Annotated in this window: 55 protein-coding genes and 1 pseudogene (2 of these 56 running past the window's edge); 40 read left to right on the plus strand and 16 right to left on the minus strand. The window is 71.6% G+C overall.

Going from position 1 to position 56378, the window contains the following annotated elements; all coding sequences use genetic code 11:
• Window positions 1-1286, minus strand: the beginning of a protein-coding gene (locus tag ACZ303_RS02970; RefSeq protein ID WP_467334413.1) for an NACHT domain-containing protein. The gene continues 1561 nt to the left of window position 1, outside the view; 1286 of the gene's 2847 nt are visible here — the first part of the coding sequence; its start codon is at window positions 1284-1286; its stop codon lies off the left edge, out of view.
• 232 nt (window positions 1287-1518) lie between these two features.
• On the opposite strand from ACZ303_RS02970, the gene dnaK reads away from it, so the two are divergent.
• Genes dnaK through ACZ303_RS02990 form a run of 4 tightly spaced genes read left to right on the plus strand, consistent with a single transcriptional unit; the run spans window position 1519 to window position 5724 of the window.
• On the plus strand, window positions 1519-3387 hold the full coding sequence (gene dnaK / locus ACZ303_RS02975; RefSeq protein WP_467334415.1) for a molecular chaperone DnaK: 1869 nt from the start codon (window positions 1519-1521) through the stop codon (window positions 3385-3387).
• Window positions 3384-4037 (plus strand): nucleotide exchange factor GrpE, encoded by a 654-nt coding sequence (gene grpE, locus ACZ303_RS02980; RefSeq protein WP_467334417.1) that lies wholly within the window; start codon window positions 3384-3386, stop codon window positions 4035-4037. Before dnaK ends, grpE begins: the two co-directional genes overlap by 4 nt.
• Window positions 4038-4079: 42 nt before the next feature.
• A complete protein-coding gene (gene dnaJ / locus ACZ303_RS02985; protein ID WP_467334419.1) occupies window positions 4080-5258 on the plus strand; it encodes a molecular chaperone DnaJ in 1179 nt (392 codons plus the stop codon).
• Window position 5259: 1 nt separating this feature from the next.
• Entirely contained in the window at window positions 5260-5724 is a 465-nt protein-coding gene (locus tag ACZ303_RS02990; RefSeq protein ID WP_467334421.1) for a heat shock protein transcriptional repressor HspR, read from the plus strand.
• A gap of 97 nt (window positions 5725-5821) precedes the next feature.
• Here ACZ303_RS02990 and ACZ303_RS02995 read toward each other — a convergent pair whose 3' ends face one another.
• Window positions 5822-6934: a helix-turn-helix domain-containing protein gene (locus tag ACZ303_RS02995; RefSeq protein WP_467334423.1), complete on the minus strand. Its 1113-nt coding sequence runs from the start codon at window positions 6932-6934 to the stop codon at window positions 5822-5824.
• A 217-nt stretch (window positions 6935-7151) separates the two neighbouring features.
• Here ACZ303_RS02995 and ACZ303_RS03000 point away from each other — a divergent pair, with 217 nt between their 5' ends.
• Window positions 7152-7763, plus strand: a complete 612-nt coding sequence (locus ACZ303_RS03000; protein WP_467334425.1) for a Tat pathway signal protein — start codon at window positions 7152-7154, stop codon at window positions 7761-7763.
• Between the two features lie 353 nt (window positions 7764-8116).
• Complete coding sequence (locus tag ACZ303_RS03005) at window positions 8117-8884, plus strand: hypothetical protein (protein ID WP_467334427.1); 768 nt, start codon at window positions 8117-8119, stop codon at window positions 8882-8884.
• Window positions 8885-8886: 2 nt separating this feature from the next.
• Here the strand turns inward: ACZ303_RS03005 and ACZ303_RS03010 are convergent, their stop codons facing one another.
• Window positions 8887-9345: an ATP-binding protein gene (locus ACZ303_RS03010; RefSeq protein ID WP_467334429.1), complete on the minus strand. Its 459-nt coding sequence runs from the start codon at window positions 9343-9345 to the stop codon at window positions 8887-8889.
• 225 nt (window positions 9346-9570) lie between these two features.
• Here ACZ303_RS03010 and ACZ303_RS03015 point away from each other — a divergent pair, with 225 nt between their 5' ends.
• The 6 genes from ACZ303_RS03015 (at window position 9571) to ACZ303_RS03040 (ending at window position 12626) form a co-directional block, all read left to right on the plus strand.
• Complete coding sequence (locus ACZ303_RS03015; protein WP_467334430.1) at window positions 9571-10422, plus strand: helix-turn-helix domain-containing protein; 852 nt, start codon at window positions 9571-9573, stop codon at window positions 10420-10422.
• A 10-nt stretch (window positions 10423-10432) separates the two neighbouring features.
• Window positions 10433-10624 carry a DUF397 domain-containing protein gene (locus ACZ303_RS03020; RefSeq protein WP_467334612.1) on the plus strand — a complete coding sequence of 64 codons (192 nt, stop codon included), beginning with the start codon at window positions 10433-10435 and terminating at the stop codon, window positions 10622-10624.
• Window positions 10621-10752 carry a DUF397 domain-containing protein gene (locus ACZ303_RS03025; protein ID WP_467334431.1) on the plus strand — a complete coding sequence of 44 codons (132 nt, stop codon included), beginning with the start codon at window positions 10621-10623 and terminating at the stop codon, window positions 10750-10752. Before ACZ303_RS03020 ends, ACZ303_RS03025 begins: the two co-directional genes overlap by 4 nt.
• A 140-nt stretch (window positions 10753-10892) precedes the next feature.
• Window positions 10893-11147 (plus strand): hypothetical protein, encoded by a 255-nt coding sequence (locus ACZ303_RS03030; protein WP_467334432.1) that lies wholly within the window; start codon window positions 10893-10895, stop codon window positions 11145-11147.
• 390 nt (window positions 11148-11537) lie between these two features.
• On the plus strand, window positions 11538-12023 hold the full coding sequence (locus tag ACZ303_RS03035; protein ID WP_467334434.1) for a hypothetical protein: 486 nt from the start codon (window positions 11538-11540) through the stop codon (window positions 12021-12023).
• Window positions 12024-12122: 99 nt separating this feature from the next.
• The gene (locus tag ACZ303_RS03040; RefSeq protein WP_467334436.1) at window positions 12123-12626 is read left to right on the plus strand and encodes a hypothetical protein; all 504 of its coding nucleotides are present in this window, start codon (window positions 12123-12125) and stop codon (window positions 12624-12626) included.
• Window positions 12627-12659: 33 nt separating this feature from the next.
• Here ACZ303_RS03040 and ACZ303_RS03045 read toward each other — a convergent pair whose 3' ends face one another.
• The 4 genes from ACZ303_RS03045 to ACZ303_RS03060 all read right to left on the minus strand — a co-directional run bounded on the left by ACZ303_RS03045 (window position 12660) and on the right by ACZ303_RS03060 (window position 15633).
• Window positions 12660-13889 (minus strand): serine hydrolase domain-containing protein, encoded by a 1230-nt coding sequence (locus ACZ303_RS03045; protein WP_467334437.1) that lies wholly within the window; start codon window positions 13887-13889, stop codon window positions 12660-12662.
• Window positions 13890-14140: 251 nt separating this feature from the next.
• Window positions 14141-14635 carry a peptidylprolyl isomerase gene (locus tag ACZ303_RS03050; protein ID WP_467334439.1) on the minus strand — a complete coding sequence of 165 codons (495 nt, stop codon included), beginning with the start codon at window positions 14633-14635 and terminating at the stop codon, window positions 14141-14143.
• Window positions 14636-14688: 53 nt separating this feature from the next.
• Window positions 14689-15102, minus strand: coding sequence for a hypothetical protein (locus ACZ303_RS03055; RefSeq protein ID WP_467334441.1), 414 nt, complete (start codon window positions 15100-15102; stop codon window positions 14689-14691).
• 69 nt (window positions 15103-15171) lie between these two features.
• Entirely contained in the window at window positions 15172-15633 is a 462-nt protein-coding gene (locus tag ACZ303_RS03060; RefSeq protein ID WP_467334443.1) for a MarR family winged helix-turn-helix transcriptional regulator, read from the minus strand.
• A 106-nt stretch (window positions 15634-15739) separates the two neighbouring features.
• Between ACZ303_RS03060 and ACZ303_RS03065 the strand changes: the two genes are divergently transcribed.
• On the plus strand, window positions 15740-16255 hold the full coding sequence (locus tag ACZ303_RS03065) for a VOC family protein (RefSeq protein ID WP_467334445.1): 516 nt from the start codon (window positions 15740-15742) through the stop codon (window positions 16253-16255).
• A 64-nt stretch (window positions 16256-16319) separates the two neighbouring features.
• On the opposite strand, the gene ACZ303_RS03070 is transcribed toward ACZ303_RS03065, so the two are convergent.
• The 3 genes from ACZ303_RS03070 to ACZ303_RS03080 all read right to left on the minus strand — a co-directional run bounded on the left by ACZ303_RS03070 (window position 16320) and on the right by ACZ303_RS03080 (window position 17977).
• On the minus strand, window positions 16320-16820 hold the full coding sequence (locus ACZ303_RS03070) for a hypothetical protein (RefSeq protein WP_467334447.1): 501 nt from the start codon (window positions 16818-16820) through the stop codon (window positions 16320-16322).
• 147 nt (window positions 16821-16967) lie between these two features.
• On the minus strand, window positions 16968-17372 hold the full coding sequence (locus tag ACZ303_RS03075; protein ID WP_467334449.1) for a pyridoxamine 5'-phosphate oxidase family protein: 405 nt from the start codon (window positions 17370-17372) through the stop codon (window positions 16968-16970).
• Between the two features lie 26 nt (window positions 17373-17398).
• Window positions 17399-17977 (minus strand): Uma2 family endonuclease, encoded by a 579-nt coding sequence (locus tag ACZ303_RS03080; RefSeq protein ID WP_467334451.1) that lies wholly within the window; start codon window positions 17975-17977, stop codon window positions 17399-17401.
• Between the two features lie 334 nt (window positions 17978-18311).
• Between ACZ303_RS03080 and ACZ303_RS03085 the strand changes: the two genes are divergently transcribed.
• The 4 genes from ACZ303_RS03085 to ACZ303_RS03100 all read left to right on the plus strand — a co-directional run bounded on the left by ACZ303_RS03085 (window position 18312) and on the right by ACZ303_RS03100 (window position 23334).
• Complete coding sequence (locus tag ACZ303_RS03085) at window positions 18312-18983, plus strand: DUF4097 family beta strand repeat-containing protein (protein WP_467334453.1); 672 nt, start codon at window positions 18312-18314, stop codon at window positions 18981-18983.
• 65 nt (window positions 18984-19048) lie between these two features.
• Window positions 19049-19864, plus strand: coding sequence for an alpha/beta fold hydrolase (locus tag ACZ303_RS03090; protein WP_467334455.1), 816 nt, complete (start codon window positions 19049-19051; stop codon window positions 19862-19864).
• 199 nt (window positions 19865-20063) lie between these two features.
• A complete protein-coding gene (clpB, locus tag ACZ303_RS03095; RefSeq protein WP_467334614.1) occupies window positions 20064-22691 on the plus strand; it encodes an ATP-dependent chaperone ClpB in 2628 nt (875 codons plus the stop codon).
• Window positions 22692-22800: 109 nt separating this feature from the next.
• Entirely contained in the window at window positions 22801-23334 is a 534-nt protein-coding gene (locus ACZ303_RS03100) for a type III secretion system chaperone family protein (RefSeq protein ID WP_467334456.1), read from the plus strand.
• Between the two features lie 35 nt (window positions 23335-23369).
• On the opposite strand, the gene ACZ303_RS03105 is transcribed toward ACZ303_RS03100, so the two are convergent.
• The gene (locus ACZ303_RS03105; protein WP_467334458.1) at window positions 23370-24572 is read right to left on the minus strand and encodes a hypothetical protein; all 1203 of its coding nucleotides are present in this window, start codon (window positions 24570-24572) and stop codon (window positions 23370-23372) included.
• A 413-nt stretch (window positions 24573-24985) separates the two neighbouring features.
• Here ACZ303_RS03105 and ACZ303_RS03110 point away from each other — a divergent pair, with 413 nt between their 5' ends.
• The 3 genes from ACZ303_RS03110 to ACZ303_RS03120 all read left to right on the plus strand — a co-directional run bounded on the left by ACZ303_RS03110 (window position 24986) and on the right by ACZ303_RS03120 (window position 28715).
• On the plus strand, window positions 24986-26152 hold the full coding sequence (locus ACZ303_RS03110; RefSeq protein ID WP_467334460.1) for an aminotransferase class I/II-fold pyridoxal phosphate-dependent enzyme: 1167 nt from the start codon (window positions 24986-24988) through the stop codon (window positions 26150-26152).
• A 351-nt stretch (window positions 26153-26503) separates the two neighbouring features.
• Window positions 26504-27022: a DUF2617 family protein gene (locus tag ACZ303_RS03115; RefSeq protein WP_467334462.1), complete on the plus strand. Its 519-nt coding sequence runs from the start codon at window positions 26504-26506 to the stop codon at window positions 27020-27022.
• Between the two features lie 94 nt (window positions 27023-27116).
• A complete protein-coding gene (locus ACZ303_RS03120; RefSeq protein ID WP_467334464.1) occupies window positions 27117-28715 on the plus strand; it encodes a polyamine aminopropyltransferase in 1599 nt (532 codons plus the stop codon).
• Here ACZ303_RS03120 and ACZ303_RS03125 read toward each other — a convergent pair.
• Window positions 28703-29647 (minus strand): helix-turn-helix domain-containing protein, encoded by a 945-nt coding sequence (locus tag ACZ303_RS03125; RefSeq protein ID WP_467334466.1) that lies wholly within the window; start codon window positions 29645-29647, stop codon window positions 28703-28705. The two genes, ACZ303_RS03120 and ACZ303_RS03125, sit on opposite strands and share 13 nt — an antisense overlap.
• A 106-nt stretch (window positions 29648-29753) precedes the next feature.
• On the opposite strand from ACZ303_RS03125, the gene ACZ303_RS03130 reads away from it, so the two are divergent.
• The 12 genes from ACZ303_RS03130 (at window position 29754) to ACZ303_RS03185 (ending at window position 41199) form a co-directional block, all read left to right on the plus strand.
• Window positions 29754-30377 carry a DsbA family protein gene (locus ACZ303_RS03130; RefSeq protein ID WP_467334468.1) on the plus strand — a complete coding sequence of 208 codons (624 nt, stop codon included), beginning with the start codon at window positions 29754-29756 and terminating at the stop codon, window positions 30375-30377.
• Window positions 30378-30426: 49 nt separating this feature from the next.
• The gene (locus ACZ303_RS03135; protein ID WP_467334470.1) at window positions 30427-31077 is read left to right on the plus strand and encodes an NAD(P)-dependent oxidoreductase; all 651 of its coding nucleotides are present in this window, start codon (window positions 30427-30429) and stop codon (window positions 31075-31077) included.
• 88 nt (window positions 31078-31165) lie between these two features.
• A complete protein-coding gene (locus tag ACZ303_RS03140; protein WP_467334471.1) occupies window positions 31166-31975 on the plus strand; it encodes an SRPBCC domain-containing protein in 810 nt (269 codons plus the stop codon).
• A gap of 64 nt (window positions 31976-32039) precedes the next feature.
• On the plus strand, window positions 32040-32840 hold the full coding sequence (locus tag ACZ303_RS03145; protein ID WP_467334473.1) for an aldose epimerase family protein: 801 nt from the start codon (window positions 32040-32042) through the stop codon (window positions 32838-32840).
• A gap of 4 nt (window positions 32841-32844) precedes the next feature.
• Window positions 32845-33390, plus strand: a complete 546-nt coding sequence (pyrE, locus tag ACZ303_RS03150; RefSeq protein ID WP_467334475.1) for an orotate phosphoribosyltransferase — start codon at window positions 32845-32847, stop codon at window positions 33388-33390.
• A gap of 190 nt (window positions 33391-33580) precedes the next feature.
• Window positions 33581-34603, plus strand: a complete 1023-nt coding sequence (gene fbaA / locus ACZ303_RS03155) for a class II fructose-bisphosphate aldolase (RefSeq protein ID WP_467334477.1) — start codon at window positions 33581-33583, stop codon at window positions 34601-34603.
• A gap of 123 nt (window positions 34604-34726) precedes the next feature.
• A complete protein-coding gene (locus ACZ303_RS03160) occupies window positions 34727-36289 on the plus strand; it encodes an MFS transporter (RefSeq protein WP_467334479.1) in 1563 nt (520 codons plus the stop codon).
• Window positions 36290-36508: 219 nt separating this feature from the next.
• Window positions 36509-36922 carry a DUF3151 domain-containing protein gene (locus tag ACZ303_RS03165; protein WP_225662546.1) on the plus strand — a complete coding sequence of 138 codons (414 nt, stop codon included), beginning with the start codon at window positions 36509-36511 and terminating at the stop codon, window positions 36920-36922.
• 171 nt (window positions 36923-37093) lie between these two features.
• Window positions 37094-37915 carry a tryptophan 2,3-dioxygenase family protein gene (locus ACZ303_RS03170; protein WP_467334482.1) on the plus strand — a complete coding sequence of 274 codons (822 nt, stop codon included), beginning with the start codon at window positions 37094-37096 and terminating at the stop codon, window positions 37913-37915.
• Entirely contained in the window at window positions 37908-39131 is a 1224-nt protein-coding gene (gene kynU / locus ACZ303_RS03175; RefSeq protein WP_467334484.1) for a kynureninase, read from the plus strand. The genes ACZ303_RS03170 and kynU overlap by 8 nt, the downstream gene beginning before the upstream one ends.
• Window positions 39132-39247: 116 nt before the next feature.
• The gene (locus ACZ303_RS03180) at window positions 39248-40537 is read left to right on the plus strand and encodes a sensor histidine kinase (RefSeq protein ID WP_467334615.1); all 1290 of its coding nucleotides are present in this window, start codon (window positions 39248-39250) and stop codon (window positions 40535-40537) included.
• Between the two features lie 17 nt (window positions 40538-40554).
• Window positions 40555-41199 carry a response regulator gene (locus ACZ303_RS03185; protein ID WP_467334617.1) on the plus strand — a complete coding sequence of 215 codons (645 nt, stop codon included), beginning with the start codon at window positions 40555-40557 and terminating at the stop codon, window positions 41197-41199.
• 15 nt (window positions 41200-41214) lie between these two features.
• Here the strand turns inward: ACZ303_RS03185 and ACZ303_RS03190 are convergent, their stop codons facing one another.
• Entirely contained in the window at window positions 41215-42288 is a 1074-nt protein-coding gene (locus ACZ303_RS03190; RefSeq protein WP_467334485.1) for a hypothetical protein, read from the minus strand.
• A gap of 175 nt (window positions 42289-42463) precedes the next feature.
• Here ACZ303_RS03190 and ACZ303_RS03195 point away from each other — a divergent pair, with 175 nt between their 5' ends.
• Window positions 42464-43750 (plus strand): adenylosuccinate synthase, encoded by a 1287-nt coding sequence (locus ACZ303_RS03195; protein WP_130878736.1) that lies wholly within the window; start codon window positions 42464-42466, stop codon window positions 43748-43750.
• A gap of 62 nt (window positions 43751-43812) precedes the next feature.
• On the opposite strand, the pseudogene ACZ303_RS03200 reads toward ACZ303_RS03195, so the two are convergent.
• Together ACZ303_RS03200 and ACZ303_RS03205 are read right to left on the minus strand one after the other, a co-directional pair.
• Window positions 43813-45624 (minus strand): annotated as a pseudogene (locus tag ACZ303_RS03200) (serine/threonine-protein kinase); the annotation flags it as partial.
• Between the two features lie 84 nt (window positions 45625-45708).
• The gene (locus ACZ303_RS03205; RefSeq protein ID WP_467334486.1) at window positions 45709-45912 is read right to left on the minus strand and encodes a cold-shock protein; all 204 of its coding nucleotides are present in this window, start codon (window positions 45910-45912) and stop codon (window positions 45709-45711) included.
• Between the two features lie 338 nt (window positions 45913-46250).
• Between ACZ303_RS03205 and ACZ303_RS03210 the strand changes: the two genes are divergently transcribed.
• The 4 genes from ACZ303_RS03210 (at window position 46251) to ACZ303_RS03225 (ending at window position 51748) form a co-directional block, all read left to right on the plus strand.
• Window positions 46251-47606 (plus strand): aminotransferase class III-fold pyridoxal phosphate-dependent enzyme, encoded by a 1356-nt coding sequence (locus ACZ303_RS03210; RefSeq protein ID WP_467334487.1) that lies wholly within the window; start codon window positions 46251-46253, stop codon window positions 47604-47606.
• 124 nt (window positions 47607-47730) lie between these two features.
• Window positions 47731-48402, plus strand: a complete 672-nt coding sequence (locus ACZ303_RS03215) for a GntR family transcriptional regulator (RefSeq protein WP_467334488.1) — start codon at window positions 47731-47733, stop codon at window positions 48400-48402.
• 101 nt (window positions 48403-48503) lie between these two features.
• Window positions 48504-51017, plus strand: coding sequence for a dolichyl-phosphate beta-glucosyltransferase (locus ACZ303_RS03220; protein ID WP_467334490.1), 2514 nt, complete (start codon window positions 48504-48506; stop codon window positions 51015-51017).
• 80 nt (window positions 51018-51097) lie between these two features.
• Window positions 51098-51748 (plus strand): hypothetical protein, encoded by a 651-nt coding sequence (locus tag ACZ303_RS03225; protein ID WP_467334492.1) that lies wholly within the window; start codon window positions 51098-51100, stop codon window positions 51746-51748.
• A 57-nt stretch (window positions 51749-51805) separates the two neighbouring features.
• Here the strand turns inward: ACZ303_RS03225 and ACZ303_RS03230 are convergent, their stop codons facing one another.
• Complete coding sequence (locus tag ACZ303_RS03230) at window positions 51806-52534, minus strand: SLATT domain-containing protein (RefSeq protein WP_467334494.1); 729 nt, start codon at window positions 52532-52534, stop codon at window positions 51806-51808.
• A gap of 262 nt (window positions 52535-52796) precedes the next feature.
• On the opposite strand from ACZ303_RS03230, the gene purD reads away from it, so the two are divergent.
• From purD to ACZ303_RS03245, 3 genes are all read left to right on the plus strand, one after another.
• Window positions 52797-54062: a phosphoribosylamine--glycine ligase gene (purD, locus tag ACZ303_RS03235; RefSeq protein ID WP_467334496.1), complete on the plus strand. Its 1266-nt coding sequence runs from the start codon at window positions 52797-52799 to the stop codon at window positions 54060-54062.
• A 314-nt stretch (window positions 54063-54376) separates the two neighbouring features.
• The gene (locus tag ACZ303_RS03240; RefSeq protein ID WP_467334498.1) at window positions 54377-56083 is read left to right on the plus strand and encodes a hypothetical protein; all 1707 of its coding nucleotides are present in this window, start codon (window positions 54377-54379) and stop codon (window positions 56081-56083) included.
• A gap of 156 nt (window positions 56084-56239) precedes the next feature.
• A protein-coding gene (locus ACZ303_RS03245; protein WP_467334500.1) for a N,N-dimethylformamidase beta subunit family domain-containing protein crosses the window boundary here: on the plus strand, window positions 56240-56378 show its beginning. The gene runs 1343 nt beyond the window's last position; the window shows 139 of its 1482 coding nt (coding positions 1-139); it begins with the start codon at window positions 56240-56242; the stop codon falls past the right edge of the window.

Consider the following 56378-nt stretch of genomic DNA (forward strand, 5'->3'; position numbering starts at 1 on the left):
AACTGGTAGCGCTCGCCGTTGTCCACGGACAACAGCAGGCCGCTTCGGGTGACGATCTCCCGGAGGACGTCCTCGGCCAGGTCCTCCGGGCGCGCCTGGGCCCGCAGCACCGCCCGCACGGTCTCCAGGACGGCCGATTCGGGCCGGGCGAGGCGGTCGTGGCTGCCCGAGGGGACGTCCTGTGCGGCCAGTGCCAGCGCCAGCAGTACCGCCTTCTTCAAAGGGAGCGCGAACCTCGGGCGGCGTCGGCGGTCCATGAGCAGGTTGTCGACGACCTGCTTGTAGAAGTCGGCCCGGGTGTGCGGCAGCACCTGGTCCGTGCCCGCGTACACATAGCTGTAGAGGTAAGCGATCATCGTCAGCAGCAGCGGATTGCGGGCCAGCGGCATCAGCTGCGGGGTGTCCCGTAACGCCCCCAGCAACTGCTCCACGGTGTCGTCCGCCAGGCCCTCCGGCCAGGGCCAGCCGCCGAGGAAGCGGCGGATGAGGTGCTCGTCGAAGTCCTGCACGCGCAGCGTCTGGTGGAACTGGTCGGTGAACCCCCCGTCGTAGACGGCGGCGCGGCAGGTCACCACGATCCGGCACGCTCCGTACCGCTGCGCGAAGTCCTTGATCCGGTCCACGGCCCGGTCGCGGTGGTCGCTCGCCACCTCGTCCAGGCCGTCGAAGTACAGGGCCAGGTCGCCCCGTTCCAGGGCTCGGACCACCCACTTGTCCGCCCGGGGGAATTCATGCCGCCCGAAGTGGTCGGCGATGTGCTGCTCCAGGCTCCAGTCCGGGTTCTTGTTCAGCCGGTGGAGCTCCAGCAGGACCGGGACGTCCGTGAGGTCGGACAGATCCACGCGTGGCTTGCCACGCGCCCGCCGGGCCGGCCGGAGCCGCCCCTTCGCCCACATCAGGGCCTCGTGGCGCAGCAGCATCGTCTTTCCCGCGCCCGGTACACCCAGCACCACGCTGTGCCGTTCCCGCTGCAACGTTGCCGCGGCCTCCCCCGGAAGCCGCGAGGACGGGACCGCGCACCGCAGCGGCACGTACACCGACTCCATCGGCAGCCTCAGCGCGTCCTCGACCTGGAAGGAGACCGCGAATCGGCTGTGGCGGTCGTGCAGCTCGCGTATGTACTTGGCGAGCGCCGTCCGGCGCAGCAACGGGTTCCCGGCCAGCCGGTCGTAGAGGAAGTCGGCGGCCGCTTTGAGCCTCGCCTCCAACCAGCTCTTCGCCGTGGCGCCGACGACCGCCAGTACGGCCCCGCCCAGCCATGGAATCCAGTTCGGCAGCTCCGGCACGGCCTGCCCCCCTTCCGGACCTTCCCGGATCCCCCGATCCGAGGGCCGCAGGATAGAGGGGGCCGAGCGGCCGGGAACACTCCTCTGAACTGCAGAAACGCTCCTCCTCGCCGCCCGACTGCGCATAAGCCCCGCATAAGAGTTGAGTCGCCTCGACTCAGCTCCGTTGACAGCGGCGGATCCGTGTTGCACCCTTGAGCCTGTTCCACTCAAGTCAGCTGGAGGAATCGACATGGCACGTGCGGTCGGCATCGACCTGGGTACGACGAACTCCGTCGTCAGTGTTCTCGAAGGCGGTGAGCCCACCGTCATCACCAACGCCGAGGGCGCCAGGACCACGCCGTCCGTCGTCGCCTTCGCGAAGAACGGCGAGGTGCTCGTCGGCGAGGTCGCCAAGCGCCAGGCAGTCACCAACGTCGATCGGACGATCCGCTCGGTCAAGCGCCACATGGGCACTGACTGGAAGATCAACATCGATGGCAAGGACTTCAACCCGCAGCAGATGAGCGCCTTCATCCTGCAGAAGCTGAAGCGTGACGCCGAGGCCTACCTGGGTGAGAAGGTCGTCGACGCGGTCATCACCGTCCCGGCGTACTTCAACGACTCGGAGCGCCAGGCCACCAAGGAGGCCGGCGAGATCGCCGGTCTGAACGTCCTCCGTATCGTCAACGAGCCCACCGCGGCCGCCCTGGCCTACGGTCTCGACAAGGACGACCAGACCATCCTCGTCTTCGACCTCGGTGGCGGCACCTTCGACGTCTCGCTGCTGGAGATCGGCGACGGCGTCGTCGAGGTCAAGGCCACCAACGGTGACAACCACCTCGGTGGTGACGACTGGGACCAGCGCGTCGTCGACTACCTGGTCAAGCAGTTCCAGAACGGCCACGGCGTCGACCTGTCCAAGGACAAGATGGCCCTCCAGCGCCTCCGCGAGGCCGCTGAGAAGGCGAAGATCGAGCTGTCCTCGTCCACCGAGACCTCGATCAACCTGCCCTACATCACGGCGTCCGCCGAGGGCCCCCTGCACCTGGACGAGAAGCTCACCCGCGCGCAGTTCCAGCAGCTGACCGCGGACCTCCTCGACCGCTGCAAGACCCCGTTCCACAACGTCATCAAGGACGCGGGCATCCAGCTGTCCGAGATCGACCACGTCGTTCTCGTCGGTGGCTCGACCCGTATGCCGGCCGTCGCCGAGCTCGTCAAGGAGCTGACCGGCGGCAAGGAGGCCAACAAGGGCGTCAACCCGGACGAGGTCGTCGCCATCGGCGCCTCGCTCCAGGCCGGTGTCCTCAAGGGCGAGGTCAAGGACGTCCTGCTCCTCGACGTCACCCCGCTGTCCCTCGGTATCGAGACCAAGGGCGGCATCATGACCAAGCTGATCGAGCGCAACACCACGATCCCGACCAAGCGCTCCGAGATCTTCACGACGGCCGAGGACAACCAGCCGTCCGTGCAGATCCAGGTCTACCAGGGCGAGCGCGAGATCGCGGCGTACAACAAGAAGCTCGGCATGTTCGAGCTGACCGGTCTGCCGCCGGCCCCGCGTGGCGTCCCGCAGATCGAGGTCTCCTTCGACATCGACGCCAACGGCATCATGCACGTGACCGCGAAGGACCTCGGCACGGGCAAGGAGCAGAAGATGACCGTCACCGGCGGCTCCTCGCTCGCCAAGGACGAGGTCGACCGGATGCGCCAGGAGGCCGAGCAGTACGCGGAGGAGGACCACCGCCGCCGCGAGGCCGCCGAGACCCGTAACCAGGGCGAGCAGCTCGTCTACCAGACGGAGAAGTTCCTCAAGGACAACGAGGAGAAGGTCCCGGCCGACGTCAAGACCGAGGTCGAGACCGCCGTCACCGAGCTGAAGGAAAAGCTCAAGGGCGAGGACACGGCCGAGATCCGCACCGCGACCGAGAAGGTCGCCGCGGTCAGCCAGAAGCTCGGCCAGGCGATGTACGCCGACGCCCAGGCCGCCCAGGCCGCCCAGGGTGCCGCCGGCGCCGAGGGTGCCGCGGGTGACGGTGCCGGCCACGCCAAGGCCGAGGACGACGTCGTGGACGCCGAGATCGTCGACGACGAGAAGCCCAAGGGCGGTGCGGCGTGACCGAGGAGACCCCGGGCTTCGACGAGAACGAGAAGCCTGAAGTCCCCTCCGACGCCACCACCCCCGAAGACGCGGCGCAGGGTGCCGGGTCCGCCGACCAGGCGGGCCCGGCCCCGACCGGGGAAGAACTGGTCGAGGTAGGGCTCCAGGCACAGCTGGACCAGGCCCAGTCGGCGCTCAACGAGCGCACGGCGGACCTCCAGCGGCTCCAGGCCGAGTACCAGAACTACCGCCGCCGGGTGGAGCGGGACCGGGCCACGGTCAAGGAGATCGCCATCGCGAACCTCCTGTCCGAGCTCCTCCCCACGCTCGACGACATCGGCCGCGCCCGTGATCACGGCGAGCTCGTCGGCGGCTTCAAGTCCGTCGCCGAGTCGCTGGAGACGGTCGTCGCCAAGATGGGCCTGCAGCAGTTCGGCAAGGAGGGCGAGCCCTTCGACCCGCTGGTGCACGAGGCGCTGATGCACTCCTACGCGCCGGACGTCACCGAGACCACGTGCGTGCAGATTCTGCAGCCGGGGTATCGGATCGGCGAGCGGACGATCCGCCCCGCGCGGGTCGCCGTGGCCGAGCCCCAGCCGGGCGCCCAGAAGGGCGACGGCGAGGGCGACGAGCCGACCGAGGAGAGCGGTGGCCCGGAGCAGGGCTGACGCGATGAACGACCGTAGGGACCGGAAGGAGGGACGCCGGGGATGAGCACGAAGGACTTCGTGGAGAAGGACTACTACAAGGTCCTCGGCGTGCCCAAGGACGCCACCGAGGCCGAGATCAAGAAGGCGTACCGGAAGCTCGCCCGCGAGTTCCACCCGGACGCCAACAAGGGCGACGCCTCGGCCGAGGAGCGCTTCAAGGAGATCTCCGAGGCCAATGACGTCCTGGCCGACCCCAAGCGGCGCAAGGAGTACGACGAGGCCCGCGCCCTGTTCGGGAGCGGTGGCTTCCGACCCGGGCCGGGCGGCGCCGGTCCCGGCGGTTCGTTCAACTTCGACCTGGGCGACCTCTTCGGAGGCGCCCAGGGCGGAGGCGGCGCGGGCGGTGGCTTCGGCGGCGGTCTCGGCGACGTCTTCGGCGGTCTGTTCAACCGGGGCGCCGGCACCCGCACCCAGCCGCGCCGCGGCCAGGACATCGAGTCCGAGGTGTCGCTCAACTTCATCGAGGCGGTCGACGGGGCCACGGTCCCGCTGCGGATGTCCTCCTCGGCGGCCTGTAAGGCGTGCTCCGGCACGGGCGACAAAAACGGTACGCCTCGGGTCTGCCCGACCTGTGTCGGCACCGGCCAGGTCTCGCACGGCTCGGGCGGCGGCTTCTCGCTGACCGACCCCTGCCCCGACTGCAAGGGCCGCGGGCTCATCCCCGAGAACCCCTGCGACACGTGCAAGGGCAGCGGCCGTGCCACGTCCTCCCGCACCATGCAGGTCCGCATCCCGCCGGGCGTCACCGACGGTCAGCGGATCCGCCTGCGCGGCAAGGGAGCGCCGGGCGAGCGCGGCGGCCCCAGCGGTGATCTGTACGTCGTCGTGCACGTCGGCGCCCACCCGGTCTTCGGCCGCAAGGGCGACAACCTCACCGTCACCGTGCCCGTCTCGTACGCCGAGGCGGCGCTGGGCGCCGAGGTGAAGGTCCCGACCCTCGGCGGCCCGCCGGTCACCCTCAAACTGCCCGCGGGCACGCCCAACGGCCGTACGATGCGCGCCCGGGGCAAGGGCGCCGTGCGCAAGGACGGCACCCGCGGCGACCTCCTGGTCACCGTCGAGGTGGCCGTACCCAAGGAGCTCGACGACAAGGCACGGGAGGCCCTGGAGGCCTACCGCGCCGCGACGGCGGGCGAGGATCCGAGGGCCGAGCTGTTCAAGGCCGCGAAGGGAGCATGAGATGGACGGCCGACGACGAGGCTTTGGGCAGGCACAGCCGTTCGAGCTGACCGACGAGTCGCCGGTCTACGTCATCTCCGTCGCCGCCCAGCTGTCGGGCCTGCACCCGCAGACCCTGCGGCAGTACGACCGCCTCGGCCTGGTCTCCCCCGACCGCACGGCCGGCCGCGGCCGCCGCTATTCGGCGCGCGACATCGAACTGCTCCGCCAGGTCCAGCAACTCAGCCAGACCGAGGGCATCAACCTCGCCGGCATCAAGCGCATCATCGAGCTGGAGAACCAGGTGGCCGCGCTCAAGGCGCGCGTCGCCGAACTCCAGGGCGCGGTCGAGGGCGCGGCCACGGCCATGCAACAGCGCGAGGCCGCGGTCCACGCCTCGTACCGCCGCGATCTGGTTCCGTACCAGGACGTGCAGCAGACCAGCGCGCTGGTGGTGTGGCGCCCTCGGCGCGATACCGAGCGCTGACGCCGCCGGTCGCTGAGCTCGTGGAAGGGGCCCGGAGAGTTCGCTCTCCGGGCCCCTTCGCGTCGCACGGTCTGCTCCCGGGCGGGGTGGACGCCGGTTACGGCCGGGATGCCGGGGCGGGCAGCAGGTCCGGCTGCCAGATGACGCGGTTCGGGTAGACGTGCGCCGTGGGAGTGAGCTTGTACGAGCCGTCGGTGGCGTCCGCCGCGAGCACCCAGCCGACACCCTGGTAGGCGAAAGGCTCGTTCGCCCGGGCGAGGGCGCACCAGCCGGCTTCGGTGATGAGGGTCCGGCCGGCCGGGATGGTCAGCAGCCGGGTGTCCGGTGCCGCCGGGCAGGTGTGGAAGGCGCTTTCGCGGGCGTACTGCAGGCGAGCCTTGACCGGCGCCGGCCGACGACCAGGGTTCACGATCTTCAGGGCGAAGGAGACCCGGTCGGCCTCCACCCGTGCGCAGACCCTCCAGACCACGTCACCCGGTCCCGGGAACGGGGCGCTGCACCGGCTGTCCTCACCCAGGGTCCCCTTCTCCAGTCCGGGCCGCTCGACGGAGGCCGCCGCGCCGGACGACGGCTGCGTGGCGGGTGCCGTGGAGGCAGGGACGGCGGACGCGGCCTCGGGTTCACCGACGTGCCGGCCGACGGCGGTGATGCCGCCGATGAGGAGAGCGGCAGCGGCGACGGCTCCGAGGACCTTGCCGGGCGTCAGGTGGCGGCGGATCGCGGCGGTGGGACGGATCGTGGTCGGCTGGGGCGCGTCGTCCGCCGGCAGCGCGTCGTCCGCCGGGGACGCGGCGGTGGTCGGGACGTCCGACGGTGGGGTGCTGCCGCTGGGGGTCGCGGTGCTTCCGGAGGTCGCGGCGGCCAGGAAGTGGGCTCGTGCGGTGGCCCGCCAGCCCTTCGGATACCTGCGCTCCAGAAGCGCCTGCGCCCGGTCGACCCGTTCACCGAGGTGCACCACCCGCTCGGCCGCGTCCCCTCGCAGCCCCAAGGCCCACACCACGTCCCGGGAGAGTCCCGCGCCGGGGAGGGACGCACCCCCGGACGCGACGATCTTTCGGCCGCTCAGCCACTTGGAGACCTGGGACTGGTCGGTCTTCCTCCGCTCGTTCAGCTTCCGCGCGAGCTGCTGTTGCTGCGTACCCAGCCTCAGGCGGGCGGCGTTGACCTCCTCGGCCCACGCGTCCAGCGCGTCCCCGAACTCGTCGATCAAGCTCTCATCCGAGCTTCCCACCCCGCGAGGCCCTCTCTCTTCTTGCACATCGACGCCTGAATCCGCAGCTCACGGCGGTGCAAGTGGCACTCCCACATGCACTGCTCCGCGATCCGTGGTCCCGCTCGAGTCGGTCGGCCACGTTTGGTCCCGACGGCAGCCGAACGTATCGGCACCGCCGGACCGACCACCACCGGAACGAGAGGAATCCACACCCGTGACCCGAGAGAAGACCACCCGTCAGCGCACGGCGCTGCCCGTCCTGGCCACCGCCCTGCTGGCCGCCGCTCTGCCCGTCGCACTGCCCGCACAGGCGGAAGCCGCCCCGCGCGGCAGGGCCTGTCTCTTCCTGGACAAGGAAGGGGCCCCCTTCGGGGGCGCGACCTACGGACACGTGGCCTGGGCGGTCCGCGACCCGAGGAACGCCGACCACTGGATCTGGGGCGCCACCGAGAACCTCCAAGGAGACAGCTACACCTCCCCCGACAGCCCCAACGGCAGCTGGATCGAGGGCGGTACGTGGAAGGAGATGCGCGGCGACAGGAAGGGCAAGCACCCCATCGACCTCGCCCGTTACGACGCGTACCGGTGCGTCAACACCGCCGGCGGTGACCTCAAGGCCGCGCAGCGCACCTTCGACAAGATGAAGAACAACGGCTACGCCCTGTTCACGAACAACTGCCTCACCAAGGCGATCGCGATCGTCCGCAAGTACAGCCCGGCGCTGACCGCCCGGCACCTGCCGGACGGCTACTCCAAGGCGCCCAACCACTACTTCTACGCCTCGTTGAACAGCGCCCGCGGCTGGGAGAGGGCCAGTTCGTACTGAGCCCCCTTTCCTCTTCACCGAGCCGACCACCATCCCAGGAAGGACTGATCGACATGTGCCAGCGCTGCAAGGGCAACGGGAAGTGCACCACCTGCGGGCTCCGGATTCCGCGGGGCATGGAGCGGCCGCAAGTGCGACAGCTGCAAGGGCAGTGGTGACTGCAAGGCGTGCAGCGGCCGGGGCTGAGCGCCCCGGCCTGTCGGCCGGGGCGGGCCGGGGCCAGATGGCCCCGGCCCTTCCGGCCCCCGAGATCCACCGACTCCCCCCGTCCCGAGAGGGCCAGGGGCCAGAATCCCCATGTACTCCCGCCTGTCCCATCCATCCCGCCTATCCGTCACTCCTGGAGACCACCGGTGACAGTCCTCGCCGAGAGCGCGAACCCCCTGCCCGACCCGTGGCAACTGTGGGACGTGATCCGAGACCTTCTGACCTCCTGGTTGGGAGTGGGCAGCATCATCGCCTCGTTCCTGACCACGCTGATCACGCTCTGGCTGTGGTTCCAGAGCGCGCGTGCCACGTACCGGGGTGCTCGCCTGACCGGCCAGACGATCCTGTCGGCCGCCCGGTTCGGCATCCAGCATCTGCGCCGGATCCCCGTCCACCGAACCGTCTTCGCGGTCTGCGCGACGCTGGCAGGCTTCGCCCTCCAGGCGGTGTGGCTCGGTGCGACGTACGTGTTCATCAGCATCGTCGCCGAGAACTGGCGGGAGACCTTCAGCGACCGGTACGCGGCCGACGTCCATGAAATCCTCCAGTGGAACGGCGGCAACGGCTACTACACCCTGGCTTGCGCCTCGCTTCTCGTCGGCGCGTATGTCCTTGCCGGGACCCGTCGCGGTGACGGCGTACCGTTCCTCGGCCTCGTACCGGCTGTCCTGCCTACGCTCGCCGGGGTGATCGCGGGATTGTTCGCCGCCGTATTCACGGCCTTCTACGCCCTGGCCTGGGTGTTCACCTTCGGGAACGTGGATCCCGACTGGTCGGGCATCGGGAGTTTCTGGCTCCTTACGCTGGCCTTGCTCGTCTACGTCGCCTTGGGTTTCGCGGCGCTGGGCGCGTCGGCGCTGACCGCGTCCGTATGGAAGAGGGCGCCGGAGTCCCGGACGGCGCCCGCGGTCTGAGCCTACGTCCAGCAGACTGGCACTTTTCGACTGATTTCGCACCATACGGCTTTGGACTCTCCAGCTGCCAGCCCGCGCGGGAGGGAGAAGTAGTGCCAGCGGTCGGAGAGCGCCTGGAGGAGGTTGAGCCCACGGCCGTTGTCGCTGTACGGGTGGGTGTCCCTCGGCGCGGGCGGGTTGGGACTGCTGTCCCACACGGTCATCCGCAGCACCTCCCATTCCGACCAACGCACGCGGAGTTCGGCACTGCCGGTGGTGTGGACGAGGGCGTTGGTGAGCATCTCCCCGGCCAGCAGCTCGGCCCGCCCGGCGAGTTCGGGCAGTTCATGCGCGGTCAGCGCGGTACGGAGGGTGGTACGGGCGACACGGACGGCCCGGGGGTCATGGGGGACACGCAGGCAGTATTCGAACGGTTCGACGGCGGGAGCGGGAAGATGCACGGGGGCTGGTAGGGGCAGCACGATGCCTCCTGCGGTGGGGTGTTGGGTGCGGCCCCGGTGTCAGTGTCGTCATGTGGGCATGACGGTGCGCTTCCGTGGCCGGATACGCCCGCTCTGTGAGCGGCGCAGCACTCAACGTAGGTGTCTACGTAGCACCCAAGCAAGCAACTCGGGGAAGTTAGCCCCATAGAGGGAGGCGTGGCATGGTGGCGACGCAACACGCTCATGAGCAGGGAGAGTTGACCCATGCCGCCCAGGAGTAACCCCACCGCCCGACAAGTGCGTCTAGGTGCTGAGCTGCGCAAGATGCGGGAGCGGGCCGGGATCACCGCCCGCGAGGCCGCGCGACGGCTCGGTATCAGCCCCATGCAGATGAGCCACGTCGAAGTCGCGCGCATCGGCATCAGCGCCGAGCGCCTGCGCGTGCTGGCCGGTCTTTACGGCTGTGCAGACGATGCCTTGGTGAACGCCCTGGTCGCGATGACGGGCCGGCAGGAGCGGGGATGGTGGGAGTCGTACAAGGACTCACTGGCCACTCCCTCCTTGGATCTCGCAGCCCTGGAGTGGAACGCGTGCAGGCTTGAGGCGCTTCAGGTCGTGCATATTCCCGGATTGCTGCAAACCGAGGACTATGCGCGAGCGCTCTTCACGTACTTTCCGAGGGAAACCCGGGCGGATCGCATGGATGTCGACATTGAATTCCGTGAGGGTCGCAAGGAGGTCCTGCGCCGTGACAACCCGCCCGCCTTCACAGCGATCATCCATGAGGCCGCGCTCCGGATGATCGTTGGCGGACGTAAAGTGGCGCGGGACCAATTGAGTGCCATCCTGGCGTGTTCCGAGCGCCCCGGTATCACTGTCCGCGCCGTCCCGTTCGCGGTCGAGGGGTTCGCGGGTATGGGGTACTCGATGCTCTACCTGGCGGGCGCGGTCCCGCAGCTGGACACGGTCCAAATTGATCACGTTCATGGCAGTGTTTTTCTTGATGGGGAAGATCAACTTGCCTACTATCGGGCGCTCATGCGGATGGTAGAGCGATCCGCTCTGTCTGCTGAGGCGACAAGAGACTTCATCGGGCGTATTGCTAAGGAGGTTTGAGAGGGTGGATATGCACCAGCTTGACTGGCAGAAGTCATCGTTCTCCGGGTCAGGTCCGGATAACAGCTGTGTGGAGCTCGCCGGCCTGGACGGAGCGATGAGTATTCGCGAAAGCGATGAACCCGGCACGGCCATAACCACCAGTCGGGTTCGACTCGCCATCCTCATGCGGGTCCTCAAGGGCGGAGGCCTGCACAGATGAACGTCTGGCAGAAGTCGTCGTTCTCCGGTGCAGGGCCGGGCAACAGCTGTGTGGAACTCTCCGCGACCGGCGACCGCGCCGTCAAGGCGAACCACTTGGGCCTCGCCCAACCTCCCACCACCCCGTAACAGGCCCGCCGCCCGGCGGGACCGCCGTGGAGCGCCACCCGTTTCGCTCCTGTCCGCCGCCACGTCACCGGGGACCCCGCGTAGCGGCTGGGCACGCATCAAGGGAAGGTTTTCATCCGCTCCTTCTCCCGGGAGTTCCCATGAAATGGACCCACCGCATCCTGACCACCGCCGTGCTCGGCGCGCTGCTGGGCCTGGGTGGTGCGTGGTCGACCGGTTCCACGCAAGCGGAGGCCGCGGACATCGGCGGGGCCGCGGCCTCCGCGGCGCAAGGCGCGGCTCAGGCGGTCTCGTCCATCGGCCAGGGCGCGAGCGACCTGGTGTCGAAGGCCGGCCAAGGCGCGGCCCAGGCGGCGTCGGGCCTCGCGCAGGCCGCAGGCAAGGTCACGGGCTGACCGCGTGAGCGAGCCCGCGTGCTTCCTGGGGATGCACGCGGGCCCCGTCATGCCGCGCGGTGCGGGCCGTACGGGAGTCGAGGAAGGCGTGCCACGCGCGCAAAGACGCGAAAATCCCCGCCGACGTTATCTCTTAAACCGTCAAACCGCCGTGGCTTTCCTCACTTTGCCCCGATTGGAGGCGTTCGGGAGGGCGAGATAAGATCATTTCGTCCGCCCGGCCATGACCAAGCCCTGGCGGCCGGGGATGAATACCAGGGGGAAGAAGACCGCGGCGGGAGCCGTTAAGTTTGGACGCCTACCGGCGTGCCCGCATGCCCTCTTCCCCCTGTTCTGCAAGGGGAAAGTGTAGTGAATCGCGCTTACATCCGTATAGCTGCGGCTTCCGCCGTGACCGCCGTCGCGCTCGGTGTCGCCGCCCCGATGGCGAGCGCCGTCGAGGCGCATAGGGCCGCCGCCACCGAGGCGCAGGAAATCGAGACGCTGGAGCCGACCGCGGATGACGTCCGCGACCTCGTTTCACGCATGCGCGCGCACGGCGCCGACGCGCGGGAGATCGCGGAGTTCGAGCAGTACGCCGAAATGCTCGACAACCCCCACAAGCGCACGAAGCGCGCGCTGGGAATGGGGACGATCGTCCGCAAGTTGATCGTCGCGGGGCTGCGGCACGGCGGGTCCTGGGCCGGGAAGATCGTCGGCAAGGTCAGCAAGAAGAGCGGGAAGTTCATCGCGCGGAACGGCAACAAGATTGCCGACGCGATCGAGGACGTGGAGGGTTGGAGCGAGACGGCGCTGGCCATCGCGATGGTGAAGGCCGGAGTGCCCACCGATGTCGCGCACGACATCGCTCGCGCCATCATGATGATCGCCGTCTGACAGCGGTAAGCGGAAAAGCGATCGCGGACGGCGCACGGTTCTTCCGGCGGAGCGCCGGTGGCCGTCCGCATCGCCCGTCGGCCCAGGAAGGAGTTCGGGGTGGACGACAAACGACGCGGAACCGATGACGATGAAGCAGCTCCCACCTGGGCGTCGATGACCGCGCGCGAGCGTGTGCTCGCGGCGTTCGGGATGACCGGGCTGGGGCTCGGTGTGGCGGCGGTCGTCGTGCTGTTCCTGTTGCTCGGCGTGCTCGTCATCGCCGTGGTCTGCGGCGGTCTGATCGAGGCGGACGGTCCGGGAGCGTTCGTGTGGGCCGCTGTGCTGTGCGTGCCGTGCGGGATGCTCGCATCGCTGTTCGTCTGTCCGCTGCGGTTGCTGACGCGGATGTCGGGCGTCGCGGGGCGGGGGAAGCGGGCGGCGGAGGCGGGGATCTCGGGTGCGGGAACGTTTGTGGCCGCACTGTTCGTGCAGAGCTTCACACCCGGGCTGAGCGTCGAGCGGCCGTGGATCCCGGCACTGCTGGCCATGATGCTGGTGGCGGGCGCCAACGTGGGCATCGCGCGGGCGGAGGAGCGCAAGGCCCGGCGGTCCGCGGGCTGAGGCGGGCGGCTCGTACGGGTGGGAAGCGACCCGTCAGCCGGTCTTCGGCTGGATCGCTTCGTGGGGGCCGTACACGTGCTCGGGGCTCACGATGCGGGTGATGGCCTCGCCGAAGAGCGTGCTGGGTTCCTGGCCGGCGTGCAGGACGTCGGTGTTGAGGAGGACCACCAGGGTCGCCCGGGCCTCCGGCAGGTAGATCGTCAGCGACTCGTACCCGGGCAGCGAGCCGTTGTGGCCGATCCATCCCTCGATGTCGAAGATGCCCAGCCCGTACGCGAGACCGGGTATGCCCGTCGGGAGGGTCTTCAGGCGCTCGGCCTGGGTCGAGGGTGTCAGCAGCGTGCCGGCGGCGAGGGTGCGGGCCCAACTGCGCAGGTCGTGGAGGTCGGAGATCATCGCGCCTGCGGCCCAGGCCCAGGACGGGTTCCAGTCGGTCGCGTCCTCGATCTTGCCGGAGGCCGTCTGCTCGGTGTAGCCGTGCGGGTGCGGTTCGGGGAATTCCGCGCCGGTGGGGAAGAGCGTGTGACGCAGTCCGGCGGGCTCCAGCACCTTCTGCCGGATGACCTCCTGGAGCGGCCGGCCGGTGACCTTCTCCACCACCAGTCCGAGCAGGATCAGGTTGGTGTTGGAGTAGTCGAACTTCTCGCCCGGCGCGAACTGCACGGGGTGTTTGAAGGCGTAGTCGAGCAGCTCCTGCGGCGTGCGGGGCCGCTCGGGGTCGGCGAAAAGCGCCTTGGCGAAGTCCTGGTCCTCGCTGTAGTTGAAGAGACCGCTGCGCATGCCCGCCAGTTGACGCAGGGTGATGCGGTCACCGTTCGGGACGCCCGTGACGTACGTACCGATGGGGTCGTCCAGGCCGACCTTGCCCTGGTCGACCAGTTCGAGGAGCGCGGTGACCGTGAACGTCTTGGTCTCGCTGCCGATGCGGATGTTGCCGCCGACCTCCATGGGCGCCCGCGTGGCCTTGTCCGCGACGCCGAAGGCCCTGACGTAGCTCCCCTTGCCGGGGGCCCACAGGCCCACGATCACGCCCGGCACCTGTGCCTCGCGCTGGACCTGCTGTACGGCCGCGTCGAGTTGCGCCGCGACGGCCGGAGTGAGCCGGGCGAAGTCCGTGTCGCCGTGCGGGGAGGGAGCGGTTCGTACCGGCGGTGCGGGGTCGGGGGCTCCGTACGCGGAGCCGACGAGGGTCGGGGTGAGGAGCAGACCCGTGGCGGTGGCCGCCACACAGGTCCGGCGAAGCCGTAGGCGTGTGCACTTCACGGCACTGCCTCCTGTCCTGGCCGGGTGTCCCGAGGAGGAGGGTCGAGGCAACAGGAACAGCGTAGGCATACAGCCGTCACCGCGCGCGGTGAGCCGTCCGGGGGGCATTCGCGTGCCCAGCGCATGAGCGAAGACCGTGGTGGTGACAGGTCGGCGGCCCGGACGGGCGGGCGTGAAGCCCGGCCCGTCCGGCGCGCGGGAATTCACCGGGCCGGGGCGGGAAAGGCCCCGCGCCCACCCGGAAGGGGGACTCAGCCCTCGACGACGCCCGACTTCGCGATCTTGACGGCGGCGCGCGGGGTGCCGGACTGGGAGCCCAGGGACTCGATCTTCGTGACCAGCTCCTGGCCCTCGACGACCTCGCCGAAGACGACGTGCTTGCCGTCCAGCCACGACGTGACGACCGTGGTGATGAAGAACTGCGAGCCGTTCGTGTTCTTGCCGGCGTTCGCCATGGAGAGCAGGAACGGGCGGTCGTGCTTCAGCTTGAAGTTCTCGTCCGCGAACTTCTCGCCGTAGATGCTCTTGCCGCCCGTGCCGTCGCCACGGGTGAAGTCGCCACCCTGGAGCATGAAGTCCGGGATGACGCGGTGGAAGCCGGAGCCCTCGTAGCCGAAGCCGTGCTGGCCGGTGGCGAGCTCGCGGAAGTTCTGGGCCGTCTTGGGGACCACGTCGTCGTACAGCTTGAAGACGATGCGGCCGGCGTTGTCGCCGTCAATGGTGATGTCGAAAAAGACGTTGCTCATGGGGCCCATCCTGACATTCCGGTGGGGCAGGTCGCTCCTCGGCCACGCGGTGGCTACCTGAGGCGGAGGCGGACCTCCAGTTCGTGCTCGCCCGGGACGGTCCCGCGGTCCTCGACGTCGAAGGCGGCGGCGAGCTCCTGCCTGACCTTGCGCACGGGGTCGGCCGCGCCGAAGAGGTCGACGGAGACGGTGGCGGACAGCGGGATCGGCGTCACCTCCGTCGGCTCGTGGCGGGTGCGGGCATCGACGACCATGGACCACACCGTGGGGTGCTCGGCGCCCGCCCGGGACGCCTGCACCTCGCTGCGGGGCGGTTCGGCCACTTCCGGGAACGCGGTCTCCAGGGCGCGGAAGACCGCCCCCGCGTCCACGTGCCCGCAGTCCGTCAGGTGAACGCTGACGTGGTCCGCACTCTCGGGGCCGCTCATCGCCTCGTACTCCTCTGCCGTCGCACGTGTCTCATTCATGACCGTACGAGTACCCGCAGATCCCGGCACCAGTACGAGGGCCAACCGGGATGGGCGGCAAGGGTGGGGTCAGGCGGTGTCCGGGGGCTCGGGGGTGGCCTCGGCGGCGGTGTGGATGATGTCCAGGATCCGCAGCAGCTCGGTCCGGTCCTCGGGGGCCAGGGCCGAGAAGAGGCTGTTCATCACCGCGCGGCGGGGCCCTTCGGCCTCGCGGATGACCTCGCGGCCCCGGTCGGTGAGGACGACGAGGACGGCCCGGCGGTCGGTCGGGTCGGGCTCGCGGCGGACCAGGCCGTCGCGCTCCAGCGCGTCCACGGACTCGGTCATGCTGCGGGCGGCGATGCCCAGTTGGGCCGCGAGGACGCTGATGCGGGCGGACCCGGTCCGGCGAAGGATCGACAGCACTTTGCCCCGGGCCATGGTGAGCCCTTGCGCGCGCAGGCCCTCGTTGGCGCGCTTGCGCAGCAGCTTGGTGACGGTGAAGAACCGCTCGGCGACCTCGGACGCCGGGGGCGTGGCCGGATCTGTCACGCGTGCCTCTCTCCATATTGCGGAGGTACCTCTTTATCCTGTACCTCTTTATCTGGGTACCCCGCTGCGGGGACCGCACGCGTCACCCTAGATCCAGGAGAGATTGATGACGATCCGCCGGGTCAACCACGTCGTTCTGTCCGTCACCGACATCGAAGCCTCGACGCGCTTCTACCGGGACCTGCTGGGCCTGGAGGTGGTGGACCGCATCCCGCGCTCGAAGCCGGTGCCCATGATGGTCTTCCTCCGCTCCTCCGGGGCCTCGGCCAACCACCACGACCTGGGGCTGCTCGCGACCGCGTCGGCGGACGCGGGGAGCGCGGAGGGCGCTCCCGGGATGGTGCACGTCTCCTTCGAGGTCGGGACGCTCGATGAACTGGCCGCGCTCAAGGAGCGGCTGGAGGCGGTGGGCGCGGTGAAGGAGTGCTTCGACCAGGGGATGCACCTGTCGGTCTATGTCACGGACCCGGACGGTATCGAGATCGAACTGATCTGGCGGGTGCCGGAGGAGGCGTGGTCCTACGAGACCGAGCCGGTGCGCAAGCCGCTCGACCTCGACGGGGCGCGGAAGCGCTGGGGCGGGGCGCTGGCGACGGGCGCGGCGGCGGGTCTTCCCGCCTGACGGACGCTGATGGACGCCTGACGGGCGGCTGACGGGCGGCAGGGGCCCGGTCGGTGCGGCCCGGTCAGAAGAAGTCGAGCGCGTCGAGCGCCATCCCCACCACCGTGCGCCCGCCGGTGCCGAACGCGGCGGCCAGGGTGTAGCCGAGCGCGGCGTCGAGCGGCATGACCTTCGCCCCGCTCTGCCAGCGGGCGGCCTCCACTATCCCGTTGCCCTGCGACGTGAGGCTGCCCAGCCGCTGCCCGGCCAGCAGGAGGCGGCTGGCCATACCGTCGTGCGGGACCAGGCGGTACATACCGTCGCCGGTGATCACGTCGACCGCGTACGAGCGACGGGTCAGCCGGCCTCTGCCCGGGACGAGGGGGACGGGGACGCCGTCGATGGTCAGGGTGAGGGCGGCGGCGACGCGGGTGCCGATGGGGACGCCGGACTTGGGCTCGATGTCAGGGGCGCGGCGGAGGACGACCTGGGGGATCGCCGGACCCGTGACGGTGAGGAGCCCTTCGTCGGAGTCCAGCGAGATGCCGATCCGGCCGAAGACGGGGTCCTCGCTGACGGAGGTCATGGGCGCCATCAGGGTGTCCCTTGTGAGTGGTCGGCGCTGCTGTTGCTCTGCACTGACCTGAATACCCTGCCGCGCGCCCCTGAGAGGGCGGCGCGCGGGGGCGCCCCGGGCGGCGCTCGCAGCGCGGCATGCGGCGGGGCGTACGCCTCAGACCAGGCCGAGGGCCTTGGTGACGGTGATCTCGATCAGGATGCGGTCGGGATTGGGCTGGGGCATCCGCCCGTACCGCTCGGCGTAGCGGTTGACGGCGTCCGCGACGGCCTCCGCGTCGGTCCTGACGACCGCGGTGCCCTCCAGGGTCGCCCACTTGCGCTCGCCGATCTGGCAGACGGCGACCCGCGCGCCGGCCGGGCCGGCGGCCAGGATGTTCGCGACCTTGCGGCTGGTCTTGTTGGTGATGACCCGCGCGATCCCGGTCTCGTGGTCGAAGGTGACGCCCACGGGCACGAGGTGCGGGCTGCCGTCGGGACGCGAGGTCGTGAGCGTGCAGATGTGCCGCTCCCGCCAGAAGTCGAGGTAGGCGGGGGAGAGGGCGCGGAGGTCGTGGGCCATGGGAGGGAAGCGTAGTCGCGGGCCGCTCAGCCGAACTCGGAAGTGTCCAGATCGAAGGAGAAGGGGGCGGGGAGAGGGAGCGTCTTCCCGAATGGGATGACGTGGGACTCGGCGTAGTCCGCGTCCGCAGGCTCGCTGAAGAGGGTGACCGTGCCTTCTTGGCGATCCACGAGCAAGTAGAACGGGATGCCGGCGAGGGCGTAACAGCGGCGCTTGGTGACGCGATCGCGCTCAGGCTTGCTGCTGGTCACTTCGACGACCATGGCAACGCCGTCGGAAGGCATCCACGTGGGCGCGCCTCGGAAGAGTCGCCGCTCACGAGGGGCGAAGGTGATGTCAGGGATGACGTGATGACGAGGGGGAGGGGTGTGGGCTAGCTCCAGGCCCTTGTTGCCCGATGACTGCATCCTGACTTTCGAGCGGGTGTACACCTGCTCCTTGATGAGGTCGATGGCATCCTCATGGTCTCCGTCGGGCGCCGGTGACACGACGATCTCCCCCTCGATGAGCTCGGCCCGGAAACCCGCGGGGGTCTCCAGGGCGAGGAAGTAGTCCAGGAGGGTCTCTTCCTGCGTAGACGCCGGCTCGTATGCCATAGCCGTCATGCTGCACCCCCTAAGTGGTTGACGGCCAGCCTTGTCCGCGCCGGAGGGCGGTGCGCGGCGGATGGGCGGCGTTCACTCGTAAGTGTGTGCGGCGGACATGGGTGTGGACACTCGCGGGCGGTCTCGGCGTCGCGTCGCTCCCGGCATAGCGTTCATCCTCAACTCATTGCAACGAGCGAGTGGCTGTCGTTGCGTTAATTCGCAGACCCGTTGCAACAATATTCTGGCTCTGACCTGCATAAATGACGATTGTGCGCAACGAATCTGTTGAAAGATCCTTGAACGCAACGTAGCTTTTCCCTCGTTCGAAACAACGAGTCGCAAGGAGAGCACCATGCAGAAGTTCGACACCCCCGCCCCGGTCTCCGCCGTCCTGGACATCCCCGCGGGACGCATCCGGTTCATCGCCGCCGACCGGGCCGACACCACCGTCGAGATCCTGCCCGCGGACGCCTCCAAGGGCCGCGACGTGAAGGCGGCGGAGCAGACCACGGTCGCCTACGCCGACGGCGTCCTGCGGATCGCGGCCGCACCGGCGAAGAACCAGTTCCTCGGCCCCTCCGGATCCGTCGAGGTGACCATCCAGCTGCCCGCCGGCTCCCGCGTCGAGGCGAAGGCGGCCGACGCCGAACTCCGGGGCGTCGGACGGCTCGGCGACGTCGCCTTCGACAGCGCGCGGGGCACGGTCAAGCTCGACGAGACCGCGGCCGCCCACCTCACCCTCCAGGCCGGCGACATCGCGGTCGGCCGCCTGGGCGGCGCCGCGGAGATCAGCACCCACAAGGGCGACATCCGCATCACCGAGGCCATGCGCGGCACGGTCACGCTGCGCACCGAGGCCGGCGAGATCTCCGTCGGCGCCGCCCGCGGAGTCTCCGCCTCCCTGGACGCCGGCACCTCCTACGGCCGCATCCACAACACGCTCAAGAACGCCGACGGCGCCGCCGCCGGCCTGACCATCCACGCGACCACCGCCTACGGCGACATCACCGCCCGCAGCCTCTGACCTGCGCTCTCAGGGACGTACCACCCACGGCGACATCCACCTCCTGCACCGGAAGAAGGCACACCATGACCACCAGCACGATCGCCGAGCAGGCCGCCTGGACCGGCATGGTGTCGATCGAAGACACCGCACTGGCCGTGACCGACACCGGCGGGCCCGGCCGTCCCGTGGTCTACCTCAACGGCTCCTACGCCGACCAGTCGCACTGGCGGCGCGTCATCACCGACCTCGGCGGCGACTACCGGCACATCACCTACGACGAGCGCGCCCGCGGCAAATCGAAGCGGGCCACGGACTACTCGTTCGAGGCGTGCCTCCGCGACCTCGACGCCGTCCTCACCGCCAGGGACGTGGACCGGCCGATCCTGGTGGGCTGGTCCTACGGCGCCATGCTCGCCATGCACTGGGCCGCCCGGAACCCGGATCGCACCCTGGGCGCGGTGTCCGTGGACGGCGCCCTGCCGCACGAGTGGCTCGACGACGCCGCCCGGGAACAGATCCGAAAGCTGTTCCGCCGGATGAGCCCGCTGTTCCCGATCGCCCGCCCGCTCGGCCTGGCCGCGCGGATGAGCGCCGCGCAGCACGCCGAGATCAACATCGAGGCCAACGAGCTCTGCGCGCCCGCCGCCCTCGACCCGGTTCTCGACCGTCTGGCCGTACCGGCCCGGTACGTGCTCGCCACCGGTGGCAACCTTGGCGGCGACCCGAAGCTGATGGAACAGATCCGCGCCAACCTCGACCCGGTGCTCGCCCGTAACCCGGACATCCGGGTCAGCGCGAAGGTCGCGAGCAACCACTCCAAGATCCTGCGCAAGGACTTCCAGGCCGTCGCCGACGCGGTGCGCGAGCTCGCGGCCATCCGCGACCACGAGGTCGGCTGAGCGTCTCGGACCTCGGAGCCGCCCCATCCGTAATGCCGCGCTCACCCCGAATATGCGGATCTTCTTCCCCTCGTGGTGGCCAGAGCAGGGTTGAGTGGAATACGCTCAACTTATTGCACGTTGCCTCAGGCAGGCCGAAGCCCGGACCTGAAGCACCAATGTGCACAGGGATCCGACCCCGGAGGAGGACCGCACCGTCGTGGACGCCGAGCTGACCAACAAGAGCCGGGAGGCACTGAGCGGTGCCAGTGAGCGGGCCGTGTCGGCCGGGCATGCCGACATGACGCCCGCGCACCTGCTGCTCGCCCTCCTCGGTGGCCAGGAGAACGCCAACATCATGGACCTGCTGGCCGCCGTCGAGGCCGACGCCGCCGCTCTGCGGTCCGGTGCCGAGCGGCAGCTGGCGGCGCTGCCGAGCGTGCAGGGCTCCACCGTCGCGCCGCCGCAGCCCAACCGCGAGCTGCTGGCCGTCATCGCCGACGCGTCCCAGCGCGCCCGCGAGCTGGGCGACACCTACATCTCCACCGAACACCTGCTCATCGGGATCGCCGCCAAGGGCGGCCGGACCGGCGAGCTGTTGACCGAGCAGGGCGCCTCCGCGAAGAGGCTGCTGGACGCGTTCGAGACCGCGAGGGGCGGGCAGCGAGTGACGACTCCGGATCCGGAGGGCACGTACAAGGCGCTGGAGAAGTTCGGTACGGACTTCACCGCGGCGGCCCGCGAGGGCAAGCTCGACCCGGTCATCGGGCGGGACCAGGAGATCCGGCGCGTGGTGCAGGTGCTCTCGCGCAGGACCAAGAACAACCCCGTGCTCATCGGCGAGCCCGGCGTCGGCAAGACCGCCGTCGTCGAAGGGCTGGCCCAGCGGATAGTCAAGGGTGACGTGCCCGAGTCCCTGCGGAACAAGCGGCTGGTCGCGCTCGACCTCGGCGCGATGGTCGCGGGCGCGAAGTACCGCGGTGAGTTCGAGGAGCGGCTGAAGACCGTCCTGGCCGAGATCAAGGCCAGCGAGGGCCGGATCATCACCTTCATCGACGAGCTGCACACCGTCGTCGGCGCGGGCGCCGGCGGCGACTCCGCCATGGACGCCGGCAACATGCTCAAGCCCATGCTGGCCCGCGGCGAGCTGCGGATGGTCGGCGCGACCACGCTCGACGAGTACCGCGAGCGGATCGAGAAGGACCCGGCGCTGGAGCGCCGCTTCCAGCAGGTGCTGGTCGCCGAGCCGTCCGTCGAGGACTCCATCGCGATCCTGCGCGGGCTCAAGGGCCGCTACGAGGCCCACCACAAGGTCCAGATCGCCGACTCGGCGCTGGTCGCCGCCGCGACCCTCTCCGACCGCTACATCACCTCCCGCTTCCTGCCGGACAAGGCCATCGACCTCGTCGACGAGGCCGCGTCCCGGCTGCGGATGGAGATCGACTCCTCGCCGGTGGAGATCGACGAGCTCCAGCGCGCGGTCGACCGTCTGAAGATGGAGGAGCTGGCGCTCTCCAAGGAGTCGGACGAGGCCAGCAAGCAGCGCCTGGAGAAGCTGCGCCGCGACCTCGCCGACAAGGAGGAGGAGCTGCGCGGCCTGACCGCCCGCTGGGAGAAGGAGAAGCAGTCCCTCAACCGGGTGGGTGAGCTCAAGGAGCGCCTGGACGACCTGCGCGGGCAGGCCGAGCGCGCCCAGCGCGACGGCGACTTCGACACCGCCTCCAAGCTGCTCTACGGGGAGATCCCCGGCCTGGAGCGGGAGCTGGAGGAGGCCGCGAAGGCCGAGGCCGAGCAGGAGGCCGCCGCCAAGGACCTCATGGTCAAGGAGGAGGTCGGCCCGGACGACATCGCCGACGTCGTCGCAGCCTGGACCGGCATCCCGGCGGGCCGCCTGCTGGAGGGCGAGACGCAGAAGCTGCTGCGCATGGAGGACGAGCTGGGCCGCCGGCTGATCGGGCAGACCGAGGCCGTACGGGCCGTCTCCGACGCCGTACGCCGCTCGCGCGCCGGCATCGCCGACCCCGACCGGCCGACCGGCTCGTTCCTCTTCCTCGGCCCGACCGGCGTCGGCAAGACCGAGCTGGCCAAGGCGCTCGCGGACTTCCTCTTCGACGACGAGCGGGCCATGGTCCGCATCGACATGAGCGAGTACGGCGAGAAGCACTCCGTCGCCCGGCTGGTCGGCGCGCCCCCCGGCTACGTGGGCTACGAGGAGGGCGGCCAGCTCACCGAGGCCGTGCGGCGGCGCCCGTACTCCGTCGTGCTGCTCGACGAGGTGGAGAAGGCGCACCCCGAGGTCTTCGACATCCTGTTGCAGGTCCTCGACGACGGCCGGCTCACGGACGGCCAGGGGCGGACGGTCGACTTCCGGAACACCATCCTGATCCTGACGTCCAACCTCGGATCCACCTATCTGATGGACCCGCTGCTCAAGGAGGAGCAGAAGAAGGAGAAGGTCCTGGAGACCGTCCGGGCCTCCTTCCGCCCGGAGTTCCTCAACCGCCTCGACGACGTGGTGGTCTTCCACCCGCTGGGCACCGAGCAGCTCCAGCGGATCGCCCGGATCCAGATCGAGCACCTCCAGCGCCGGCTGGCCGACCGCCGGCTCACGCTCGACGTCTCCGAGCGGGCCCTGGAGTGGCTGGCCACGCTGGGCCACGACCCGGAGACGGAGGGCGCCGGCCCGGACCTCACCTACGGCGCCCGCCCGCTGCGCCGGCTCGTACAGACCGCGATCGGCGACCAGCTGGCCCGCGCGATCCTGTCCGGCGACATCCGCGACGGCGACACGGTCCGCGTGGACCGGGAGCCGGAGCGGGGGGACGGGCTGGTGGTGACGTCGGCCTGACGCCCGCGCCTTGATCGCTTTGTCTGAGTGGATCAGGTTACGTCAGGGGTTGCGGGGCAGGGGCGGGTGTGGGGGAGGATGGCGGTAACCGTACGAAGGGAAATTCACGGTGAGCATCGACCCGTCCTCGATTCCGAATTTCGGGGGCCAGCCCGAACCGCAGGAGACGGGCCCGGCCGGCCCCGTCATCCCCGACCAGGACCTGGTCAAGCAGCTCCTCGACCAGATGGAGCTGAAGTACGTCGTGGACGACGAGGGTGACCTCGCCGCACCGTGGGAGCAGTTCCGTACGTACTTCATGTTCCGCGGTGAGGAGGAGCAGCAGGTCTTCTCCGTGCGGACCTTCTACGACCGTCCGCACGGCATCGAGGAGAAGGCCCAGCTCCTCGAGGCCATCGACGACTGGAACCGCCGCACCCTGTGGCCGAAGGTCTACACCCACACCAACGACGACGGCACCGTCCGCCTGATCGGCGAGGCGCAGATGCTGATCGGCGTCGGCGTCTCCCTGGAGCACTTCGTCTCCAGCACGGTCAGCTGGGTGCGGGCGTCCATCGAGTTCGACAAGTGGCTGGTGGAGACGCTCGGCCTGGAGGCCGACGCGGAGTCCGGCGACGACAAGCCGGACGAGGACCAGAACTAGCCGACCCGGTCCCAGGGGGCCGAGGCCCCCGGGTCTCACATGGGCATGCGGGCAACCGTCAGCAGGTACGTCCCGTAGAAGAACGAGAGCCCGGCCAGCGCGCCGACCGTGATGGCGACGGTGCGCGGCCGGGCTCTGGCCATGGCCACGGCGGCCGGGAGCAGCAGCGGGAAGGCCGGCATCAGGAAGCGCGGCTTGGACGCGAAGTAGCTGGTGCCGCCGATCGCGATGACGACGAGCACCACCGTGTACACCGACAGCGCGGCGGGCGGCCGGTCGAGCAGCAGGAAGGCCAGCGCGAGCAGGGCCACGACGATGATCGCCACGGTCATGTAGTACGCCATCGCGTCATGGCCGATGATCAGGTGCCGGACGAAGCCGAAGGCGTTCATCCCGAAGTCGAAGCGCGAGCCCCACAGCCGCTGCACCTCGAAGTAGCCCAGCAGCCCGCCGCCGGAGCGGTAGCCGGCCCAGATCACATAGCCGAACCAGCCCAGCGGGGCGATCGCCGCGCCGGTCCACACCCGCCAGTCCGTACGGGCCCGCCGGTCGCGGAAGAGCGCCACGGCGGCCGCGCAGCCGACGGCGGCGGCCACCGCGACGGCGTTCGGCCGGGAGAGCCCGGCGAGCAGGGCCAGCGCACCGGCCCACATGCGGCGGCCGGTGACCAGCGCGTACAGCGACCAGGCGGCGAGCGCGGTCATCAGCGGTTCGGTGTACGCCATCGACTGCACGATCGCGTGCGGCAGCAACCCCCACAGCACGACGAGCAGCGTGGCCACCCTGCGCCCGTACAGCCGCTCGCCGAGGGCGTAGATGCCCCAGGCCGCGGCCGCCGCGGAGAGCCAGGCGACGAGCAGCCCGGCGGTGACGGAGCTGAGCCCCAGGACGGTCATGGTGGCCCGGACCAGGCCGGGGTAGAGCGGGAAGAACGCGAGGTCGTTGAAGACGACCCCGCGGGTGGTGAGGGAGGGGAGGACGAGCCCGTAGCCGTGGCGGGCGATCCCGGCGTACCAGATGCCGTCCCAGTAGTGGCCGAGCAGCGTGAGCGGATGGCGGCCGATCCACCAGGCCCAGCCGGCCATGACCACCATGCCGGTCAGCCGGCCGGCCGCGTAGAGCGCGAGCGCGGGGGCCGCCCGGCGCAGCGCGTCGCGGACGCGGTCGCGGCGGCGGCAGTGGGCCGAGGGGCGCGGTTCCGGTGCCTCGCGTACGGACACGGCGGTGTCTGCTGACACGGTGGCACCTCCGGTGCGGGCACGGCCCGGCGGCGCGCCGCACGGCGCGGTGCGGCGGTCGTGGCACGGGGACGGGACGGGGGCGAGCTCGGCATACCGACCATGCGGCGCGGCTCGCGCGCCCGCGACCCGGGACGCCCGTAAGCGGTGCGCCTTCCACCCGCTCGGCGGGCACGGCGGAGTGTCTGCGCGGTCCGGGAGCACGGGTGTGCTGCGGACGGTGTCGCCCGGGGGCGGCACATGCCTATCGTGAGCCGACTCGGGGGCGGGAGACCCTTCCGGCACGCGAGGACATCGATCCACCTGGTTGATCCACCTACTTGATCGACCACTTGATCCACCACTTGATTCACCGATTCGATTCACGGACTTGAATCACGGACTTGATTCACCGAAGCGGAAAGCGGGATCGCATGGACGCGGACTGGAGCCCGGCGGCGCGGGTGCAGGGCATGGGCACGTCGGTCTTCACGGAGATGACCGAGCTGGCGCGCAGCACCGGCGCGGTCAACCTCGGTCAGGGCGTGCCGGAGCTGGCCACCCCGGAGAGCCTGCTGAAGGAGGTGGCGGAGGCGGTCCTCGCCGGCAGCAACCAGTACCCGCCCGCCACCGGCTTCCCGGCCCTGCGCGAGGCGGTCGCCGCCCATCAGGACCGGCGCTACGGGCTGGAGTACCGCCCGCAGGACGAGGTGCTGGTGACGACGGGCGCCACGGAGGCGCTCGCGGCGTCGCTGCTGGCGCTGTGCGACCCCGGTGACGAGGTGCTGGCCTTCGACCCCTGCTACGACGCCTATCCGGCCGGGGCGCGGTTCGCCGGTGCGACGCTCGTGCCCGTACCGCTGGCGCTGGACGGCGACACCTTCGGGCTGGACGCGGACGCGCTGCGGGCCGCCGTCACGCCGCGCACGCGCGTGCTGCTGCTCAACACCCCGCACAACCCGACGGGCAAGGTGTTCACCGCCGAGGAGCTGGCCGTGGTCGCCGAGGTGTGCCGGGAGCACGATCTGACGGTGGTGACGGACGAGGTGTACGAGCACCTCGTCTACGACGGCACCCACCGCACGATCGCGGCGCTGCCGGGGATGCGGGAGCGGACGCTGACCATCTCGTCGGCGGGCAAGACCTTCAACGTCACGGGCTGGAAGGTCGGCTGGATCTGCGGCCCGGCGCGGCTGGTGGCGGCGGTCGGGGCGGCGAAGCAGTTCCTCACCTACGCCACCGGCACGCCTTACCAGGAGGCGCTCGCGCGGACGTTGGGCGGCGTGGAGGCGTGGGCGGTGGAGCTACGGCGCACCCTGCGGCGCAATCGCGACCTGCTGAGCGAGGGGCTCGCACGTGCCGGATTGCGCCCCTATCGCGCGGAGGCGGGGTATTTCGTGCAGGCGGACATCCGCGCGTGGGGGTACACGGACGGCGTGCGATTCTGTCGTGAACTCCCGCTGCGCGCCGGGGTGGTGGCCATTCCGACATCCGCCTTCTGTCTGCGCCCCGATGCGCCGTCCTATCTCGTGCGTTTCTCGTTCTGCAAGCGTGAAGAATCGGTGATTTCGGCGGTGGAGAAGCTCGTTCAGCACTCTTGACCAGCTGGTTTGCGGCCGGCTCGGGCCTGATCGCATATGCATCCGGCGGGTTCCACGGGACCCGCCGGTCACATTGATTCTGAACAGTTGAACTGCCTGGCCCTCTCGCGGATGGAAAGCACGATGAGATGGGTAAAAACTCTGTGAGCGCCGGTCAATTCGTGATTCCCTCTCATCCAGAGACACGTTTCAGAGACGACTCCCGGAGACAACGCCTCGCGGAATCCTCGGAATCACTGTCCTCGGGCCCCACGGAACCCCCCTCTGTGGGCATGAGCCGGCGCACTCGAAGACTCTGGTCCTCCTCGGCGGGCCGGCCCACCCTCCACTGCGTGCTTGCGGAGCCGACCCATGCTCACCACCCTCAAGACCACCTACACCGATACCCGTGCCGCCGACCTCGCCTGGTGTCTGGGGAAGGATCCCCTCCCCGCGCTGGCCGTCCTCGACCTGCGGCTCGCCGACTCCCTCGTCCAACTGCGCCTGTTGGGCGCCTCCCACCAGGTACTTCTCGAAGAGGGCGGTGGCGTCTGCTCGGAGACCGTCGCCTGCCTGCCCGGCAGCCAGACGCCGCTGCCGCTGGGCGTGGCCAAACGCGTCGGGGCCTGGGAGTACGAGTTCGCGGCCCGGATAGAGACGCTCTCGCGGGGCTCCTTCGCGGGGCGCGCGCAGGAGTTGCTCGCCCTGGTCGCCGAACACCCGTACGGCCTGGCAGGGACGTTCCCCGGTAGCCCGCACGCCTTCACCGCGCTGCTCGCGCAGCGCTGCGAGGGGCAGATCAGCTGGCGCACCTGGCACGCCTATCCGCAGGAGGGGCGGCTGGTCGCCACCCGGACCCGGGTGGGCGCACGGACGCCGGTGTCGCTCTGAGGGGCCGCGCCGCGCCCGATCTGGCCATGGCCCACCGGTAATAAACCCTTGTGGGTGACAAAAGGTTGCCGGATCGTGACGTAGCGTTCCGCACATGATCTACCGCCCGGTACCGGCGCGGCTGCCCGTACCGGCCGGGCTCGGCCGCTTCGTCGTGCTGACCACCGTCTTCATCTGCGCCGCCTGCGGGTTGGTGTACGAGCTGGAGCTGGTCGCCCTGGCCTCGTATCTGATGGGCGACTCCGTCACCCAGGCGTCCGTGGTGCTGTCGGTGATGGTCTTCGCGATGGGCATCGGCTCGCTGCTCGCCAAGCGGCTCCGCGCCCGGGCCGCCCTGGGGTTCGCCGCCGTCGAGGCGGTCCTGGCGCTGGCCGGGGGCATGTCGGCCATGGCGCTGTACGCCTGCTTCGCCTGGTTCGGCCAGGCGCGGCCGACCCTGGTGCTCTTCTCGCTGGCCATCGGCGTGCTGATCGGCGCCGAAGTGCCCCTGCTGATGACCCTCATCCAGCGCATCCGCCGGCAGGACGCGGGCGGCGCGGTCGCCGATCTCTTCGCCGCCGACTATGTGGGCGCGCTGGTCGGCGGGCTCGCCTTCCCCTTCCTCCTGCTGCCGGTGCTGGGGCAGTTGACCGGCGCGCTGCTGACCGGCGCGGTCAACGCGGCGGCGGGCGGGGCGCTGGTGCTCTGGCTCTTCCGCGGCGACCTGAGCACGCGGGCGCGCTGGTCGCTCCTCGCCGCCAACGGCCTCGTGCTGGCGCTGCTCGCCCTCGGCTCGCTCCTCACCGGCCCCTTCGAGCGGGCCGCGCGCCACGCGGTGTACGGCGCGGACGTGCGGGTGGCCGTGCAGTCGGGCGTGCAGGAGGTGGTGCTCACCGGCGGCGGCGACAGCGGCAAGCCCCTCTCCCTCTTCCTGGACGGCCGGCTGAGGGTCCGCGGGGAGAACGAACTCCGCTATCACGAGGCGCTCGTGCACCCCGCGATGTCCGGCCCGCACCGCCGGGTGCTGGTCCTCGGCGGCGGCGACGGCCTCGCCGTCCGCGAAGCGCTGCGCTATGCCGACGTCGCCTCGGTCACCGTCGTCGAACTCGACCCGGCCCTCGTCCGGCTGGCCCGTACGGACACCGAGCTCGTCGCCCTCAACCGCGGCGCCTACCGCGACCGGCGGGTGCGCGTCGTCACCGGCGACGCCTTCGAGTGGCTGCGCGGCCGGCCCGCCGGGGAGCTCCCGTACGACGTGGTGATCTCCGACCTCCCCGAACCGGGCATCACGCCCAGCACCAAGCTGTATTCACAGGAGTTCTACGGCCTGGTGGAGCGGCGGATGGCGCCCGGCGGGCGGCTCGCCGTGCACGCCGGCACGCTCGGCCTGCGCCCGCGGACGTTCTGGACGGTCGACGCCACGGTCCGCTCCCTGGGCCTGACCACCCGGCCCTACCGCGTGAACGGCGGCGGCCACACCGCGCGCTCCGACCGCTCCTCGCCCCGCCGGCCCGTGGCGCGCGGCGCCGGGGAGGAGGACTGGAGCTTCCTGCTGGCCTCCCGCGAGTCCATCCGGCTGCGGCTGCCTCCGCTGCGGCCCTGCCTGCACTCCCTCTCACCGCAAGCGCTCGCCGAGGCGTCGCGGGAGGCCGAGCGCGACCGGCGGCCGGGGCTGGGGCCCTCGACGCTCATGCACCCCCGCTATGAGGAGTGACGCCCCGGGCCCTCGCCATGGGGATCACCGCTCTCGCGCAGCGCGGCACGGAAGGCGCCCGGGGAGCAACCGGCCCGGTGCTGGAAGAACTTGGAGAAGTTCGCCGCGTCGTCGAAGCCGATGCGGCCGGCGATCCTGGCGGCCGGCAGGTCGCTGTGCACCAGGAGCCGCTTGGCCTCCAGCATCACCCGCCCGTCGATGAACTCCTTGGCACCGACCCCGGCCGCGCACAGCGAGGCCCGTGAGAGGGTGCGGGTCGAGTAGCCGAGAGCGCGGGCGTAGTCGGCGACCCGGTGGCGGGTGGCGAAATCGCGCTCGACGGCCGCCCGGAAGCGTACGAACGTGTCACCGGGCGCCGGCACGGGGCTGCCCACCGGCGCCGTGAGATGGGCGAGCCGCAGCACCAGCACCGACAGCAGATGCCGCAGGACATCGGTGTGCACCTCGACGGGCAGGGCGCTGCCGGTGCGGAACTCGGCCTCCAGATGCCCCACGGCACAGAAGACCGCCTCCCGGTCCGGTCCGGTCGGCTGCCACAGCACCGGCCGGAAGGGATCGTCGGCCACCGCCGCGACCGCCGTCCCCGAGGGCAGGAAACCGGGCTGGACGAGGACGACCACTCCCTCGATCTCCGCACCCGGCCGGCCCTCGCCGAACTGCTGCACCTGTCCCGGGCGCACCCAGAGCACCGACCCCTCCTCCAGCCAGTGGCCGGTGAAGTCCACGGTGTGTTCTGCCGAGCCGGACCGCACGGCCACGATCTGGTGGAAGTCCAGCCGCTGCGGCCTGACCAGCAGCCCCTCGGGCGCGCGGCGGCGCAGCTCGGCGAGGGACATCACCTCCACACCGGCGGGCGTCCCCGGCGGGGCCTGATAGGCGAGCTCGACGATCTCTTCGCGCCGGTCGCGCCGGTCGTGTCGCTTTTTCACCATGAGGAGACCCGAGCCTACCTGGTTACGTCCGAAAAGCGCCCTTAGCTTGGACGTAACGCACAACGAACCGATGTGCGCCGACCCTCCGGACCACCCAGGGAAAGACATGGCTCAGCACCAGCTCACCTACGCCTTCGACGCCTACTGCGGCTGGTGCTACGGCTTCGGCCCCACGATCCGCGAGTTCGCCGCCGCGAACGCCGACCGCATCGAGCTGACCGTGCTCAGCGGCGGCCTCTTCACCGGCCCCCGGGCGCGGCCCGTCGCCGCGTACCCCTACATCCCGCAGGCGGACGCCCGGATCGGCGAGCTGACCGGCGTGCTCTTCGGCAAGGGGTACGCCCGGGCGTTCGCCGAGGGCACGGCCGTACTCGACTCGGCCGCCGCCGCGACGGCCCTCGCCGCGCTGCGTGAGCAGGCGCCGGAGCGGACGCTGGAGTTCGCGGGCGCCCTCCAGCGCGCCTGGTACGTCGACGGGCGGCCCCTCTCCGACGCGGCCACGCTGCGCACGGTGGCCGAGGGCCTCGACGGCGTGGACGCCGACGCCGCGGTCGCCGCCTTCGCGGACCCGGCCACCCGGCGCGCGGCGGAGGCCGACTTCCGCGAGGTCCGCCGACTGGGCGTCGACAGCTTCCCCACGTTGCTGCTGCACACCCCCGGCGGGGTGCGGCGGCTCGGCGGCCCGATGACGAGCGCGCGGAACCTGACCCGCGCCCTCGACCAGCACTGACCCTTCCCTCTCCCTTCCCTTCCGTAGTTCTGAATTCTGAGGAGCCCCCATGGCAAAGATCGCTCTCTTCGGTGCCAACGGCACGATCGGCAGCCGCGTCCTGCGCGAGGCGCTGGACCGCGGCCACCAGGTCACGGCCGTCGTCCGCGACCCCGTGAAGGTCACCGAGACCCACGCCGACCTCACCGTCGTCAAGGGCGACGTCCTCGACCCGCAGTCGGTGGCCGCGGCCGCCAAGGGCCATGACGTCGTCATCAGCGCCGTCGGTGGCGGCGACGGCCCCGGCCACCTCGCGACCATCGAGCCCGCGGCGAAGTCCCTGGTCGCCGGGGTGCGCGCGCTCGGCGCCGACGCCCCGCGGCTGATCACGGTCGGTGGCGCCGGCTCGCTCCGCACGCCCGACGGCAAGCAGGTCTGGGACGCCGAGGGCCTCCCGGAGTTCCTGCTCCAGATCATGCACGCGCACGGTGACGCCCTGGACTTCTACCGCACGGTCACCGACGTCCGCTGGACCAACGTCAGCCCGGCCGCTCTGATCGAGCCCGGCGAGCGCACCGGCGCGTACCGCACCGGCCTGGAGGACCTCCTCGTGGACGCGGACGGCAAGAGTCGCGTCTCCACCGAGGACTACGCCGTGGCCCTCCTCGACGAGGTCGAGAAGCCGCAGCACATCGGCGAGCGCTTCACCGTCGCGTACTGAGGCCCCGAGGGCCCCGGAGGACGGGGACCGAGCGAAAGTTCGGCCGGGGAGGCAATGGTGAGGGGCCCGATGGGTAGGCTCGTTTGCTATGGAGCATGAGGTGTTCGTTCCGTTTCCCGTCGAATCCGTTCGACGGGTCCTCTCCGACCCCGCGCGCGTCGTGCGCTGCGTCCCCGGCCTCCAGCAGGACGTCGCGGACGCCGCCGGCGCGCTCGTGGCCGGGCGGCTCCGGCTGCGCATAGGCGGCTCGACCATCACCTACCGGGGCTCGCTGCACCTCGCCGAGCGCGACGGCGCGTACGAGCTGTCGGGCGAGGGCACCGAGGTGCGCGGCTCCGGCACGGTGACGCTCGCGCTGCGCGGGCTGCTGGAGTCGACGCACGGCGGCACCCGCCTGTTCTGCACGGGCACGGTCGGCAGCGGCGGGCGGCTCGCGGAGTTCGACGAGAAGACCGTCGAATCCACCGCGCGCCGGCTGCTGGACCGGTTCGGCGCCGCCCTCGCGGAGGAACTGCGCGAGGACGCCGAGGAGGAGGCCGGTGACGGGCCCCGGCTGGAGGGCGGCAGCGTCTTCGACACCGAGACCCCGCCGCCGTCCCTCGATACGGCGGCGGAGGACGAACTCGACGAGGAGGACCTCGACGAGGACGACGAGGACGACCTGGACGAGGACGCCGACGACGAGCCCCCGGCCGAGGCGGCGCACGCCCGCCGCACGATGATCGGCCGCAGCGCCGAAGAGGTCGACCACGCGCCCCCGAGGGGCCGTTACGCCCCCGTCCCGGCGCCCGAGGCGGCCTCGGCCACCGCGGCGGCCCTGCGCTGGGCCGCGCCGGCGGCCGCGGTGGCCCTGGCATCGGCGGTGGTGGTGGGACGGGTGCTGCGACGCCGCCGTTGAGCCGTCGTCCTCGGCCGCGGACGCAGGAGGTGCCCGGTGCGCCACAGCCCGTAATGTCGGGGACGTGAGCAACGACGACACGAAGACCGTACTGAAGGCCGGCGACGCCGAGCTGACCGTGGACCCGCGCAACGGCTGCCGGATCACGAGCCTCCGGGTGGACGGCACGGAACTCCTGCGGCAGGGCGACAAATACGGTTGCTTCCCCATGGTCCCCTGGTGCGGCCGCATCGAGCTGGGGCAGTTCCGCAACGGCGGCGAGCGTCACCAGATGCCGGTCAACTCCGGACCGCACGCGATCCACGGCACCGGCCGCGACAGCGCCTGGCGCACGGTCAGCGCCGAGGGCGGCTCGGCCGCGTTCACCTACGACCTCGCCGAACCCTGGCCGTACACCGGCAGGGTCACCCAGCTGGTCGAGCTGGCGGAGGATTCCCTCACGCTCACCATGGGCGTCGAGACCTACGACAACTCCTTCCCGGCACAGGCCGGCTGGCACCCCTGGTTCCTGCGCGACCTCGGCACCGGTGAGGACGTCCGGCTCTCCTTCGACGCCGCGTGGCAGGAGGAGCGCGGCGACGACCACCTGCCGACCGGCCGCCGGATCGACCCCCGCCCGGGCCCTTGGGACGACTGCTTCGGCATGCCCGACGGCGTGGACGTCACCCTGACCTGGCCCGGCGCCCTGGAGCTGAAGGTGGCCAGTCGCAGCGAGTGGGTCGTGATCTACGACGAGCAGGCCGAGGCCGTGTGCGTGGAGCCGCAGTCCGGCCCGCCGAACGGGCTCAACACCCTGCCGCGCCTGGTCACGCCGATCGACCCCCTGGAGATCTCCACGACGTGGTCGTGGCGGAGCCTGGCCTAAGCTCATGCCCATGAGCGATGCGCGTGACGCCCTGCTGCAGCAGATCAAGGACAAGGCCGTGGTCCACGGCAAGGTGACCCTCTCCTCCGGCAAGGAGGCCGACTACTACATCGACCTGCGCCGGATCACCCTGGACGCCGAGGCGGCGCCCCTGGTCGGCCAGGTGATGCTGGACGCCACGGCCGACCTGGAGTACGACGCCGTGGGCGGGCTCACCCTGGGCGCCGACCCGGTCGCCACCTCGATGCTGCACGCCGCCGCCGCGCGCGGCCGCAAGCTCGACGCGTTCGTGGTGCGCAAGGCGCAGAAGACCCACGGCATGCAGCGCCGCATCGAGGGCCCGGACATCAAGGGCCGTCGCGTCCTGGTGGTCGAGGACACCTCGACCACCGGCGGCTCGCCGCTGACCGCCGTCGAGGCGGCGCGCGAGGCGGGCGCGGAGGTCGTCGCGGTGGCGACGATCGTCGACCGCGGTGCCGCATCGGCCATCGAGGGTGCGGGCCTGCGTTATGTGACCGGCTACTCCCTCGGGGACCTCGGCCTGTCCTGATCAGCCTCTTCCATGAGAGCGTCGCCGAAGGGCGCGTGGTTTCACGTGAAACCACGCGCCCTTCGCATATGAGCGGGACAGCCCTCATGTGGAGCAATTCAAGGAGTCTGGGAAGATGGGTCCGACGATGACCGTCGCCCCCTAGGTCAGGGCCCGTATCCCGTAACCGCACATCCCAAGGAGCGGACAGATGCCCATCGCAACCCCCGAGGTCTACAACGAGATGCTCGACCGGGCGAAGGCAGGCAAGTTCGCCTACCCGGCCATCAACGTCACCTCGACGCAGACCCTCCACGCCGCGCTGCGCGGCTTCGCCGAGGCGGAGAGCGACGGCATCATCCAGATCTCCACCGGTGGTGCGGAGTTCCTGGGTGGCCAGTACAGCAAGGACATGGTCTCCGGCGCCGTCGCGCTCGCCGAGTTCGCGCACGTCGTCGCGAAGAAGTACCCGGTGAACATCGCGCTGCACACCGACCACTGCCCGAAGGACAAGCTGGACGGCTACGTCCGCCCGCTGCTGGCCATCTCGCGGGAGCGCGTCGCCGCCGGTCAGAACCCGCTCTTCCAGTCCCACATGTGGGACGGCTCCGCCGAGAAGCTCGACGAGAACCTCGCGATCGCGAAGGAACTGCTCGCCGAGGCCGTCAAGGCGAAGATCATCCTCGAGGTCGAGATCACCCCGACCGGTGGCGAGGAGGACGGCGTCTCGCACGAGATCAACGACGAGCTCTACACCACCGTCTCCGATGTCGAGCGCACCGCCGAGGCCCTGGGCCTGGGCGAGAACGGCCGCTACCTGCTGGCCGCCTCCTTCGGCAACGTCCACGGCGTCTACAAGCCGGGCAACGTCGTCCTCAAGCCCGAGCTGCTGCGTCAGCTCCAGGACGGCATCGCCGCCAAGTCCGGCAAGGCCGACCCGTTCGACTTCGTCTTCCACGGCGGCTCCGGCTCCACCGAGCAGGAGATCCGCACCGCGCTGGAGAACGGCGTCGTGAAGATGAACCTCGACACCGACACCCAGTACGCCTTCACCCGCCCGGTCGCGGACCACATGTTCCGCAACTACGACGGTGTCCTGAAGGTCGACGGCGAGGTCGGCACCAAGTCGAAGTACGACCCGCGCACCTGGGGCAAGCTGGCCGAGGCCGGCATGGCCGAGCGCGTCACCAAGGCGTGCGCGGACCTGCGCGCCACGGGCACGAAGCTGAAGTAACACCGCTGACGAAGGGCCCGGCACGCACGCGTGCCGGGCCCTTCGCCGTTCGCACGGCGCGGCCGTTCGCACGGCGCGGCCGTTCGGATGGCCGGGCGCGGCCCGCGCGGGGATGATCCCGGTATGAGCGATACGCCCGGCGATGTGTCCGCCGTACGGCTCGGCACGCCCGCCGGGCGCTGGGTGCTGCTGACGGCGGTGCTCGGCTCGGGCATGGCCATGCTCGACAGCACCGTCGTCAATGTGGCGCTGCCCCACATCGGCCGTGACCTCGACGCCGACCTGGCCGTACTCCAGTGGACCGTCAACGCGTACATGCTCACGCTCGCCGGCCTGATCCTGCTCGGTGGCGCGCTGGGCGACCGGTTCGGCCGGCGCCGGGTGTTCGTGGTCGGCACCGTGTGGTTCGCGATCGCCTCGCTGCTGTGCGGGCTGGCGCCCGACGCCACCGTACTGATCGCGGCGCGGGCCCTGCAGGGCGTCGGCGGGGCGCTGCTCACCCCCGGTTCGCTCGCCCTGATCCAGGCGGTCTTCCACCCCGACGACCGGGCCGGGGCGGTCGGCGCGTGGTCGGGGCTGGGCGGGGTCGCCTCGGCGGTCGGACCGTTCGTGGGCGGCTGGCTGGTCGACGGGCCGGGCTGGCGCTGGGTGTTCCTGATCAACCTGCCACTGGCGGCCGTCTGCGTGACGGTCGCCCTGCGGCACGTACCCGAGACCCGGGATCCGACCGCGCACGGCCGCTTCGACGTCCTCGGCGCGGCGCTGGGCGCGCTGGCCCTCGGCGCGGTGACGTACGCGCTGATCGCCGCCCCCGACCGGGGCGCCTCGCCCTGGGTGATCGGCCCGGCGGTCGCCGGTGTGCTGCTGGGCGTGGCGTTCGTCGTCCTGGAGGCCAGGCGCGCGGACTCGATGCTGCCGCCGTCGATCTTCTCCAGCCGGATGTTCTCGACGGTCAACGTCGTCACGCTCTTCATCTACGCGGCCTTCAGCGGCTTCTTCTTCCTCTCGGTGATCCAGCTCCAGGTGGTGGTCGGCTGGTCCGCGCTCGCCGCGGGCACGGCGCTGCTGCCCACGACGGTCCTGATGCTGCTGCTCTCCGCCCGCTCCGGCCGGCTCGCGCAGCGCATCGGACCCCGGATCCCGCTGACGGCCGGCCCGCTGCTGTGCGCGGCGGGGATGCTGCTGATGACGCGGGCGGGGGAGGGCGCGGTGTACTGGCGCGACGTGCTGCCCGCGCTCGTCGTGCTCGGCCTGGGGATGACGGCGCTGGTCGCACCGCTCACGGCCACGGTCCTGGCCTCGGTCGACGTGGCCCGCGCGGGCCTGGCCAGCGGCATCAACAACGCGGCGGCCCGGGCGGCCGGCCTGATCGCGGTGGCGGCGCTCCCCCTGCTGGCGGGCATGGGCCCGAACGTCTACCGCGACCCGACAGGCTTCTCGGACACGTTCCGCACGGCGATGTCCTGGTGCGCGGGGTCGCTGCTGCTGGCCGCGGCACTGACGTGGTTCACGGTCCCCACGACGGCCCTCCGCACGGGCCCCACGGGCGAACGCCCCTGCCACCCGGAGTGCGCGTACCACTGCGGGGTATCGGCTCCGCCGCTGGACCCGGGAGAGAGGACAAAGTCTTTCCCCCACCCACCCACAGAAGGGGGCGGGCCGGAGGGGGCGGGTCTCGGGGCGTAAAGCGAAGCAGCCCCGAGACCCGCCCCCGGAGGCCCGCACCCGTCGAACAGCCCCGCGCAGCGGATACGGCCCCGCGCAGCGGCGAACAGGCGCAGCGGCGAACAGGGCGGCACCCGGCAACGCGCAGCGGTCGGGCCCCGCGCAGCGGACACCACGGTCCGGGATCGGACCCCCTCGGCCCCTGCTCAGCCAGCGCAGCGACAAGGCAGTATGGGGACCATGTCCATTCACGAGAACCTGCTCGGGGGCCCGCCCCCGACCCACCTGCCCGACGACCCGGAGCCGCGTGAGCTGCTGGCGTCCGGCGCGGCCCCCGCCGAGGTCGCCGCGAAGTACCCGTCGTCCTCGCTGGCGTGGGCACAGCTCGCCGACGAGGCGTTCGAGGGCGGCCGGGTCGTCGAGTCGTACGCCTACGCCCGCACCGGCTACCACCGCGGGCTCGACGCCCTGCGCCGCAGCGGCTGGAAGGGCCACGGCCCGGTGCCCTTCGAGCACGAGCCGAACCGCGGCTTCCTGCGCGCGCTGCACGCGCTCGCGCGGGCCGCGCAGTCGATCGGTGAGCAGGAGGAGTACGAGCGCTGCTCGGCCTTCCTGCGGGACAGCTCGCCGACGGCCGCGAACACGCTCGGCTGAGACGGCGTCCGGCCCGAACGCCCCGCCTGAGGCGGGGCGTTCCGGCTGTCCACAGCCCTTGCCGCGAGCGGCGTCAGGGACGGATGATGCGCACAGGGGACCGGGGCTCCAAGGCCGACAGGAAGGGGCGGACCGCTACCCGGAAGCTTCGCGTCGCCGAGGAGATCCCCGATGTCACAGCAGCCCGTGTCCCCGAAAGTCGACTTCCCGGGCAGCACCCCGTACGAGGACTATGTGCGGGCCTCCGTGCTCGGCCGGCTCCAGGAGCCGCGCTCCGACGACCCCGGCGAGATGTCGTTCCTCGTCACCACACAGGTCATGGAGCTGTGGTTCACGGTCCTGGTGCACGAGTGGCAGACCGCCGCCCGGGCGCTGCGCGAGGACGATCTGGCGGTCGCGATGGCCGCGCTCAAGCGCTCCGTGTACGAGCTCGAATCGCTCAACGCGTCCTGGAAGCCGCTCGCGCATCTGACGCCTGCTCAGTTCAACGCGTACCGCTCGGCGCTGGGCGACGCCTCTGGGTTCCAGTCGGCGACGTACCGCCGCCTGGAGTTCCTGCTCGGCGAGAAGTCCCCCACGATGCTGGTCCCTTACCGCGGTGTGCCCGACGTGCTCGCGGAGCTGGAGAAGGCGCTGCACGAACCGAGCCTGTACGACGAGGTGCTGGGCCACCTCGCGCGCCGGGGCCACGGGATCCCCGCGGCCGTCCTCGACCGTGACGTCCGCGAGCGGCACGTCGCCGATCCGGCGGTCGAGGAGGTCTGGGAGCACATCTACGCGGGCGACCAGAACAGCGCGGAGTGCCGGCTGGGCGAGGCCCTGACCGAGGTCGCGGAGCTGGTGTGGCGCTGGCGCAACGACCACCTCGTCGCCACCCGCAGGGCGATGGGCGCGAAGGTGGGCACGGGCGGCTCCCCGGGGGTGGCCTGGCTGGAGAAGCGGGCGGCCAAGCCGGTCTTCCCCGAGCTGTGGACGGCGCGCAGCCGTGTCTGAGGCGAGGCTCGCCGACGAGGCGGGCGCCTTCGACGCCGCCGATCCGCTGCGCTCCGAGCGGGCCGGCTTCGCCCTGGACGACGACACCGTCTATCTCGACGGGAACTCCCTCGGCGCGCTGCCCCGCGCCGTCCCCGGCCGGGTCGCCGACGTCATCGAGCGCGAATGGGGGCGGCTGCGCATCCGGTCCTGGGAGGAGTCCGGGTGGTGGACCGCGCCCGAGCGCGTCGGCGACCGCGTCGGGCGGCTCCTCGGGGCCGGCCCCGGGCAGGTCGTCGTCGGTGACTCCACCAGCGTGAACGTCTTCAAGGCCGTCGTCGCCGCCGTGCGGATGGCCGATGAGGGTCGTGACGAGGTGCTGGTCGACGCGGCGACGTTCCCCACGGACGGCTATATCGCCGAGTCCGCGGCCCGGATGACCGGCTGCCGCGTCCGGCCCGTCGGCGCCCGGGAGGTGGCCGCCGAGGCCGGGCCCCGCACCGCCGTCGCCCTCGTCAACCACGTCGACTACCGCACCGGCCGCCTGCACGACCTGCCCGGCACGACGGCCGCCGTGCGCGCGGCCGGGGCGCGCACCGTGTGGGACCTGTGCCACAGCGCGGGCGCGCTGCCCGTGGAGCTCGACGCGCACGGCGTGGACCTCGCGGTCGGCTGCACGTACAAGTACCTCAACGGCGGCCCCGGCGCGCCCGCCTTCCTCTACGTACGCCGCGATCTCCAGCCCCGCTTCGACTCCCCGCTGCCCGGCTGGAACTCCCACGCCGACCCCTTCGGGATGTCCCCCGCGTACGCGCCGGCCGAGGGCGCGGCCCGCGGCCGCGTCGGCACGCCCGACATCCTCGCCCTGCTCGCGCTGGACGCGGCTCTCGACGTCTGGGAGGGCGTCCCCCTCGCGGCCGTACGGGCCAAGAGCCTCGCCCTGACGGACTTCTTCCTGCGCTGCGTCGAGGCGTACGTGCCGAAGGGGCGTGTCGAGTGCGTCACACCGGAGGCGCACGGCGAGCGCGGCAGCCAGGTGTCGCTGCGGTGCGCGTCCGGTGCGGAGGAGGTCATGCACGCGCTGATCCGGCGCGGCGTCGTCGGCGACTTCCGCCGCCCGGACGTCCTGCGCTTCGGGTTCACCCCGCTGTACACCGGCTTCGCGGACGCGGAGCGGGCGGCGCGGATGCTGGGGGAGGTCCTGGCCCGAATGGGCCCCCGGCCGGAGACCACGTAGTACTTGAGACGGACCCCCACAGATCCCCATCCAAGGGGACGCCGTCGTCTCTTCCGTTGCCTACCGTTGTTGATGTGACCGACACGTATGAGACCGCCCCGCGCGATGAGCTGCGGATGGTGAAGAGCGCCCTGGGCAGCGTCCGGGAGGACCTGTTCGTCGACGCCTTCGCCTTCCGGCCGCTGCCGCCGCTCCCCGCCGACCACCGGCTGGTGCGGATGTCGCCGCGCAAGGCCGCGCGCTACACCCGGTGGTTTCCGCACGCCGTCCTGCTCGGGTTCACCTGCCTCGTCATGCTGGCGAGCCTCGAACGCGAGGGCGGCGGGCTGTTCGGGATCTTCACGGCGCTGATCGTCGGGGCGCCGATGGTGATGACGCTCGTCCGGCCGATCGGCGCGTGGTGGCTGTCGGCCGGAGCGCTGCTGTTCGCGGGGGTCTTCCTCAACGGCTACGGCTTCGGGCCCTGGTCGCCGGTCGGCTTCTTCTCCCACCTCTTCGTCATGCTGATCGTCTCGCTGCGCACCCGGCCGCGCGTGGCGGCCGAGATGTGGCTGCTCACCGGCGCGCTGGGGATCGTGCCGGCGGTGTTCCTCAGGGCGGTCCACCCGTACGGCAGCGCCTTCTTCCTCACCGACCTCCTCCAGCTCCAGGTCCTGGCCGGGATCCTGCTCTTCGTCGTGCTCGCCGTCCGCGGCCTGCGCGAGAGCAAGCAGCAGGTCGCCGCGCAGGCGGCCGTCACCGAGGCCGAGCGGTCCCGGCGCACCGTGCTGGAGGAGCGCACCACCATCGCCCGCGAGCTGCACGACGTCGTCGCGCACCACATGTCCGTCGTCGCCATCCAGGCCGAGGCCGCGCCCTACCGCGTGCGGGACACCCCGCCGGAGCTCGCCGCCGCCTTCCAGACGATCCGGGAGAACGCCGTGGCCGCGCTGACCGAGCTGCGCCGCGTGCTCGGCGTCGTACGGTCGGAGAACCCCGACGCCTTCGCCGACCCCGAGGCCCCGCAGCCCACCCTCGCCGCCCTGGACGCGCTGCTGGACAACGTCCGCGCGGCCGGGCTGAGCGTCGAGCGCGTGACCACCGGCTCGGTACGGCAGCTGCCGCAGGGCGTGGAGCTGTCGGCGTACCGCATCGTCCAGGAGGCGCTCAGCAACGTCCTGCGCCACGCGCCCGGCGCCGAGACCCGCGTCGAGCTCTCGTACGTCCTCGGCGGCCTCGGCCTGCGCATCGTCAACGGTCCGCCGAACCGCCTCGCCAAGCCCTCCCCGGGCGCCGGCCACGGCGTGCTCGGCATGCGCGAGCGGGTCGGCATGCTCGGCGGCGAGATGACGGCGCAGGGCACGGGCGACGGCGGCTACGAGATAGCGGCGTTCCTGCCCGTGGCCCCGGCGGAGGCGACCGCGTGAGCGCGACCATCCGCGTGATGATCGTGGACGACCAGATGATGGTCCGCGAGGGCTTCTCCGTCCTGCTGAACGCCATGCCCGACATCGAGGTCGTCGGCGAGGCCGTGGACGGCCGGCAGGCCGTCGAGAAGGTCGCGGCGCTGCGCCCCGACGTCGTCCTGATGGACATCCGGATGCCCGTGCTCAACGGCCTGGAGGCGACCCGCGAGATCGTCGCCGCCGACGCGGACGCGAAGGTCCTCGTCCTGACCACCTTCGACCTGGACGAATACGTCTACCAAGCGTTGCGGGCGGGGGCCAGCGGCTTCCTGCTCAAGGACGCCTCCGCCCAGCAGCTCGCCGACGGCGTCCGGGTCGTCGCCTCGGGCGAGGCGCTGCTCGCGCCGACGGTCACCAAGCGCCTCATCCAGGAGTTCTCCCGGCTCGGCGCACCGAAGCCGCCCACCCAGGAGCGCGTCGGCGACCTCACGGAGCGGGAGACCGAGGTGCTGGTCCTCGTCGCGCAGGGCCGCTCGAACTCCGAGATCGCGGCGCACCTCGTCGTCGCCGAGTCCACGGTCAAGACGCACGTCAGCCGCATCCTGGTGAAGCTGGGCCTGCGCGACCGCACCCAGGCGGCGGTCTTCGCCTACGAGGCGGGGCTGGTCACCCCGGGTGGCTAGCACCGGCGGCGCGGCTCATCCCCTCGGCAGGACCAGCCGCCACGCCTCCTCCCGCGCCGTCCACGTGCGCGTACGGACCGGGCCGGTGAGGGCGTTGTCGGCGCGGTAGCGGTAGCCGGGGCCGGAGACTGTGACGCGGCGGGCCCGGGTGCGCAGCGGCCGGCCGGCGGCGTGGGTGTGGATCACGACCTCCGCCAGGCCCTCCACCAGGGAGACGGCGACCCGGGCGACCGGCCGGTCGAGGTCGGCGAGGACCACCCCGTCCGCCTCCACCCGCAGCCGGGTGCACGAGGGCAGCTGGTGGCGCGCGGCCGGGCCGGTGAGCAGGGTCAGCGCCGAACGCGCCGTACGGGCGGCGGGGGACCACCACGGCTGGTGCTCACCCGCCACGCCGCCCGCCGGACCGCCGCCTGTGACTCCGGATACGTCCGTCAGGTCCGGTGGGCCCGGCATCCCCGGCGCGTCGGCCGACATCCCGGACGCCCCCGGGGCGCCGACGCCGGTTACACCCGATTCCGTGGGCACGCCTGCCGGGGCCGGGGTGCCGTCAAGCCGCAGGGCGCCCGTTTCATCCGTTTCGCCCGACCCGTTCGGCTCATTCGTCGTATGGGTTTCCACTGGTTCGACCGATCGGTTCAAGCCACCCGCGCCGGGGATCCACAGCCCGCCCAGGACCATGCCGTCGCCGTCGTCGACCAAGGCGTCCAGCCGCCGCTCCGCGCCGTCCAGGACGGCCCGCGCGGCCGCCACCGCCCCCAGGGGCACACCGAGCGTGCGAGCCAGCGAGACGGCCGGCAGGGCGCCGACGGGAACCAGCGAAACAGGGACTTCCGGCAGCTCACGGCGGCGGTGCAGCACTCTGACGGCGTGCAGCAGCGCCCGGTCGTCGCCGATGACGACGGGCCTCCTGCGGCCGCGCCGGGCCAGGGCGCGCTCGACGTCCTCGGGTCCGTCCGGAAGACATATTTTGGCCACCGCGCCACCGCACAGGACGTCCCTCGCGATGCGTACGGACTCGCCGTCCACACGTCGGGCGACCGGGTCGATGACCACGAGCAGAGGCTGCCCGGTGGAGTCTGGAGCCGACACCTCGGTCCTTCCTCAGGTAATCTCTCGGTGCAAGAGCCCCTGTCGCTGTTGCGCCAGGGGCTTCGTCTATCCGGGGCACCGGTTCGACGGCTCTAGCGTTGGTGTACGCCCTGAGCAAGCGGGGTGACACCACCACGCACGTTGGACATGCCCCGCCCGGAAGGGGTGTACGCCTGTGCCCGCACTTGTGCTGCTCGGTGCTCAGTGGGGTGACGAGGGCAAGGGAAAGGCCACCGACCTCCTCGGTGGATCCGTGGACTATGTGGTGCGCTACCAAGGTGGCAACAACGCCGGCCACACGGTGGTCGTCGGCGACCAGAAATACGCGCTGCATCTCCTCCCTTCCGGAATCCTCTCGCCGGGGTGTACCCCGGTGATCGGCAACGGAGTCGTCGTCGACCCGGCGGTCCTGCTCTCCGAGCTGAGCGGACTCAACGAGCGCGGCGTCGACACGTCCAAGCTGCTGCTCAGCGGTAACGCGCACCTGATCACGCCGTACCACACGACGGTCGACAAGGTGACGGAACGCTTCCTCGGCTCGCGGAAGATCGGCACCACGGGCCGCGGCATCGGCCCGACCTACGCCGACAAGATCAACCGCGTGGGCATCCGCGTCCAGGACCTCTACGACGAGTCGATCCTGACGCAGAAGGTCGAGGCCGCTCTCGACTTCAAGAACCAGATCCTGGCGAAGCTCTACAACCGCCGGGCCATCGAGGCCGGCGCGATCGTCGAGGAGCTGCTCACCTACGCCGAGCAGATCAAGCCGTACGTGGCCGACACGACGCTGATCCTCAACAACGCCATCGACGAGGGCAAGGTCGTCCTCTTCGAGGGCGGCCAGGGCACGCTGCTCGACGTCGACCACGGCACGTACCCCTTCGTCACCTCGTCCAACCCGACCGCGGGCGGCGCCTGCACGGGTGCCGGCGTCGGTCCGACGAAGATCAGCCGCGTGATCGGCATCCTGAAGGCGTACACCACCCGCGTCGGCGCCGGCCCGTTCCCGACCGAGCTGTTCGACAAGGACGGCGAGGCGCTGCGCACCATCGGTGGCGAGCGCGGTGTGACCACCGGCCGTGACCGCCGCTGCGGCTGGTTCGACGCCGTCATCGCCCGCTACGCGACCCGCGTCAACGGCCTGACGGACTTCTTCCTCACCAAGCTCGACGTGCTCACCGGCTGGGAGCAGATCCCGGTCTGCGTCGCGTACGAGATCGACGGCAAGCGCGTCGAGGAGCTGCCCTACAGCCAGAGCGACTTCCACCACGCGAAGCCGATCTACGAAATGCTGCCGGGCTGGTCCGAGGACATCACCAAGGCCAAGACCTTCGCCGACCTGCCGAAGAACGCGCAGGCGTACGTGAAGGCGCTGGAGGAGATGTCCGGCGCGCCGATCTCCGCGATCGGCGTGGGCCCGGGCCGCACCGAGACGATCGAGATCAACTCGTTCCTCTCGTAGGTTCCGCGCGTACGACGTGCATCGAGCGCCCCGATGGCTCCGGCCATCGGGGCGTTCCGCGTTCACCCGACCTTGCGGTAGGTCAGCGGGGCCTCCGCCTTGCCGACCAGTTCGCGGCTCATCCCGCCGTTGGCCAGCAGCGTCAGTTCGCTGCGCGGGCCCGGCTGGCAGTCGGAGGCGGGCTGGGCGAGGGTCACCCGGGACGGGCCGAGGTGGAGCGGGGTGCCGGCCTCGCCGCCGCCGGTCAGGTCCGCGGTCCAGGCGCAGCGGTAGGACTGGCCGTCCTTGTCCGTGCCGCTGCCGCTGATGTCGGCCACGGTCGCGCCGGGCGCGCCCTGCCGGAGGGTGACGGTGCGGGAGTGGGCGCCGGCCTCGGTGGTGAAGTCGGACTGCCAGGTGCCCAGGAACGCCTGCGGTACGGAGCCGGGGCCGGTGCTCGGCCTGCCGTCGGCGAAGGAGGGCGAGGGGGTCTGCGGGGTGTTCGGCGTGGAGTTCCGCGGCGCGGAGGCGGCCGGTGAGGCGCCGCGGGCGCCGTCGCTCTTGTCGTTCTGCTGCTTGAGCAGCACCACCGTCGCGCCACCGGCGATCAGCCCGCCCGCCACCACGGCGGCCAGCATGATCGGCGCCCGCGAGCGGCGCGGGGCGGGCGGCCCGTAGGGGTTGATGGTGTGCGTACCGGTGCCGTACGGATTGCTGCCGTACGGACCCGCGTGCGGGTAGCCGTAGGGGGCGGGCGCGGGGGTCGGCAGGGGCTGGGCGACCGGGTGCCCGGCGGTCACGGTCGGCGGGTCCTGCCGGGCTATGGACGTCGGTTCGGGCATCGGGCCCGGGCCCTGCGCGGAAACCTGCGTCGGGGCGTGCGCCGGCGGCATCGGGCCCGGGGTTCCCACGGGCTCCTCGACGTCGAGCAGTTGCACGGCGTGCCGGCCGAGCCGGGCGACCAGGCCGCCGGGCAGCCAGGGGTCCGAGGACCGCAGATCGGCGAGCAACTCCTCGACGCCCGTGCGCTCCAGGACCTGACCGGGCGTCGGCCGGTCGGCCGGTTCCTTGGCGAGGAAGGCCACGATCAGCGGCCGCAGCGACTCGGGCACCTCGGTGAGGTCCGGCTCCTCCTCGGCGATGCGGTACATCAGGGCGTGCACCCCGCTGTCCGCCGTGCCGAACGGCATCCGGCCGGTGGCCGCGTACGCCAGCACCGAGCCGAGGCAGAAGACGTCGCTCGCCGGGGTGACCCGGGCGCCGCGCACCTGCTCGGGCGACATGAAGCCGGGCGAACCGACGGCCGCGCCGGTACGGGTGAGGCCGCCGCCGTCGGTGACGGTCTCCAGCGCGCGGGCGATGCCGAAGTCGATGACGCGCGGGCCGTCCAGGGTGATCAGGACGTTCGACGGCTTCAGGTCGCGGTGGACGACACCGGCGGCGTGGATGGCCTGGAGGGAGCGGGCGAGGCCGGCCCCGAGGATGCGTACGGAGCGCTCGGGCAGCGGCCCGAAGTCGTGGTCGACGACCTGGCGCAGGGACGGCCCGGCGATGTAACCCGTGGCCACCCAGGGGATGTCCGCCTCGGTGTCCGCGTCCAGGACGGGCGCCGTCCACTCGCCGCCGACCTGGCGGGCGGCCCGCACCTCGGCGCGGAAGCGGCGCCGGAACTCCTCCTGGCCGGCCAGCTCGCGGTGCACGAGCTTGACCGCCACCGTGCGGCCGCGGTCCGAACGGGCCAGGTACACGCGGCCCATGCCGCCCGAACCCAGCCGGCCGAGCAGCCGGTACGCGCCGAGTGCGCGCGGATCCTCGGGCTGTAGTCCTTCGAGATTGTCCATGACGCCGATCTCCTCCCCCGTGTCCCCCGTGTGTTCCTCGCCGGAGAATAGCGGGACGCCAAACGGCCGGGCCCCCGCACCATGAAAGTACGTGGACCCGGCTCGTTGGAGAACCCCGAAGGGACCCGGAAGGAAGGGTCAGGCGGGGATGATGTTCTCCGCCTGCGGGCCCTTCTGGCCCTGCGTGACGTCGAAGTTCACCTTCTGGCCTTCCTGGAGCTCACGGAAGCCCTGGGTGGCGATGTTCGAGTAGTGGGCGAAGACGTCGGGGCCGCCACCCTCCTGCTCGATGAAGCCAAAACCCTTTTCCGAGTTGAACCACTTCACGGTGCCAGTAGCCAAGACAATCTCCTCATTAGGGCAGTACCCAATTTCCGCACAGCACGGAATAATGCAACAGCGCCCGCGGTCACAGACCGTCAGGCGCCGACATGAAATGGGTCCAAAACTGCAACGCGAAATGACGGTAGCACGCGGCCCGTTCCCTCGGTGGATTTTGCGTCCGGAAATTCGCGGACGACGCCCGGGCGTCCGACGGCGGAGCCGTCAACTCCCTCGCCCCGGCACTGTGTCCGCGGGGGTGGCGAGCGCCATACACAGTGCCGGTATCGCGCCCGGACCCCGCTCCCTACGCTGACGGTGTCCGCGCCCCGAACGCCACCCGATCCGAGGTACGCACGTTGAGCACGCAGCCCGATCCTCGCACCGGCGCCGCCGTCAAGGCCGCCGACCGCGCGCACGTCTTCCACTCCTGGTCCGCGCAGGGCCTCATCGACCCGCTGGCCGTCGCCGGGGCCGAGGGCTCGTACTTCTGGGACTACGACGGCAACCGCTACCTCGACTTCTCCTCGCAGCTCGTCAACACGAACATCGGTCACCAGCACCCGAAGGTGGTAGCCGCCGTCCAGGAGCAGGCCGCGAAGCTGTGCACGATCGCGCCCGGCTTCGCCGTGGACGTGCGCTCCGAGGCCGCCCGCCTGGTCGCCGGGCGCACCCCCGGCGACCTGGACAAGATCTTCTTCACCAACGGTGGCGCCGAGGCCGTGGAGAACGCCGTCCGCATGGCCCGGCTGCACACCGGCCGGCCCAAGGTGCTCAGCGCCTACCGCTCGTACCACGGGGCGACCGCCGCCGCGATCAACCTCACCGGCGACCCGCGCCGCTGGCCCTCCGACACCGCCTCGGCGGGCGTCGTGCACTTCTGGGCACCGTTCCTCTACCGCTCGCCCTTCCACGCGGAGAGCGAGGAGCAGGAGTGCGAGCGCGCCCTGCGGCACCTGGAGGACACCATCGCCTTCGAGGGGCCGGGGACCGTCGCCGCGATCCTCCTGGAGACCGTCCCCGGCACCGCCGGGATCATGGTCCCGCCGGCCGGCTACCTCGCGGGCGTGCGCGAGATCTGCGACCGCCACGGCATCGTCTTCGTCCTCGACGAGGTGATGGCGGGCTTCGGGCGCACGGGCCGCTGGTTCGCCGCCGACCACTGGGACGTCACCCCCGACCTGCTGACCTTCGCCAAGGGCGTCAACTCCGGCTACGTACCGCTCGGCGGCGTCGCCATCTCCGCCGAGATCGCCGCCACCTTCGACGAGCGGCCCTACCCCGGCGGCCTCACCTACTCCGGGCACCCGCTGGCCTGCGCCTCCGCGATCGCGACGATGGAGGCGATGGCCGAGGAGGGCATCGTGGAGAACGCCGCGCGGATCGGCGCGGACGTCCTCGGGCCCGGCCTGCGCGAGCTCGCCGAGCGCCACCCGAGCGTCGGCGAGGTGCGCGGCCTGGGCGTCTTCTGGGCGCTCGAACTGGTCCGGGACCGCGCCACCCGCGAGCCGCTCGTCCCGTACAACGCGTCGGGCGCGGCCAACGCCCCGATGGCCGCCTTCGCCGCGGCCTGCAAGAAGTCCGGCCTGTGGCCCTTCGTGAATATGAACCGCACCCACGTCGTCCCGCCCTGCACCATCTCCGAGGACGAGGCCAAGGAGGGCCTCGCGCTCCTCGACGAGGCGCTGACGGCGGCCGACGCGCACACCGTCTGACGCGGCCAGGTAGCGTACGTCCTTCCCGCGCGCACGCCCGTACGCTCCGCGACGGCCCTCGCCTATCTTGTTGCGAGGGCCGTTCGCATGCGGGCGAACGGTCACGGAAGGGGACACGGACACGATGCCCGGCAGCGACGCCGTCAGACGCACGACGCTGCGCTCGCAGATCGCCGACGCCCTGCGCGACGAGGTCATAGCGGGGCGGCTCCCGGCGGGGCGCCAGTTCACCGTCAAGGAGATCGCCGAGCAGTACGGGGTCTCCGCGACGCCCGTCCGCGAGGCCCTGCTCGACCTGTGCTCGCAAGGGCTGCTCGACGTCGAGCTGCACCGCGGCTACCGCGTCCGCGAGTTCACCCACGCCGATTTCCACGACATGGTCGAGGCCCGCGCCCTGATCGTCGAGGGCATTTTCCGCCGGTCCGCCGACCGCACCCTGGCCTGCGTCGCCCCGGCCGCCCTCGCGTCCGTGCGGCGCCGGGCCGAGGAGGCGTCGCGGGCCGCGGTCGCCGGGGACCTCGACATCCTCATCGGCTACGACCTGCGCTTCTGGCGCGAGCTGGCCGGCCTGGTCGGTAACCCTTACATATCGGATTTCCTGGACCGGGTGCGCGTCCAGGCGTGGATCTTCACCGTGCCGCTGCTGCGCCGGATGCCGACCCTGAGCGGACAGCTGTGGCACCGCCACGGGGAACTGGTCGAGGCGGTCGCGGCGCGGGACGCGGAGCTCGTGGAACGAATCATTGGCGCATACAACGAACATTCCCTCGCTTTGATCGAGAGATTGACCGAATAGGGTTGTCGCCGCATAGGTTCATCGGTTAATGGGATGGAATCGGGAATGAAAGCAAAACCGAACGTGCAACCAACAGTCGGTCGCGGGCGTCCAGATTTGTGATGTCCCCTTCCTCGCCGTCCTCATTCCCTTCGTCCCGCCTCTCGGAATCCGCCACTCCGGCCCCGGTGGACCTCACCGTCGTCATTCCGGCGTACGACGAGGAGAGCCGGCTCGCGCCCACCCTGGAGGCGGTCCGCGCCCATCTCGCCGGCCTGGACGGCCGCAGCTGGGAGCTGATCGTCGTCGACGACGGCTCGACGGACGCCACCGCGGACATCGCCGAGGCCGCCGCCGGTGACGAACCCCGCGTGAAGGTGCTGCGCACCCCCGCCAACCGCGGCAAGGGCCACGCCGTCCGCACCGGAGTGCTCGCCTCGCGCGGCCGCCGCGTCCTGGTCACCGACGCCGACCTGGCCACCCCCGTCGAGGAGCTCGACCGCCTCGGCCGCCGCCTGGACGAGGGCGCCTGCGCCGCCATCGGTTCCCGCGCCCTGCCCGGATCCCGCATCGACGCCCGCCAGCACGCCCTGCGCGAGGTCCTCGGCAGGGCCGGTGCCCGGCTGATCCGGGCCGCGGCCGTTCCCGGCATACGGGACACCCAGTGCGGCTTCAAGCTCTTCGACGGCGACAAGGTCCGTACCGCCTTCGCAGGCTCCCGGCAGGACGGCTGGAGCTACGACGTCGAGATCCTGCGCTTCTTCCACCAGCGGGGCTGGGAGGTCGCCGAGGTCCCCGTCCGCTGGTCGCACCAGCCCGGCTCCAAGGTCCGCCCGCTCGCCTACGCGACCACGCTCGCCGACCTCGTCCGCATCCGCTGGCGCTCGACAGAGCCGGCGCACCTCGTCGTGCCCGCGCTGTACGCGCTGCTCGCCCTCGCCCTCTACGCCGGGCTGTGGAGCTCGCCCGGCGGCCGCTATCTCGTCGACTCGGCCTCCGACCAGACGCAGTGGGAATGGTTCTTCCGGGTCGCCGCCGACAACGTCGCCCACCTGCACAACCCGTTCTTCACCGAGCTCCAGAACTTCCCGAGCGGTGTGAACCTCATGGCCAACACCTCCATGCTCGGGCTGTCGGTCCCCCTCGCGCCCGTCACCCTGGCCTTCGGCGCCCACGTCACCTGGGCGCTCGTGCTCACCGGCGGCCTCGCCGCCACCGCCTGCTCCTGGTACTGGCTGCTCGCCAAGCGCTTCGTACGCTCCCGCTGGGCGGCCGCGCTCGGCGGCGGGTTCTGCGCCTTCGCGCCGCCGATGATCTCGCACGGCAACGCGCACCCCAACTTCGTCGTCCTCTTCATGATCCCGCCGATCACCGACCGGGCGCTGCGGCTGTGCGAGGGCCGGCGGCCGCGCCGGGACGCGGTGCTGCTCGGCCTCTTCCTGGCGTACCAGATCTTCCTCGGCGAGGAGGCCCTGCTGCTGGCCGCCACCGGCCTGCTGCTCTTCGCCTTCGGCCACGCCGTCGCCGACCCCGACGCCGCCCGGGCCGTCGCCCGGCCGCTGCTGCGCGGTCTGGGCATCGCCGCCCTCGTCGCCGTGCCCCTGACGGCCGGGCCGCTGGCCTGGCAGTTCCTCGGCCCGCAGAGCTACCGCAGCGTGCTGCACGGCCAGGTCGGCAACCACCCGATGGCGCTGCTGGAGTTCGCCACCCGGTCGCTGGCCGGCGACGCCCAGGTCGCCGCGTCGCTGTCGGTCAACCGGACCGAGGAGAACGCTTTCTTCGGCTGGCCCCTCGTCGTCCTCGCCGTCGTCCTCGTCGTGCGCATGCGCTACCGCCCGCAGGTCCGCGCCCTCGGCTTCACGGCGCTCGCCGCGGCGGTCCTCTCGCTCGGCCGGAACATCCCGCTGCCCGGCACGGACCGGACCCTGCCCGGGCCCTGGCGGCTGGTCGGCAGGCTGCCGTTCTTCGAGTCGGTCATCGAGTCCCGCATGGCCATGGTCTGCGTGCCGGCCCTGGGCATCCTCCTGGCCCTCGCCTGCGACCGGCTGGCCCTCCGCCGGCTGCGCGGCGAACGCGAACGCTCGCACCGGCTGCTGGGCTGTGCGGCCCTGGTCGTGGCGCTCGTACCGCTGATCCCCACGCCGTACCGGACCGTCGAGCGGGAACCGGTGCCCGAGTTCATCGCGGACGGCACCTGGCGCGAACACGTACGCCACGGCCGGACGCTGGTGCCCGTACCGGTGCCGAGCCCCACCGACACCGCCGCGCTCGGCTGGCAGGTGCGCGCCGGCCTCGGCTTCGCCTTCCCCGGCGGCTATTTCAACGGTCCCTGGGGCCCCGATCGCGTCGGCGTCTACGGACCCGAGCCGCGCCCCACGTCCGACCTGCTGCACGGCGTCCACGAGACCGGCCGGGTGCCCGCCATCGGCGACCGGCAGCGCCGCGAGCTCCGGACGGACCTGCGCTTCTGGCGGGCGGACGCGCTGGTCCTGGACCCCCGGGAGCACGCGGCGGAGCTGCGCGAGGCCGTGACCCGGCTGACGGGCGAGGAGCCCGAGCGGATCGGCGGGATGTGGGTATGGGACGTCGGGACGGACGAAGGGAAGGACAAGAGGGCGCAAGGGGGCGGGAGCTGACTCCGGCCCGGTATGACAAGCGGCCCGGCGGCATTACTCTGGCCCGACCATCGCCTCCACGCGACCGAGAGTGAGTTCACGTGGCCTGTGACCTCTGGCTTGTCCCCCTCGTCGATGTGCTGTGCCACAGCCCCGACAATCCCTTCGCCGAGGAGATCGCCGCGTACGACAAGGCCCTGGGGGAGGCCGGGTTGCCGCCGGTCCCCGTCTTCGGCTACATGCCGGGGCTGTCCGGGGACGTGGCCCCGGTCGCGGGCTTCGACTACGACGCGCTGCACTTCCTGCGCCGCGCCCACCTGCTCAACCTCTGCGGGCTCGCCGTCACGCCGGTGGGCGAACTCGGCGGCGACTACGAGCAGTTGCTGGAGATGTTCGAGACCACGGCCCAGCAGTCGCACCTGGTCTGGCACTACGACCACGCCGGGGCGTACGTGCCCGTGGACTTCCCCCACCCGCTCTCCAGCGACGAACTCCTCGAAGGCGGCGGACCCTTGGGGTCGAGTCAGGGGCTGCTGCGTGAACTCCACGCCGTCGCACCGGTCCTGGGCATCGACCCGGCCAACCCGCCCGCGCCGCCCGCCGCTCCGGACCGGCCCACCGGCCTGGAGGAGCCCGCGGCGCCCGGACCGCACGACGACAGCCCGTTCGCCCGGGAACGCCACGTCTGGCTGGGACTGCACGCCGCGGCGACGCGCAGCCTCGGCCAGGGCTCGATGATCGTCTTCAGCTGATGTCCTGACCCCTCCGCCGTCCCGTGCCGGCGGTCCGTATGCCGCTCCGCGGACCGGTCAGCGGGGCGGCTCCGGGGGCCGCTGCCGCGGCATGTTGGGCCGGGCGCCCGGCGGCAGGAAGCGCGGCAGCGGGCCGCCACCCTCCCCGCGCGGTCCCCACGAGACCAGGGACTGCGTCACGAGCGGCGTCGGCCCCGCCCGGAACTCCACCATCCAGTCGGCCGTCTCCGCCCGTACGAGCTCCGACACGTCCTCGGAGAAGCGCCGCAGCACGCTCAGGCACCGCTCCGCCGCCTCGCTGGCCGTGCCCTCGGTCGGGCCGAGCACCTCGCGCACACACTCCGACGCCCAGTCGAACTGGAGCGCCTCCAGCCGTCGCTGCACGGCCTGCGCCGTGGCCACGGCCCTCATCCATCCCGACGTCAGCCCGAAATAGCGGTCACAGGCGACACACGCCACCGCCCCGAGCAGGACCAGGAACCCCCACGCGGCACCGGTGCGCACGACACCCGTCAGCTGGAGCAGCGGCAGCGCCGCGCCCACCGTGGCGCACGCCGCCGCGCCGATGCGCAGCGCCCGCGCCCAGCGCCGCTTCCAGGCGCGGTCCGCGAGATACCAGTCGACCAAATACAGCGCGCCGTTCTCCACCCATCGGTACAGCTCATCGAGACGCTCCGCGGGCTCCCCCCAATCGCCGAGCGGGAAGGTGCGGGCGCGCAAATCGCCACGGTGCCTCCCACCCTGCTCGCGGGGGAGCCCCTCGGGCTGCATCTCCGGCTGGCTCACCCGTGCACTCCCTCTGCCGCTGCGGATCGCGAGTCACCTTCCTACCGCCGAACGGTCGGTCTTGTAGCCAAGATCCATGGTTTTCCGCCCGTTAGCGCTGCGGAATCCGGTATAGGGCTCGACCCGGACTCACCCGAAAGAGTGGGTGGCCTGGACTGCCGTACCGTACTTCGGCCGTGCGGGGTCGGAGAAGGGACGTTACTGCGGGGTCGGGAGAGCACCGTGGGAGTCGATCAGTCGACGAGGCAATAGGGTGACCGGTGTGAAGGTCCTCGTCATCGGCGGCGGCGCCCGCGAACACGCCCTGTGCCGCTCACTCTCCCTCGATCCCGACGTCACCGCGCTGCACTGCGCCCCCGGAAACGCGGGGATCGCCGAGGTCGCCGAGGTGCACCCGGTGGACGCCCTCGACGGCACGGCCGTCGCGGAGCTCGCCGTCTCGCTGACCGCCGACCTCGTGGTCGTCGGCCCGGAGGCCCCGCTCGTCGCGGGCGTCGCCGACGCCGTCCGCGAGCGCGGCATCCCCGTCTTCGGCCCCTCGGCGGAGGCCGCGCAACTGGAGGGGTCCAAGGCGTTCGCCAAGGACGTCATGGCCGCCGCGAACGTCCCCACCGCCCGCGCCTACGTCTGCACCACCCCGGCCGAGATCGACGAGGCGCTCGACGCCTTCGGCGCTCCCTATGTCGTCAAGGACGACGGGCTGGCCGCGGGCAAGGGCGTCGTCGTCACCGACGACCTCGCCACCGCCCGCGAGCACGCCCTGGCCTGCGGCCGCGTGGTCATCGAGGAGTTCCTCGACGGCCCCGAGGTCTCCCTCTTCGCGATCACCGACGGCGAGACGGTCGTCCCGCTCCAGCCCGCGCAGGACTTCAAGCGCGCCCTCGACGGCGACGAGGGTCCGAACACCGGCGGCATGGGCGCCTACTCCCCGCTGCCGTGGGCCGACCCCAAGCTGGTCGAGGAGGTCCGGCGGGCCGTCCTGCAGCCCACCGTCGACGAGCTGCGCCGCCGCGGCACGCCCTTCTCCGGCCTGCTCTACGCCGGGCTCGCGATCACCTCGCGCGGCGTCCGGGTCATCGAGTTCAACGCCCGCTTCGGCGACCCCGAGACCCAGGTCGTCCTGGCCCGGCTCAAGACGCCGCTGGCCGGGCTGCTGCTCGCCGCCGCGAACGGCACCCTCGCCTCGGTACCGCCGCTGCGCTGGAGCGACGGCGCCGCCGTCACCGTCGTGATCGCCTCGCACAACTACCCCGGTACCCCGCGCACCGGCGATGTGATCGAGGGCCTGCCCGAGGCCGCCGCCCTGGACCACGCCTACGTCCTGCACGCCGGCACCGCGCACAACGCCGCCGGACAGGTGGTCAGCGCCGGCGGCCGGGTGCTCTCGGTCACCGCGACCGGCTCCGACCTCGCCACGGCGCGGGAGCGGGCGTACGAGGGTGTGGCGCGGGTCCGGCTGGACGGTTCCCACCACCGCACCGACATCGCCGAGCGGGCGGCGGCCGCCCAGCACGCCCCTGAGCTGTAGCGATTCCACGATCGGCCCGTACTCACGAGTACGGGCCGATTGTTCGTTCCCCGGCGGGTACCCGGCGGAGCAGCGAGGCGCGCGGATTCCGGGTGGCTTTACCCAAAGCCATTCCATCGGGTGACCGGTTGTCCAAGCAGCTGACGCGCGCCCCACCCCCAACTAGGGTGCGGCGCAAGCCGACTGCCGACCGTCCGGCAACTGGCCCACCGGCATTGCGATGTCAGAGGCCGGTGCCACAGTGGGGATGGGCGACGCACCGGGCGTCGCGCCCGCTGTCGCACTCCTCGGCAGGCACACACTGGCAACAGGGGGTGATCGGTCTCGTGGCAGGTCCGGAAGCAGGCGTGCTGGTCGCGCGCGCCCAAGCCCTCGCGGTGCTGCGCATCCGCAGCGCCGCGCTGGCCGTCGCCCTGCTGCCGGCGGCCGCCGCCGTCGTGCTGCTGGCCGGCGTCGCCATGGGCCGCCTCCCGGACGGCGGCGGCTGGTCCACGGCCCGCTGGGCCGTCTCCGGCGCCGCGGCGCTGGCCCTGCTGCTGGCGGCCGCGGTCACCGCCGTGGTCGTCCGGGCCAGGCCCGCCCTGAGCCCCACCGTCCCCATCCCGGAGGAGACCGCCCCCGACCTCTACCGCCTGGTGCGCGACCTGGCCGAGCGGCTGGAGGTCCCGGCGCCCTCCGCCATGGCCCTGACCCCGGACTGCGACAGCTGGCTGGAGGACCGCACACACCCCGCCCAGGGGCCGCCGCGCGGCTCCGGACAGGGCCTGCCGCGCCCGCTGCGGCGGACCGGGGCCGCCCCGGTGCTGGTGATCGGCTCGCCGTTCCTGTGGTGGATGCGGGTCGCCGAGCTGCGGGCGCTGCTGGCGCCCGTCGTGGCGGGCACGGGACCGTCCGCCAACCCCGACATAGCGGCCGCCCGCCGCTTCGTCCGGGGCCTGGACGCCGCCGTGGCCGTCGCCGCGGGGCGACCGGCCCTGGCGTTCGTCGGGGGCGTCGCCCGACTGCTGCTGCACTCCTGCCGGGACCACGCCGCGGAGATGGAGCGCGGCGTGGCCGCGGCCGCCTCCGAGCGCGCCCAGACCGTCGACTACGGCCTGCGCATCGTCGCCCAGGAACAGGTCGGCCTCGCCTACGCCGGCTGGGACCGCCTGCTGAACCGCGTCGCGCTGCCCGCGTGGCGGATGGGCCGCTGGCCCTCCCGCCTGGACGCCGGCGTCGTCTCCGCGCTCACCGAGCTCTCCCGGCGCGACCGCCTGGCCGAGGGGTTCGCCTCCCGGCTGGGCGAGCGGCCCGCCTGCGACCTGCTGGAGGAGCCCGGCGCCATCGACGAGGCCGCCTCCCTGCTGGCCGCCCGGCTCTTCCACGGCGGCCCGGCCGAGGCCGGCCCCGACTGGCTGCCGGTCGCCTGGAGCCAGTACCCCGAGGAGGTCGTGGACCGCAAATGGCGGCTGGAGGCCGCCCGGCTGCACCGTGTCCTGGGCGACATCCCGGAGCCGGTGCCCGCCGCGGCGGGGGAAGCGGGCGCTGCGGCCCCCGCGGGCGGCGTGGCGGCCGCCCCCGGCCCGCTCACCGCCGCACCCACCGTGGCCCGCGTCCTGGAGCGGCTCAGCGGCCCGGCGGGCGCCGGCGTCACGGAGAAGCTGGAGGCCCGGCTGAGCGCCGAGGTGGCGCGCGAGGCCGCCCAGGAGGAGTCGGCCGCCAACCGAGGCACGTTCGGCGCGGCCGGCGACCCCTGGGTCGACGGGCTCGCCCCGCTGTTCCCACTGCAACCCCCGCGCAGTGGCAGGGAGCTCCTCACCGACCATGTGACGGCCATGGTGTGCTGCGCCGCCGTCGACACCGCCGGGGCCGTCCCCGGCCTGGACTGGCTCGACGGCCCGGCCCTGCTGGTCGGCGGTGCCCGCCGCGCCGACCTGGCCCGTACGGTCCTCAGCCTGATCGAGGACGGCGACGGCGATCCGCTGCGCGCCTGGCTCGGCGAGGTCGGGGTCCGCCCCGAGAAGCCGGTCCGCCTGGTGTGAGGCCGGAGGCCGGTCCTGCCGCGCCGACGGTCGGCGACCGGGACCCACCAGGACGGATCACCCGCTCGAACCGAACAGCACGACGGACAGCACCACCCACAGCACCATCAGTGAAGGAACCGAGTACGCGTCGGGGGGCGTAGGGGAGGGAGCGCAATGGGGATGGACCGGATCCGCCGCCGCTGGGAGTCGGGCGCGCTCGCGCACGCCGTCTCGGACCCCTTCGGCCAGGGCCCGCTGCCCTGGCTGCGCGGCACCGAGAGCTATTTCGACGACACCGGTCAGATCATCCCCT

This window comes from Streptomyces sp. NPDC023527, from assembly GCF_055560115.1.

What these genes read in the sequence shown, in the direction of transcription:
- pyrE (WP_467334475.1), top strand. Translation starts at nt 32,845, where the DNA reads ATGCCCATGAGCGATGCGCGTGACGCCCTGCTGCAGCAGATCAAGGAC.
- ACZ303_RS03055 (WP_467334441.1), bottom strand. Translation starts at nt 15,102, where the DNA reads ATGAATGAGACACGTGCGACGGCAGAGGAGTACGAGGCGATGAGCGGC.
- ACZ303_RS03215 (WP_467334488.1), top strand. Translation starts at nt 47,731, where the DNA reads ATGCCCGGCAGCGACGCCGTCAGACGCACGACGCTGCGCTCGCAGATC.
- ACZ303_RS03065 (WP_467334445.1), top strand. Translation starts at nt 15,740, where the DNA reads ATGACGATCCGCCGGGTCAACCACGTCGTTCTGTCCGTCACCGACATC.
- ACZ303_RS03025 (WP_467334431.1), top strand. Translation starts at nt 10,621, where the DNA reads ATGAACGTCTGGCAGAAGTCGTCGTTCTCCGGTGCAGGGCCGGGCAAC.
- ACZ303_RS03180 (WP_467334615.1), top strand. Translation starts at nt 39,248, where the DNA reads ATGGTGAAGAGCGCCCTGGGCAGCGTCCGGGAGGACCTGTTCGTCGAC.
- ACZ303_RS03110 (WP_467334460.1), top strand. Translation starts at nt 24,986, where the DNA reads ATGGACGCGGACTGGAGCCCGGCGGCGCGGGTGCAGGGCATGGGCACG.
- ACZ303_RS03075 (WP_467334449.1), bottom strand. Translation starts at nt 17,372, where the DNA reads ATGGCCCACGACCTCCGCGCCCTCTCCCCCGCCTACCTCGACTTCTGG.
- ACZ303_RS03125 (WP_467334466.1), bottom strand. Translation starts at nt 29,647, where the DNA reads ATGGTGAAAAAGCGACACGACCGGCGCGACCGGCGCGAAGAGATCGTC.
- ACZ303_RS03085 (WP_467334453.1), top strand. Translation starts at nt 18,312, where the DNA reads ATGCAGAAGTTCGACACCCCCGCCCCGGTCTCCGCCGTCCTGGACATC.
- ACZ303_RS03220 (WP_467334490.1), top strand. Translation starts at nt 48,504, where the DNA reads ATGTCCCCTTCCTCGCCGTCCTCATTCCCTTCGTCCCGCCTCTCGGAA.
- ACZ303_RS03070 (WP_467334447.1), bottom strand. Translation starts at nt 16,820, where the DNA reads ATGACCTCCGTCAGCGAGGACCCCGTCTTCGGCCGGATCGGCATCTCG.
- ACZ303_RS03050 (WP_467334439.1), bottom strand. Translation starts at nt 14,635, where the DNA reads ATGAGCAACGTCTTTTTCGACATCACCATTGACGGCGACAACGCCGGC.
- ACZ303_RS03130 (WP_467334468.1), top strand. Translation starts at nt 29,754, where the DNA reads ATGGCTCAGCACCAGCTCACCTACGCCTTCGACGCCTACTGCGGCTGG.
- ACZ303_RS03140 (WP_467334471.1), top strand. Translation starts at nt 31,166, where the DNA reads ATGGAGCATGAGGTGTTCGTTCCGTTTCCCGTCGAATCCGTTCGACGG.
- fbaA (WP_467334477.1), top strand. Translation starts at nt 33,581, where the DNA reads ATGCCCATCGCAACCCCCGAGGTCTACAACGAGATGCTCGACCGGGCG.
- ACZ303_RS03135 (WP_467334470.1), top strand. Translation starts at nt 30,427, where the DNA reads ATGGCAAAGATCGCTCTCTTCGGTGCCAACGGCACGATCGGCAGCCGC.
- ACZ303_RS03020 (WP_467334612.1), top strand. Translation starts at nt 10,433, where the DNA reads ATGCACCAGCTTGACTGGCAGAAGTCATCGTTCTCCGGGTCAGGTCCG.
- ACZ303_RS03185 (WP_467334617.1), top strand. Translation starts at nt 40,555, where the DNA reads ATGATCGTGGACGACCAGATGATGGTCCGCGAGGGCTTCTCCGTCCTG.
- ACZ303_RS02990 (WP_467334421.1), top strand. Translation starts at nt 5,260, where the DNA reads ATGGACGGCCGACGACGAGGCTTTGGGCAGGCACAGCCGTTCGAGCTG.
- ACZ303_RS03115 (WP_467334462.1), top strand. Translation starts at nt 26,504, where the DNA reads ATGCTCACCACCCTCAAGACCACCTACACCGATACCCGTGCCGCCGAC.
- ACZ303_RS03170 (WP_467334482.1), top strand. Translation starts at nt 37,094, where the DNA reads ATGTCACAGCAGCCCGTGTCCCCGAAAGTCGACTTCCCGGGCAGCACC.
- dnaK (WP_467334415.1), top strand. Translation starts at nt 1,519, where the DNA reads ATGGCACGTGCGGTCGGCATCGACCTGGGTACGACGAACTCCGTCGTC.
- ACZ303_RS03165 (WP_225662546.1), top strand. Translation starts at nt 36,509, where the DNA reads ATGTCCATTCACGAGAACCTGCTCGGGGGCCCGCCCCCGACCCACCTG.
- ACZ303_RS03030 (WP_467334432.1), top strand. Translation starts at nt 10,893, where the DNA reads ATGAAATGGACCCACCGCATCCTGACCACCGCCGTGCTCGGCGCGCTG.
- ACZ303_RS03090 (WP_467334455.1), top strand. Translation starts at nt 19,049, where the DNA reads ATGACCACCAGCACGATCGCCGAGCAGGCCGCCTGGACCGGCATGGTG.
- ACZ303_RS03080 (WP_467334451.1), bottom strand. Translation starts at nt 17,977, where the DNA reads ATGACGGCTATGGCATACGAGCCGGCGTCTACGCAGGAAGAGACCCTC.
- ACZ303_RS03120 (WP_467334464.1), top strand. Translation starts at nt 27,117, where the DNA reads ATGATCTACCGCCCGGTACCGGCGCGGCTGCCCGTACCGGCCGGGCTC.
- dnaJ (WP_467334419.1), top strand. Translation starts at nt 4,080, where the DNA reads ATGAGCACGAAGGACTTCGTGGAGAAGGACTACTACAAGGTCCTCGGC.
- ACZ303_RS03015 (WP_467334430.1), top strand. Translation starts at nt 9,571, where the DNA reads ATGCCGCCCAGGAGTAACCCCACCGCCCGACAAGTGCGTCTAGGTGCT.
- ACZ303_RS03160 (WP_467334479.1), top strand. Translation starts at nt 34,727, where the DNA reads ATGAGCGATACGCCCGGCGATGTGTCCGCCGTACGGCTCGGCACGCCC.